Consider the following 57,671-nt stretch of genomic DNA (forward strand, 5'->3'; position numbering starts at 1 on the left):
CTCGAGGTCGACACCCGTCGCTGGGCGGGCGTGCCGTTCTACCTGCGCACGGGCAAGCGTCTCGGCCGCCGCGTCACCGAGATCGCGGTGGTCTTCAAGCGCGCACCACACCTGCCGTTCGACAAGACCATGACCGAAGATCTCGGCCAGAACGCACTCGTGATCCGCGTGCAGCCTGACGAGGGCGTCACCATGCGGTTCGGCTCGAAGGTTCCCGGATCGAGCATGGAAGTCCGTGACGTCAACATGGACTTCTCGTACGGTCAGGCTTTCACCGAGTCGTCACCGGAGGCGTACGAGCGACTCATCCTCGACGTGTTGCTCGGCGAGCCGTCTCTCTTCCCCGTCAATGCCGAAGTCGAATTGTCTTGGGAAATCCTCGATCCCGTCCTCGAACACTGGGCAGCCGGCGGCAAGCCGGAACCCTACGAGGCTGGAACGTGGGGACCACCGTCTGCGGACGAAATGATGCAACGCACCGGACGCGAATGGAGGCGACCCTAGTGATTCTCGATTTGCCCTCCACCACCACGGTCCAGGTCAGCAAGAAACTGGTCGAGGTACGTAAGACCGGCGGCGCTGTCACCTTGGGACGTGTGCTCACGCTTGTCGTCTGCACCAGGGACACCGGGAACGCCGAGGCCGCAATCGAGGCCGCCAACGAAGCAAGCCGCGAGCACCCCTGCCGCGTCATCGTGCTTCTGCGTGGCGACGAGCAGAGCGAGCCTCGGCTCGATGCTCAGATCCGCGTCGGTGGGGATGCCGGCGCCTCTGAGGTCGTGGTGCTGCGCCTCTACGGTCCCCTGGCGGACCACGAGAGCAGCGTCGTCATCCCGTTCCTGCTCCCCGACACACCGGTAGTCGCGTGGTGGCCCCTCGAGGCACCCGAGATTCCGGCGAAGGACCCCGTCGGAAAGCTTGCGATCCGTCGTATCACCGACGCCACCGGTGCCCCGGATCCGACTGCCACCATCAAGGGACGACTCGCGTCGTACACCGCCGGTGACACCGATCTCGCCTGGAGTCGCGTCACCTACTGGCGCGCACTGCTCGCGTCGGCTCTCGATCAGCCGCCGCACGAGAAGATCACCTCAGCGGTGGTCTCCGGTCTCAAAACCGAACCGGCACTGGATATTCTCGCCGGTTGGTTGGCTGCCAAGATCGACGGTCCGGTCATCCGACGTACGGGTGAGCTCACCGTCGAGCTGAAGCTGGAGACTCGCAGCATCTCCATCAGCCGCCCACAGGAGGGTACGACCGCAACCCTGATCCGCACCGGTCAGCCCGACTCGCTGGTCTCGCTCGGTCGTCGAGAGACGCGCGATTGCCTCGCCGAGGAATTGCGTCGGCTCGATCCGGACGAGATCTACGAAGAAGCGCTGGCTGGATTGGAGAAGGTGACCTATGAGTGATGTTGTCGTAGAGAAGTTTTCCGACGCCGGCCAACTGGTCGATGCCGCTGCCGCACGCCTGGTCACGACGATCGTTGATGCCCAGAGGGCTCGCGGGTTCGCATCCATCGTTCTGACGGGTGGCGGAACCGGGATCGCACTTCTCGAGAAGTTGCGTGACGCTCCCGGCGACATCGACTGGTCGCAGATCGATCTGTACTGGGGCGACGAGCGGTTCCTGCCGTCCGGCGATCCCGAGCGGAACGAAGTCCAGGCTCGTGAGGCGCTTCTCGATCACGTGCCGGTCGATCCCGACAGGGTGCATGCGATGGCCGCCTCCGACGGTATCTACGACGGTGATCCGCACGGGGCGGCGACGGCGTACGAACAACTGCTGGGCGCTCAGGCACACGGCAATCAGGTTCCGACGTTCGACGTGCACCTGCTCGGTATGGGTGGAGAAGGACACGTCAACTCGTTGTTCCCGCATACCGACGCCGTCCGCGAAGAAGCTCGTTTCGTTGTCGCGGTGACGGACTCCCCCAAGCCGCCACCGGTACGGATCACCCTGACGCTGCCTGCTGTTCGGCGTGCCAAAGAGGTCTGGCTGCTCGTCTCGGGTGCTGCAAAGGCCGAGGCCGTTGCCGAAGCCGTCGGAGGTGCTTCGTCCGAGGACTGGCCGTCCGCCGGCGCCACCGGTTTGGTGGCGACGCGTTGGTTCCTCGATACCGACGCTGCCTCGCAGCTCTGATCTGATTTCACGGATCTGATTTCACACCGGGCCGGGAATCGTCTTCAGGCGATTCCCGGCCCGGTGGTACATCGAGGACATTTTCACAGTGGCGAGTCATGACTACCCGCTGAGTCCGGATCCGATGCGAATTTCCTTTTGACGGAACGGAACTCAATCCCGAGATCCCTTGTCTCCAACGGGCACTCTGCCCTGCACAACGATTCATCTCTCCCCCTGTCTCGTTCTTTCGAGCGATTACTACCTTGGACGCCGCGAAGTAGGGTTCGGTTCCGCAGATCGCTTTCACTCTTGAACGAATCAATCCAGGCGAGAACAATCGAACAATGTCGTGGACACCGAATCCGGATGCACTTCGCGGGCGAGTGGCTGTTGTTGCCGGGGCGACGAGGGGCGCCGGACGCGGAATCGCCGCAGCCCTGGGTGAGGCCGGTGCAACCGTCATCTGCACTGGCCGGAGCACATCTGCCGGAATACTTCAGTCGGACTATCCGCGCGGCGAAACCATCGAGGAGACGGCAGAGCTTGTCACCGAACTGGGCGGCGTCGGCGTGCCGATTGCCGTCGATCATCTCAAGAGCAAACAAGTGGCTGATCTCGCCGAACGCTTGCGCGCCGACTATCAACATATCGACATCTTGGTCAATGACATCTGGGGCGCGGAACTACTCAAGGGTGGGCCGGCGGAGTGGAACACGCCGGTATGGGAACACGATCTGGACAAGGGCTTTCACATTCTGCGCCTGGCGATCGACACCCACATCACCACGTCGCACCACCTCCTGCCGCTGATGATCGATCGGCCAGGCGGACTGGTCGCCGAAATAACCGACGGCACTACCGAATACAACGCATCGAACTATCGCATCTCGGTGTTCTACGACCTGGCGAAGGTGTCCGTGAACAGGCTTGCATTTTCGCAAGGCCACGAACTTGCCCCGTTCGGCTGTACTGCCGTCGCCATCACTCCGGGGTTCCTGCGATCGGAGATGATGCTCGACAATTTTGGTGTCGGCGAATCGAATTGGCGTGACGCTTTGTCGCCGGAGCGGGATGGGCCGACTGCACCTCCGGATTTTGCCCGCTCCGAGTCACCAAGATTCACAGGACGTGCGATCGCCGCCCTCGCCGCCGATTCGAATCGGAAGCGATGGAATCAGCGATCGGTCAGTTCAGGCGAACTCGGAACGGAATACGGGTTCACCGACACCGACGGCAACCGCCCCGATTTTTGGCATTACCAACGCTGAGCGTGACTAGTCAACGGTCTTCCGACGAGCCGTCTACCTCGCGGTAAGACCACCCCCGCAGAAAGCGCCTTGCGTTGGTCAGGTAGGCGCGCAGATGCGTGAGCATGCCGGCGAACTCCCAAGGTTCCAGATTTTTCATACCTAATGGTCTCATTTGTCCCCCAAGTCGCCGCCAGTGGGAGTCGGAGCGCGATTAGGATCTGTTCATGGCCGAATTCGCGACGATCGACGAATACATCGCGTCGTTTCCCACCAGCGTGCAGCGAGCCCTCGGGAGCATCCGCGAGACGATCCACAGCACTGTTCCCGGCCTCGATGAGACCATCAGCTATCGGATGCCGACCATGACGGTGAATGGGAAGAACCTGGTTCACTTCGCAGGCTGGAAACACCACATCTCGATGTACCCACTCCCCGCAGGTGACGCAGAGTTCGAGAAGTCCGTCGACCCGTACCGGGCTGCGAAATCAACCGTGAGGTTCCCGCTGAACAAACCGATCCGCCTCGATCTCGTGGCTCGAATCGTCGAATTGCTCGCGCAGCGCCACTAACCTCAGTTCCCGTCGGAGCCTTGTGAGAGCGTATGGCCGTGCAGAGACAACCCATCCGACGCATCAAGGCCGGGACATCGTCGGGCGCTGACGTAGGCAGCTGGCCGATGACGGTGCCCGCGGTTGCGCAGATCGTTCGGGACGGTCTTGAACTTCCACCGGGTGTCACCATTCTGGTCGGCGAAAACGGAGCGGGGAAGTCGACCGTCATCGAAATTCTTGCCGCCGTTCTCGGTCTCAATGCCGAAGGCGGGTCTACCAATACGCGACATCAGACCAGATCGAGTGAACCGAGCGGCCTCGACCTTGTGGTCGAGCGGAGCCCCGGCGCGTCGAAGTGGGCGTACTACCTCCGAGACGAAACCTTGCACGGGTTGTACACGTATTTGGAGGAGAACCCCAACCCCAGGCGACCTGAACCGCTTTACCATCACCTTTCCCACGGTGAGGCGCTGCTCGAGATCTTGTCGTCGAGGACCTCCGACGGCGGCTTCTATCTCATCGACGAACCCGATGCCGCACTCTCTTTCCAAGGGACCTTGACGCTGGTCGCGCTGCTCGGTGAGCTGGTGGAATCCGGCGCGCAGGCGGTGATCGCGACGCACTCGCCGATCATCGCGGCACTGCCGAACGCCAATCTGCTCGAGATCGGCGAATGGGGAATCCGAGCCGCGAGCTGGGAGGACCTCGATCTGGTCTCGAACTGGCAGCGGTTCCTTCACGACCCGCAGACGTACCTGCGCCACCTGATCTAACCTGGAACTCCACCCCAGGAGGCCTCCATGGCATACGACAAGGCGCTGGCTGAGCGTATCCGCGATGCGCTCTCGGGCGAGAGCGACGTCGAAGAAGTAAAGATGTTCGGTGGGCTGAGCTTCATGGTGAACGGGAAGCTGGCCGCCAGTGCGAACTCACACGGCAACATCATGGTTCGGTGTGACCCCGATCGAGTTGACGAACTCCTGACGCACAAGGGTGCAAGTTGGCCCGAGATGCGGGGTAAGCCGATGAGCAAGGGATGGATCGTCGTCGACCGAACCGGGACGAGTTCGAACGTCGAGTTCAATGCGTGGATCAAGGAAGCTCTGGACTTCGTGCACTGACTGGTACTGCCGGTTCGATCAATTTCGCTCGATTCGGCAAAAAGTGAAGTGGGCGGCCCTAGACTCCGAAAAAGCATTGGATTGGGCGCCACGACGGCGCGGAGGAAAGGTGGTCCGTCGCGTGACGTTCACACCCAATCAGCCGGATCACCAACGCGCCTTCGGGTTTCAGCCGCCGTCGACTCGCACGATTCCCTCCCTCATGCCCGACCGTTTCGGACCTAGCCTCATCGGATCGCTGTGGGCGTGCGCCGGGATCGTCGCCGGAAGCCTCGGCCCGTGGACGTCGTCCTCCGCCCTCGACCACAGTGGTATCGACGAATGCGGAGTGATCACACTCGTCCTCGCTCTGGGCTCGGTAACCGCGCTGATCACCCTCATGGTTCGAGACGTCACGCCCGAGATGAAGAATCACTGCACGGGACCGCTGGTGGGAATCGCCGTCTTGATCGTTGCCGTCGGAAACGCCGCGTCCATTGTGCGACGTAGTACCGAGGTCGCAGGGCACACCGCCGGACCGTCCATCGGGTGGGGACTGTGGGTGGTCATCGCGTCTGCAGTGATCCTGTGCATCATGTCGTCGTCCGTCGCGCACATGATCAGGTTTCAGGCAGCAATGATCACAAGGTCTTGATCAGCCCGCCGTCGATCACGAAATCCGCGCCCGTCACGTTCCCCGCGCGATCGCTGGCGAGGAACAACACCAGGTCCGCTACCTCTTCGGGAAAGGTGAAGCGGCCCGTCTCGGCGCCGGCGGCCGCACTTTCGACGATATCGTCGGCGGCTGAACCATTCGCCTTCGCCAGCGTCGAGGCCACTCCGTGCTTGCCGAGCCACAACTCCGTCTGCACCGGACCAGGGCTGACGGTATTGACGCGGATCCCCTTCCCGCCCAGTTCTTTCGACAACGACTTCGAGAAGTTGGTCAACGCCGCTTTGGCGGCGCTGTAGTCGATCACCGTGGGGTCAGGCAAGAATGCGTTGACCGAACTGATCGTCACGATGCTCCCGCCACCTCGGCGGATCAACTCCGGCAGCGCAGCGCGAACAGTGCGTACAGCCGACAAGAACGTCAGATTGAATGACGACGCCCACTCTTCGTCCGTGATAGCCGCGAAGCCGCTCGTTCTCGGAGTGACGGCGCCGACGTTGTTGACCAAGATGTCGACGCCGCCCCTCGCTGCTGCAACCTCGAGCAGTCGGGTAGATCCTTCGACACTCGCGAGGTCGACGCCGACAAAGGTGACGGCGCCGCCGGACTGCAGCGATTCGAGTTCCGGCGAGAGCGTCCGCGAGCCCGCGACGACGTGGACTCCCTCGGCCACCAAGGCCCGAGTGATCGCCAACCCGATACCTTTTCCCGCGCCGGTAACCACGGCAGTTCGTCCGTCCAATTGCAGATCCACTGCGGTCCCCGTTCGGTCCGGTGCGCAGCGTTGGGTGTGCGTGCGACAGCTCTAGAGTCGCCGCACGCACACCCTGGTAAACCTGCAGAACCAGCCGCTGTTACCTAGCCACTGTTACGAAGCGCAGTGGCCAGGCCGTTCATCGTCAGCTGGATACCCCGACGCACCTGATCGCTCTCGTCGCCGGAACGGTACCGACGGATCAGCTCGACCTGTAGATGGTTGAGAGGTTCGAGGTACGGGAACCGGTTGTGAACCGAACGCTCGAGTCCCGAGTTGTCGGCAAAGAGGTTCTCGTTGCCTGTGATTGCCTTGTACATGCGAATTGTGCGTTCGTGCTCGTCGGTGATCATTCCGAAGACTCGATCGCGCAGTTCGGCGTCGGGCACGAGGTCCGCGTAGCGGGCCGCCAAACCGAGATCAGACTTCGACATCACCATGGCCATGTTCGAGAGCACGGTTCGGAAGAACGGCCACTTCTCGTACAGGCCCGTCAACGTGGCAAGCCGAGTGTCGTCTCCGTCTATCCATCTTTCGAACGCGGCGCCGGTTCCGTACCAACCCGGAAGCATCACGCGAGACTGACTCCACGAGAGCACCCAGGGAATGGCACGCAGATCGGAAATCGCCTTGGTCTGCTTGCGAGAGGCCGGACGAGAGCCGATATTGAGTGCTCCGATCTCGGCGACCGGTGTCGACGCTTCGAAGTACTGCACGAATCCTGGTGTGTCGTGCACCAATTCGCTGTACGCGGTGCGGGCGAGTGCCGCCAACTCGTCCAACACCGCGTAGGCCGCATCTGCGTCGCTGCCAAGACCTTCGACGTCGAGCAACGTCGACTCGATAGTCGCGGCGATGAGTGTTTCGAGGTTGCGGTGCGCCAGACGCGGTTCGGCGTACTTGGCCGCAATCACCTCACCCTGCTCGGTGATTCGCAGAGAACCAGCGACTGCGCCGGGGGGCTGCGCGAGAATCGCTTCGTAGCTCGGTCCGCCGCCACGTCCGACGGTTCCGCCGCGGCCGTGGAAGAGCCTCAACCTGATTCCGCTCTTACGCGCGGCATCGACGAGGTCGAGTTCGGCACGGTACAGCGCCCAGTTGGCGGCCAGGTACCCGCCGTCTTTGTTCGAGTCGGAGTACCCGAGCATCACTTCCTGACTGTCACCGCGAGAACGGACGATCGCACGATAGATCGGGATGTCGAGCGTCGCCAGCAATGTGTCGGCGCCGCCCTGCAGATCCTCGATCGTCTCGAACAACGGGACGATTCCGATCGGGCAGGAGGGCTCGCTACCGACGCCCGGATCGAGCACCCCAACCTCTTTGAGCAGCACCGCAGCTTCGAGCATGTCGCTGACCGAGGTACACATGCTGATGATGTAGTTGGGTACTGCGCCCGCTCCGAGAACCCGCACTGCCTTGGCGCCGGCCGCCATGATGGCCAGTTCCTTGGTGGTCAATTCGCTGAACTCGGCGTCCGGCGAAGTCAGTGGTCGCCGCGTCGTCAACTCGGCCGACAGCAGTTCGACTCGATCGGCTTCCGGCAAGGACGTGTAGTCCGGGTGAACTCCGGCCCACGCCAGAAGTTCTGCGACGACGCTTTCGTGTACCTCGGAGTTCTGCCGCATGTCCAGACCGGACAGGTGAAAGCCGAACACCTCCACCGCTTCTCGGAGCCGATCGAGTCGATCGTCGGCGATGGTCTCGTCGCCGAAACGACGCAACGAGGTGTCGATGATTCCGAGATCCCGCTGCAGCTGTGCCGGGTCGGTGTACGCCTCGAGTCCGTCGTCGGAGCCGTGGGCGGGCAACTCCCCCAGCACCGTCAGTGCGGTTGCGCTCAATCGCCCGCGGATGCCGCGAATCGCGCGACGGTACGGCTCGTCGGCCCGGAATGCAGAATCGTCGCCGGAGGTAGACGCCAGCAGATCGAGTTCGGGCGTGACGGACACCAGCCGCGCCGACATCGACAGTTCACGCTCGAGATGTTCGAGTTCCTCGAGATGATGCTCGAGAGCAGTCGCCGCAGCGCGCGACGTGGCGCGCTGGACGATTTCGCCGGTCACGTACGGATTGCCGTCCCGGTCACCGCCAATCCACGAACCCGGCCTCAGGATCGGTTCCGGCAGGAGCCCGGCGTCCGGCCAACGCGTGCGTAGAGCTTTGCGGACCTCGGCATTGATCTTCGGAATCACCTCGAACAACGCCGCGTCGTAGTAGCGCAGGCCTACCTCGATTTCATCCTGGATACGGAGGCGGCTGAGCCGGATCAGAGCCGTCTGCCACAGGGTCAAGATTTGACGGCGCAATTGCAGATCGACATCAGCGGTTTCTGCGACGCTCAGCGCCGTGCGCTCGCGGTATCGCATCAACTCGGTGATCCGACTCTGCGTCTCGAACACCGTGCGGCGTCGAGTCTCCGTCGGGTGAGCGGTGATGACGGGTGAGACCAGGGCGCCCCGCAGCGCTTCTTCGACGGTAGCCGAATCGATATCGGCTGCATCGAGTTTGGTGTACGTGGCGGCGAGAGTGCTGTCGCGGGGCGGTTCACCCGCGTTGACGTGGATGGCCCGTCGACGCTCGCGGTGGATGTCCTCGGCCAGGTTGGCGAGCAGCGCGAAGTGACTGAACGCACGAATGACGGGAATGGCGTCGTCCGTACTGATTTCGGCGAACAGCGACACCAGTTCGGCGCGGTCGATCTCCGACCGACGGACTCGGAACGACTCGACACGAGCTCGCTCGACCAGATCGAAAACATTGTCGCCGGCTTGCTCTCGCACTATTTGTCCGAGTATTCCGCCGAGAAGCCGGATGTCTTCGCGCAGCGGCTCGGTGGCCTCTCGCGGTGTTTCTCGATGCGACGCGGTTTCAGTCATCACTCAATTATCGACCGAAACAAAGAACCCCGCTCGATAGGCGGGGTTCCGTGTCTGAAATTCGTGTGTGAAAAACTACCGGCTGCAAGTCATGAGCCGAGAATCAGGCGAACTTGATCTCCAGGCCGATGCCGACGATCGAGATGAGCCAGATCAACGCGGTGAAGACCGTCAACCGGTCGAGGTTCTTCTCGACAACAGTCGATCCGGACAGGCTGGACTGAACACCGCCACCGAACAGACTCGACAAACCGCCGCCCTTACCGCGGTGCAGGAGCACCAAGGCGATGAGGAGCAAGCTGGTGATGACCAGCAGGATATCCAGGAACAGTTTCATGTCTGTCTACGTCCACCAATCCAATAGGGACAACTACAACCGATAACACCATACAGGCGCGCACAGATAGCCTGACCACATACCCGTCTCGCACATGACTTTGCACCCGGCCAGGCACGACTCTTGGTCAGTGGCATCGATCACACTGTCGAGATACCGATTCAGTAGTTTTTCAGTTGACGCGACTCTACCTCCGAAAGGCCGGCTCCATGCTTTCCGACACTGCCCTGCCCGACACTGCCCTGCCCGACATACCCTTGCCTGACACACCACGTCTGGCTTCGATTCACAACTTCCGCGACGTGGCCGGCCCCGGGTACGTCACGACCAGCGGACAGGCGATGAGCCGCGGAGTTTTCTACCGCGCAAACGTGCTGACGCCCTCGCCTGAGGATCTTGCAATCGTGGAATCGCTGGGGCTGACCGCCGTCTACGACGTGCGCTCCGAAACCGAAGCGAACGAAACTCCCGACACCGTGCCTGCGCCAGCGATGTACGCCCACATTCCCATCCTGTCCGGCAACATCCACGCCGAAGCGATGGCTCTCCGAACAGCGGACGCTGCAACAGCTTTCATGCAGAACATCAATCGCAGCTTTGTCGCAGACCCCGTCACTCGCAGCGGATTCTCGCAGTTGTTCGCCGCCCTGGCCACTACCGCCGGGCCGCAACTCTTCCACTGCACGGCAGGCAAGGACCGAACAGGCTGGGCAGCAGCACTACTGCAGACACTCGCCGGTGTACCGCGCGAAACGATCATGGCGGACTACCTGCTCACGAATACGTACTCGGCCGAGTACATCGATGCGACGGTCGCAACGATCGCCGCCGCCACAGATGCAGACAAGGGCGAGGTGATCCGGTTGCTGCTGTCCGTCGACGCAAGTTACCTGGGCGCTGCCTTCGAGCAGGTGGAGCACCACTACGGGACCGTCGAGAACTATCTGACCACCGGGTTGGACCTTGCTCCCGAACTCGTCGGCGCTTTGGAAACCAAACTCGTGAGCTGAATCCGGCGAATCAAAAAACTGCGGGCGTGTGACCTACTCGGTCACACGCCCGCAGTTCAGTGTCTTGCAGTTCAGTGTCATGCAGTGACAGTGTCCTGCAGTTTCCAGCTCACTACCCGATCACATCACGGGAGTGGACCGCCTGCAGCGATCGCAGACAGTGTCGCGAACTCGTCAGCCTTGAGCGACGCGCCGCCGACCAGAGCGCCGTCGACGTCAGTCTGGCCGACGATCTCTCCGACGTTCTTGGAGCTGACGCTGCCGCCGTACAGAACGCGAACGCCGGCTGCGACCTCGGCGTCGGCAAGTTCGGCAACTGTTGCTCGTACCGCAGCGCACACTTCCTGTGCATCGGCGGCAGAAGCGACCCGGCCGGTGCCGATGGCCCAAACAGGTTCGTACGCGATGACGATCTTGGAGATCTCCTCCGCGCTCAGGCCCGCCAACGAACCCTTGAGCTGGTCGACGTTGTAGGCAACGTGATCGCCCGCTTCGCGGATCTCGAGACCTTCACCGATGCACACGATCGGCGTGAGGCCGTTCTTGAGAGCGGCCTTGGTCTTGGCGAGGACGGTCTCGTTGGTCTCACCGTGAAGGGTGCGACGCTCCGAGTGGCCGACCACGACGAAGGTGCATCCGAGCTTGGCCAGCATGGAGCCGCTGATCTCACCCGTGAACGCACCCGAGTCCTGAGCCGAGACATCCTGCGCGCCGTACGTGAGGAGGAGCTTGTCGCCCTCGATCAGCGTCTGGACGCTACGGATGTCGGTGAACGGCGGGATGACCGTGACGTCCACTTTGTCGAAGTACTTCGCAGGCAAGGAGAAAGCGATCTTCTGCACCAGGGCGATAGCCTCGAGGTGGTTCAGATTCATCTTCCAGTTGCCGGCGATCAACGGCTTACGTGCCATGTCGGATCAGCCTTCCAGTACTGCGATGCCAGGCAGCTCTTTGCCCTCGAGGTACTCGAGGGAAGCGCCACCACCGGTGGAAATGTGCGAGAAGCCCTCGTCCGGGATACCGAGCTGACGAACGGCTGCTGCAGAGTCGCCGCCACCGACGACGCTGAAGGCGCCCTTCTCGGTTGCCTCCACGATTGCCTCGGCGACACCGCGGGTGCCTGCCTCGAACTTCGGGAACTCGAACACGCCCATCGGGCCGTTCCAGAACACCGTCTTGGCGCCGGTCAGGATCGCGGCAAAGCGCTTGACCGACTCCGGTCCGATGTCCAGTCCCATCCAGCCGTCGGGAATCTTGTCGAACGGAACGATCTTCGACTCGGCATCGGCCGAGAAGGAGTCCGCGACGACAACATCCTGAGGGATGTGGATGACGTCGGCGTACCGGTCGAGGAGACCCTTGCAGGTCTCGATCATGGACTCTTCGCACAGCGAATTGCCCACGGAGACACCCTGAGCCGCGAGGAACGTGTAGAACATTCCGCCGCCGATCACCAGAGTGTCGACCTTCGGTGCCAGTGCCTCGATGACGGCCAGCTTGTCCGAGACCTTCGAGCCACCGAGCACCACCGCGTACGGACGCGCAGCGTCCTGCGTGAGCTTGGCGAGCACCTCGACCTCGGCGCCGACCAGGTAACCGGCGTAATGCGGGAGCAGCTTCGCGACGTCGAAGACCGACGCTTGCTTACGGTGAACAACACCGAATCCGTCGGAGACGAATGCGCCGTCGTCACCGACCAGCTCGACGAGAGCCTTGGCGAGCTTGACCCGCTCGGCTTCGTCCGTGCTGGTCTCGCGAGGGTCGAAACGGATGTTCTCGAGCATCAGGACGTCACCATCGGTGAGTCCTTCGGAACGAGCCAGCGCGTCCTGTCCCACGACGTCACCGGCGAGTTGCACGTTGCGACCGAGGATTTCGGCCAACTTCGCAGCAACCGGTGCGAGGGAGAACTTGGGATCGGGCTGACCGTCGGGGCGCCCGAGGTGCGCGGTCACGATGACCTTCGCTCCACCCTCGGCAAGTGCCCGCAGGGTGGGAGCGGACGCGACGATGCGGCCCGGGTCCGTGATTTCTCCGCCATCCAACGGGACGTTGAGGTCGGAACGCACCAGTACGGTGCGCCCCTCGACCCCAGCGTCCAGCAGATCCTTCAGCGTCTGAACTGCCACTGTTATCGAAACTCCGCTCAGAGAGACTTGGCGACGAGGCCGATGAGGTCGGCGAGGCGGTTGGAGTAGCCCCACTCGTTGTCGTACCAGGAAACGATCTTGACCTGGTCGTCGATGACCTTCGTCAGACCCGAGTCGAAGATCGACGAGTGCGGGTCGGTGACGATGTCCGAGGAGACGATCGGTGCGTCGGTGTACTTCAGGATGCCCTTGAGGGGTCCTTCGGCAGCGGCCTTCATCGCGGCGTTGATCTCGTCGGCGGTAGCCGACTTCTTCAGGTTCGCGGTGAGGTCGGTGACCGAGCCCGTGGGGATCGGCACGCGCAGTGCGTAGCCGTCGAGCTTGCCGAGCAGCTGCGGGAGAACCAGGCCGATTGCCTTGGCTGCACCGGTGCCGGTGGGAACGATGTTGAGGGCAGCTGCGCGGGCGCGACGGAGGTCTGCGTGCGGAGCGTCCTGCAGGTTCTGATCCTGGGTGTACGCGTGGATCGTGGTCATCAGACCCTTGACGATGCCGAACTCGTCGTCGAGAACCTTGGCGATGGGGCCGAGGCAGTTGGTGGTGCACGACGCGTTGGAGATGATGTTCTGGCTGCCGTCGTACTTGTCGTCGTTGACGCCCATGACGATGGTGATGTCTTCACCCTTGGCCGGAGCCGAGATGATGACCTTCTTGGCGCCGGCTTCGAGGTGTCCCTTGGCCTTTGCGGCGTCGGTGAAGATGCCGGTGGACTCGACGACGACGTCGACGCCCAGCTCGCCCCAGGGAAGCTCGTTCAACGGGCCGCGGTGTGCGAGGGCCTTGATGCGCTGATCGCCGACGACGATCGTGTCGTCACCGTCGAGCGACACGTCGTACGGCAAACGGCCGAGGATGGAGTCGTACTTCAGCAGGTGAGCGAGCGTCGCGTTGTCAGTCAGGTCGTTGACTGCCACGATCTCGATATCGGTGGTTCCGAGCGCCTTCTGCGCATCCACCGCCCTGAAGAAGTTACGTCCGATACGGCCGAAACCGTTTACGCCAACCCGGACAGTCACAATTCGCTCCTTTGACCATGATTCTGGTGTGCAACTTGACCCACGCATACTCCGAATCCGTGTGTGCACGACGCGGACGTGGGGTTCATCGGTCGATGTGACTCATACCCTAATGCGCGTGGCCCGAACGTGCGCAGCCCACCCTGACGGAGGGCAGGTCACCCCTCTTCGAGTAGCTCCACATTCACTGCGGATTCGGTGTCGGGTATGCCCGTTTCCTTCGCCTTGCGATCAGCCATGGACAGCAGGCGACGGATACGTCCGGCAACGGCGTCCTTGGTCATCGGCGGGTCGGCCAACTGGCCGAGTTCTTCGAGGGACGCCTGCCGATGCTCAACGCGCAGTGCGCCCGCCGCCGCGAGGTGATCGGGCACGTCCTCGCCGAGGATCTCCAACGCACGCTCGACGCGCGCAGCAGCCGCAACGGCAGCGCGAGCAGAGCGTCGCAGGTTTGCGTCGTCGAAATTGGCGAGACGATTGGCGGTGGCGCGGACCTCGCGTCGCATCCGTCGCTCCTCCCACACCAGGCGTGTGTCCTGGGCTCCCATTCGGGTCAGGAGATCGCCGATGGCCTCACCGTCGCGGATCACCACACGATCCGTTCCGCGAACCTCACGTGCCTTCGCCGAGATCCCCAGACGCCGCGCAGCTCCGACCAGAGCAAGTGCAGCTTCCGGGCCGGGGCAGCTCACTTCGAGCGCCGACGAACGGCCGGGTTCGGTCAGGGAACCGTGCGCGAGGAACGCACCGCGCCAAGCTGCTTCGGCGTCGCCGACACTTCCGCCGACGACCTGCGCAGGCAAGCCGCGAACCGGGCGCCCGCGAAGATCGAGCAGTCCCGTCTGGCGCGCGAGGGCCTCACCCTCCTTCGCCACACGCACGATGTAGCGAGCGGATTTTCGAAGCCCGCCCGCACTGAGTACGTGAACATCGGCACTGTAGGTGAACAGGTCGAAAATCTCCCGGCGCAGACGTCGCGCCGTAGAGCCCAGATCCACCTCTGCTTCGACGACCACCCGGCCGCCGACGATGTGGAGCCCACCGGCAAAGCGCAGCAACGCGGAGACCTCTGCCTTGCGGCAGCTGACCTGAGTCACCACTAACCGGCTCAGTTCGTCCTTGACCTCCGCTGTCATTGCCACGAAGCGTTCTCCCTCTGTTCTTCGGATTGCTGTTCTTGCAGGGAAGACTGTGTCGAATCCCCTACTGCCGCACTGCTCGACAGTTCAGCCAGTACATCGGCCAGTTTTGCCGGATCGTGTACATGCGCTGCGCCCGGTGAGGTGTCCGCGACATCCGCGTACCTGACTTCGGCTGAAAATTGATCCGCCGCACGCTGCAGATGTTCACGTTCACGCCCGGCCGGTACCGACGCCGAGTCGACCACCACGTAGTCGACCCGAAAATCGGGCACGTGTTGGGAGAGTACGTGCAGGTGACGCTCTGCGGAGAATCCGGCGGTCTCCCCCGGCTCGGGTGCGAGATTGAGCACCAGCACCTTTCGAGCATTCGTCGACGACAGTGATTCGACAAGTTCGGGTACCAGTACGTGCGGGATCACGCTCGAGAACCACGATCCCGGGCCGAGAACCACGAGATCGGCACGATCGATCGCAGTCACAGCCTCGGGACACGCGGGCGGATTGGACGGGAGCAGTCTCACACGCCGAACCTTGCCCGGCGTGGTCGCGACGGCGACCTGTCCACGAATGCAGCGGCTGACGCGTGGGTCCTCTTCGAGTCCTTGAACGTCGGCTTCGATCTCGAGCGCGATCGGCGACATCGGCAGCACGCGGCCACGGATTCGCAGCAGTCGCGCCATCTCGTCGAGCGCGACGACCGGATCGCCGAGCACCTCGGTGAGTCCGGCCAGGATGAGATTGCCCACCGAGTGCCCGGCAAGTGCGCCGACACCGCCGAAGCGATGCTGAATGGTCCGAGTCCAGTCGACTATCTCGGGTTCGTCCGACGCGAGAGCCGCGAGCGCCATCCGGAGGTCACCGGGCGGGATGACGCCGAGTTCGGCGCGCAGCCGGCCCGACGAACCACCGTCGTCGGCGACCGTGACCACTGCGGTGACGTCGACCGTCAGGCGTCTGACGGCCTGGAGCGTGGCGAACAATCCGTGCCCGCCGCCGAGCGCGACGATGGCCGGCCCATCTGGCTTCTCCCGCGAGCTATGTGTCGGTTCACTCATTCGCGCCCCAGATCCCGGTGCACGATGCTGACCGAGATGTCGTCCTCGGAACCCAAACGCCTCGCGAGAGCTTCGGACATGGCCACGCTTCGGTGCTTACCGCCGGTACACCCGACCGCAATTGTCATGTAGCGCTTTCCTTCTCGCCGATATCCGGCGATCGTCAAATCGACCAGATGTCGGTAGGTGTCTAGGTAGTCTTCCGCACCCTCGCGGGACAACACGTAGTCGCGGACGTCGGCATCCTGACCGGTGTGCGGGCGAAGTTCAGGGATCCAGTGGGGATTGGGCAGGAATCGAACGTCACAGACGAGATCGGCGTCCATCGGCAGGCCGTACTTGAATCCGAACGACTGGACCGTCACCTTCATCGTGCGGTTGGCATCGTTCCCGAACGCCGTTTCGATCTTCTGACGCAACTGATGTGCCTTCAGCGCCGACGTGTCGATGACCAGATCGGCGGCCGCCTTCACCACGGCCAACTGCCGACGCTCGGCTGCGATCCCTTCGGACAACGTGCCGTCGATGCCGTCGTTCTGCAACGGATGACTGCGGCGCACCTGTTCGAACCGTCGGATCAACACGTCGTCGGATGCTTCGAGGTACAGCACCCGAGTGTGGATCGGCTCCGCCTCGAGTTCGGTGAGCACCCACCCGAGATCGCCGGTGAAGAGTCGACTCCGCACGTCGATCACGACGGCGAGACGATCGACCGGCGGATCGGAGGTCAAGCTCAGACCGACCATCCGGGAAATGAGCTCAGGTGGCAAATTGTCCGCGACATACCAGCCGAGGTCTTCGAGCACCTTGGCAGCGGTACTCAAACCAGCTCCGGACAATCCCGTCACCAGCAGGAAATCCATCGTTCGACTGTCTTTGGCGCTGTCGGTAGTCACTGTGCACTCGGCCCCGTCGTCGGCATGGACAATTCTCGCGACTCGGAGCCCTCGTCACCGCTACCGGATTCGGCGCTTGGCGCGTCAGCAGAGGTAACAGACGATTCGGATTCCTTGTCCAGCTCATCATCCCCTACCGCGGCTGGCAGCGCTCGAGCTTCAGCACCCGCATCGGCTGCAGCCGAATCCGTGCCGAGTGCGGCCAGAACTGCTGTGGCTGTGGTCTCACCGATACCGGGGACCTGCATGATCTCCTCGACCGTTGCCGTTTTCAGCTTCGCCACGGAACCGAAGTGAGCCACCAGAGCAGTACGGCGAGTTTCACCGAGCCCCTTGACCGAGTCCAGAGCCGAAGCCGTCATCCGCCTCGAGCGCTTGCTGCGATGGAACGTGATCGCGAAGCGGTGGGCTTCGTCTCGGATGCGTTGCAGGAGGTACAACGACTCGCTCGTTCGGGGAAGGATGACCGGATCTTCTTCTCCCGGTACCCATACCTCTTCGAGTCGCTTGGCCAAGCCGACTACCGCAACGTCGGTGACCCCCAGCTCGTCGAGGACCGCCGCTGCGGCCGTGACCTGGGGGGCGCCGCCGTCCACGACGAACAGATTGGGTGGATAGGCGAACCGCCGAGGCCGGCCCGTCGCCGGGTCGATCGCCGCTTCGGGAGCCAGATCCCCACCGTCCGCGTCCATGGTCGACGCCGAAGCAGCGAGAATGCCCAGGTCGCGGTTGTGTCGGAGGAACCGCCTGCGAGTGATCTCTGCGATACTCGCCACGTCGTCGGAATGACCGTCGCCGGCAGCTTCCTTGATCGCGTAATGGCGGTAGTCCGACTTACGCGGGAGCCCGTCTTCGAACACGACCAGTGACGCCACGACGTCGGTTCCCTGGACGTGACTGATGTCGATGCATTCGATTCGTAGCGGAGCCGAGTCCAGGTCCAGTGCTTCCTGGATGCCCTGAAGCGCCGCAGAACGCGAGGTGAAATCGCCGGCGCGCTTGAGCTTGTGCTGCGCCAGAGCCTCTTTCGCGTTTCGCTGGACCGTTTCGGCGAGGTCCTTCTTGTCGCCGCGTTGCGGAACCCGCAGTTGCACTTGCGATCCCCGAAGCTTGCTCAGCCACGCCTGGATCTCGGTCGCGTTGGCAGGCAGTACCGGCACGAGAACTTCCTTGGGAACGGCGCTGATCCCGGCCTCGGAGCCCGCTCCCGGGTCGAGTGCCGCCTGCTCACCGTAGAACTGGGTGAGGAACTGTTCGACCAGGATCGGCAGGTCGGACTCGGCGTCGAGTGCGGCCCAGTCGATGGCATCGCCTGCCTTCTCCACGACCCATCCACGCTGACCCCGCACGCGTCCGCCGCGCACGTGGAACACCTGAACGGCGGCTTCGAGATCATCGGTCGCAAAGGCGACGAGATCGGCGTCGGTGCCGTCACCGAGTACGACGGCCTGCTTCTCGAGCGCCTTGCGCAAAGCGCCGATATCGTCACGCAGACGGGCAGCGGTCTCGAAGTCGAGGTCCTCTGAAGCCTGCTGCATGCGCTTTTCGAGATCTTTGACCAGCTTGTCCGTGCGGCCGGCGAGGAAGTCGCAGAAATCTTCGACGATCTGACGATGCTCCTCGGCGCTGACTCGCCCGACGCAGGGCGCCGAGCACTTGTCGATGTAGCCGAGCAGACACGGCCGGCCGATCTGGTTGTGTCGTTTGAAGACTCCGGACGAGCACGTTCGTGCGGGAAACACTCGCAGCAGCAGATCGAGTGTTTCGCGGATGGCCCAGGCATGGGAGTAGGGACCGAAGTAGCGGACGCCCTTGCGCCGCGGACCGCGGTAGACAAACAGCCGCGGGAACTCTTCGTTGAGCGTCACGGCGAGAACCGGATACGTCTTGTCGTCGCGGTACCGCACGTTGAACCGCGGATCGAATTCCTTGATCCAGTTGTACTCGAGCTGAAGCGCTTCGACTTCGGTACTGACGACGGTCCACTCGACGCTGCCGGCGGTGGTCACCATCTGCCGAGTACGGGGATGAAGTGTCGTGACGTCCGCGAAGTACGAGTTCAAACGTGAACGGAGGCTTTTCGCCTTTCCGACGTAAATGACCCGACCATGCGGATCGCGAAATTTGTAGACGCCCGGCGCAGCCGGAATGGTTCCGGTAGCGGGGCGGTAAGTCGAGGGATCCGGCACGGTTTCAGGTTAGTCGCCGCCACCGACCGACTCGGAAACGCGCAGGATGCGGGCACCGAACCGGTCGGAAGACGTCAGTTGCTCTTGTGCGCGACCGGTGCGTAGCGGTCGGCCAGTTCGCGGAACTTGCCGACCGTGTCGACGGCGTACTCGCGGTCGTTGGACTGGATCGCCATCACTGCCATGTACTCGTCGTCGGGCAATTCGATGCGTGCCCAGGCGGCGCCGTCGGGGAACGAGAGTCCCTCGAACAGATCCCAGTCGACGATCTTCTCGCCCAAGATGTTTCGTACGGCGATTCCCTGCTTGCCCACCTTGACCCGGGGCCGCGTCAACATCAGTACACCGAGAGCCAGAATGGTGCCGATGCCTGCCATCGCAAGTTGGTCCGCGGCGCGGAAGTACACGCCGGTGGACCCCTGGCGGAGCAGGAGTGCAAGTGTGACGTGAACGATCACCAGGAGGACAGCAACTCCGATCGCGTATCGCGTCGACTTACGCGGTGACGCAATCAGTTCCCAGTTCTCGTTGTCGCCGGGTGTACTCATCGAAACGAATCCTCGGTCCATGGTGCTCGGAGATGGCGCAGGGTCACTGCGGTGTCCAGTGCGGCGGCGCAGGCCTGTGCGCCCTTGTCCTCGACGCTACCCGGCAGCCCCGAACGGTCAAGAGCCTGCTGCTCGGTGTCGGTGGTCAGGACACCGTTCCCCACGGGAGTGCTTTCGTCGAGCGAGACGCGTGTAAGGCCCGCGGTGACCGCGTCGCACACGTACTCGAAGTGCGGCGTGCCGCCGCGGATGACAACACCGAGTGCGACGACGGCGTCGTGCGTGCGAGCCAATGCCTGCGCAACGACCGGCAGTTCGATCGCACCGGCGACACGGACCAGTGTCACGTCCTTGATCTGTGCCTCCTGCGCGACGCGCTGCGCGCCGGCGATCAGAGCCTCGGAGATCGTCGCGTGCCACTGCCCGGCAACGATCGCCAGCTTCAGATCCTTGGCCTCGGCGATCGCGAGCTGCGGCTGACCTTCGCCGCTCACAGTGCGGTTCCCGGCTGTGCGGTGTTCTGGTTCGCCTCGTACTCGTCCAGTCCGATCAGATCGTGACCCATCCGATCTCGCTTGGTGCGCAGGTAGGTGAGGTTCTCCGCATTCGCGCGCAGCGGCATCGGAACGCGATCGGTGATCTGCAGGCCGTAGCCGTCCAGACCCACACGCTTGGCCGGGTTGTTGGTCAGCAGACGCATCGACGAGATCCCCAGATCGACGAGGATCTGCGCACCGATGCCGTAGTCGCGGGCGTCCGCCGGTAGCCCGAGTTCGAGATTGGCGTCGACTGTGTCGGAACCGGCGTCCTGGAGCTGGTAGGCCTGCAGCTTGTGCATGAGGCCGATGCCACGACCCTCGTGTCCGCGCATGTACAGGACAACGCCGCGGCCTTCCTGGGCGACCATGTCCAGTGCGGCGTCGAGCTGTGGGCCGCAATCGCACCGCAGCGAACCGAAGACGTCGCCGGTGAGGCACTCGGAGTGAACGCGGACGAGTACGTCGCTACCGTCTCCGTCGGGGCCTGCGATGTCGCCGCGCACCAGCGCAACGTGCTCGACCTCGTCGTAGATGCTGGTGTAGCCGACAGCGGTGAACTCACCGTGGCGGGTGGGGATGCGGGCCTCGGCGATGCGCAGTACGTGCTTCTCGTGCTTGCGACGCCATGCGATGAGGTCCGCGATCGAGATCAGAGCAAGGTTGTGTTCGTCGGCGAAGACTCGCAACTCGTCGGTCTGAGCCATCGCGCCTTCGTCCTTCTGGCTGACGATTTCGCAGATGACGCCGGCGGGACGCAGGTCCGCCATGCGGGCGAGGTCGACTGCAGCTTCCGTGTGGCCCGGACGACGCAGCACTCCGCCTTCCTTCGCGCGGAGCGGAACGACGTGGCCGGGACGAGTGAAATCGTTGGCACCGGATTCGGGGTTGGCGAGCAGACGCATCGTCGCAGCGCGGTCCGACGCCGAGATGCCGGTACCGATTCCCTCACGGGCGTCGACGGTCACGGTGTAGGCGGTGCCGTGCTTGTCCTGGTTGGTGGCGTACATCGGGGGCAGGCCCAGCCGATCGCAATCGTCACCGTCGAGCGGCACGCACAGGTAGCCGGAGGTGTACCTGACCATGAACGCCACCAGTTCCGGGGTGGCTTTCTCGGCGGCGAAGATGAGGTCGCCCTCGTTCTCGCGATCCTCGTCGTCCACGACGACAACAGCTTTACCTGCAGCGATATCTGCTACTGCGCGCTCGATACTGTCGAACCTGGTCACGTGCTCGCACTCCAAAGTCTTGACTTTTAACATCATCGAATACAACAAGTGCATCCGACGGATGCACTGACAACCCTACGACCAATCGGACGGGTCCGATCAGCCTGGTCCTACCGACCGGCAGAGTGAAGCCGCTCGACGTACTTGGCGATCACGTCCACCTCGAGGTTGACCGGCGTACCGACCACAGCGGTTCCGAGCGTCGTCAACTCGAGCGTTGTCGGGATCAGCGAGATCTCGAAGTACTCGAACCCGCGGTCGCCACCCAGCGCGGAGACCGTCAGCGAGACTCCGTCGACAGTGATCGAACCCTTCTCCACCACGTATCGGGAAATGGAGTCCGGCAGTGCGATCCGCACTACCTCCCAGTTCTCGGAAGGCGAGCGGGAAATGACGTGGCCAGTTCCGTCGACGTGCCCTTGAACCAGGTGGCCGCCGAGTCGACTGTTCAGCGCCGCGGCGCGCTCGAGGTTGACGCGAGAGCCGACATCCAACTTCGCCAGGCTCGAGCGGTTCAGCGTTTCCTGCATGACGTCTGCGGTGAACGAACCGTCGGCAAGCACATCGACGACCGTCAGGCACACGCCGTTGACCGCGATCGAATCGCCGTGACCGGCGTCGGAGGTGACCAGTGGCCCGCGCACCGTGAAGCGTGCAGCATCGACCAGTTCTTCCTTGGCGACAATTTCGCCGAGTTCTTCCACAATTCCTGTGAACACGCGCCCTACTCCTCGTTCCCCGGAGCAGAACTCTCCGGAACCAGACTCAACAAAATATCGGGGCCGATCGTTACCGCGGACTCCAAACGGAATCGGTGAGCGTCGGTGATGGTGTGCACTCCGGCATCGACGAGCGCGGAAGCGCCCGCGCCGAGCAGTATCGGAGCGATGTACGCCTCGATGACGTCGACATATCCGGCGGCGAGGAATGCTCCGGCCAGACGGGGCCCACCCTCGAGCAGTACGTCTGTGTACTCCCCCAACGCCTCGACTACTTCGTCGATGTTGTCGGTGTTGAGCACCAAAGTCGGTGCGGTGTCATCGAGAACGCTTGCCGTCGAAGGTATTTCACGCTTTCCGACGACGACGCGTACGGGCTGATGCGCCGCGAGCTCACCGGTGGGCTGACGCGCCGTCAGCCACGGATCATCGGCGAACACGGTGCCGGTGCCGACCACGATCGCATCGATCTGCGCCCGCTGAGCATGCACGCGCGCCCTCGCCTGCGGACCGGTGATCCACTGACTCGTTCCGTCCTCCGCAGCGCTGCGTCCGTCCAGACTGGCCGCGTACTTCCACGTGATGTGCGGGCGACCGGTGCGCTGTTTGTGCAGCCAGGCTCGCAGTGGACCAGCTTCCACCTCGGGTGCCCGGAGTCCGGCCGTGACGCTGATTCCAGCGCGCATGAGCGTCGCTGCGCCGCCGGAAGCCTCGGGATTGGGATCACCGACTGCGTAGACGACCGCCGAGACTCCGGCATCGATCAATGCCTGCGAGCAGGGCCCGGTTCGCCCCTGGTGATTGCACGGTTCCAGTGTCACCACGGCCGTACCGCCACGCGCTGCATCGCCGGCCTCGTCGAGAGCCACGACCTCCGCGTGCGGTCCACCGGGCGGTTGCGTCATACCGACGCCCGCGATGGTGCCGTCGGCGGCGAGGATGACAGCGCCGACCGGCGGGTTGGGGCTGGTGAATCCGCGCGCAGAATCGGCTGCGGCCAGCGCAATCTGCATCGCGGCGTCAAGATCAGCCGTCGACGCCTGTCCACCCTTTGCCATCGAGCGGCTCAGACCGACAGCGTCAGGTGCGGCGACGCCGAGGCGGCCTGCGCGCGGAGCTTGCGCACCGCCTCACCGGGATCACTCGCCCCGTACACCGCCGAACCGGCGACGAAGCAGTCGATCCCTGCTTCAGCGGCCTGCTCGATCGTGGAAGCGTTGATGCCGCCGTCGATTTCGACGAGGAGCGTCAGCTCACCCGAGTCGACGAGCTTTCGAACTGCGCGTGCCTTGTCGAGCACCTGAGGCATGAAGGACTGACCACCGAATCCGGGTTCGACGCTCATGATCAAGAGGGTGTCGAAGTCCTTGAGGATTTCCAGGTAGTCGTCGATCGGGGTTCCAGGCTTGATGCTCAGCCCCGCCTTGGCACCAGCTGCACGAATATCGCGGGCAACCGAACGCGGGTCGTCGGTGGCCTCGGCGTGGAACGTGACGTTGTACGCACCGGCCTCGGCGTACGGCGGCGCCCAGCGCTCCGGATTCTCGATCATGAGATGGCAGTCGAGAGGAATGTCCGTCGCCTTCAGCAGACTCTCGACCACCGGCAGACCCAGCGTGAGATTGGGAACAAAATGCGCGTCCATCACGTCGACGTGAAGCCAGTCGGAGCCGGACACGGCAGTCGCTTCATCGGCGAGTCGAGCAAAATCTGCGGACAAAATGGACGGTGCAATCATCGGGGAAGCCACGCCGCCGAGTTTAGCTGTGACTCATCGCCGACCGTGCATGCACATCGGCTGTGACTCATCGCCGACCGTGCATGCACATCGGAGCCGGTGAAATCCGATCAGTTCTTGACGACGGTGCGGAGCTTTCGCACCTTGGCGGGCGCCTTGATCCGCCACGCATCTTCGAGCATCTCGCCCAACTGCACCTCGTCGATCAGTTCGAGATGCACGAGGATCGATCCGTGCCCGTGATAGTGATCGGTGGTGAAGAAAGCCGCCTCGCCACTGGCGAGTAGCGCCTCCTTCTCGTCCAGACCGCACATCACGACCAAAGCGCCCTCCGCTTCGGTGCGGAGCCGCGCAAAAGTTTTACCTGCCACCTTGAGTGCCGGGGTGTTGTACGAGGTCGACTCTTCCACGGAGGGAAGAGCCGAACCCAGTACTACAACCTGTTCCCACGTAACCATGTAGGCACCATACGACTACCGATGCCCAGAAGTCATCCGATCAGGCCAGCGGCTTGCGCAAAGCGGCCATGAACATAGCGTCCGTGCCGTGTCGATGCGGCCACAACTGAACCGACGATCCGTCTCCGACGTCCGGGACACCTGGCACCAATTCCTTGGTGTCGAGTTCCACGACGCCATGACGCCGCACCGCATCGGCGACCACTGCCAGCGTTTCCGACAAGTGCGGCGAGCACGTGGAGTACAGCACCACTCCGCCGGGGCGAACCAGTTCGATTGCGGCAGCAAGCAATTCACGCTGCAACTTCACGAGCGGAGCCACATCGGACGGCTGGCGACGCCAACGTGCCTCCGGGCGCCGACGCAGCGCACCCAACCCGGTGCAGGGAGCGTCGACGAGGATGCGGTCGTATCCGGGTTCGAGTCCGGATTCGCGGCCGTCCGCCACGTGTACGACCACGGGAAGCTCGCGAGTGGTCTTGCGAATCAACTCGGCACGGTGTTCGACCGGCTCGACGGCGTCGAGTCGACCACCTTCGATGCCGGCAAGAGCACCGAGAAGTGCCGCTTTTCCTCCTGGACCTGCACAGAGGTCGAGCCAGCGTCCGGAGTCTTCACCTTCGAGAGGAGCAATGCTGAGGGCGCGGGCAACCAGCTGACTGCCCTCGTCCTGCACTCCTGCCAGGCCTTGGCGGACCGCCTCGAGTTGTCCGGGGTCACCGCCGTCGAGATGCACGGCGTACGGCGAGTACGGCCCGATCTCGCCGCCGGTCACCAGTGCGAGCTCCTCGGCGGAGATCTCACCGGGGCGGGCGACGAGGTGCACGGCGGGGCGGGCGTCGTCGGCGATCAGGACGTCTTCGAGCTCTCCGGCTGCGGCGCCGAGCGAGTCGGCAAATACCTGCGCGATCCACAGGGGATGCGCGTGCTCGAAGGCGAGTCGGCCGACCGGGTCCTTCGGCGCCAGCAGCTCGACCCACTCGTCCTGGGTGCGTTCGGAAACACGGCGCAGGACCGCGTTGACGAATCCTGCTCGGCCCTGGCCGTTTTCGGCGCGGACGAGGTCGACCGAGGTGGCAACAGCAGCGTGCGGTGCGACACGAGTACGCAGTAGTTGGTACGAGCCGAGTCGGAGTACATCGAGCAGGGTTCCGTCGATCTCTTCGATCGGCCGACCCGCTGCATGGGCGATCACCGCATCCAGGAGGCCCTGAGCACGTGCCGCGCCGTACGCGAGTTCGGTTGCCAGCGCCGCATCGCGTGCGTCGAGTTTGCGGTCACGCAGGAGCCCGGGCAGAACCAGGTTCGCGTATGCGTCACGTTCACGGACCGCGCGCAGGACGTCGCGCGCAGCCAGGCGCGGTTGATCGAGCCCGGCGGTTGCCGGATCCGGCCGCTTGGCCTGCTTCGGCTTGGTGTTCTTGCCGCCGGTTGCATTCTTGGCTCCGGGACCCTGTGTCCGCCGTGCCGGTCGTCGTGATTCGGTCACTGTGCTCGTACCTCCGCGTCGAGTCGGGCACCGCGTGCCCAGTCCCCTGCCGACATCAATTTCTTGCCCGGGGGCTGAATCTGCCCGAGTCGTACCGCGGTGGTCGCGGTACCGATGTACAGACCATCCTTGCGTACCGAGATCTCACCGACTGCCAGGGTCTCGTCCGTAACGGTGACCGGGCCGACCTTGACTCGAAGATCACCGATCATCGTCCAGGCCCCAGGCGCGGGTGTGACTGCTCGGATGTGCCGGTCCACCGTGCGAGCGGGCAATTCCCACCGCACGCGGGCCGCGTCCACAGTCACCTTGGGGGCGTACGAGACGCCGTCGGCAGACTGCGGAACCGCGTTGATCTCTCCGGCCTCCAGGCCGTCGAGTACCGATTCGAGCAGGGCAGCGCCGTTTTCCGCCAGACGCCCGAGCAGGTCGCCTGCCGTATCGGTGTCGCGAATCCGCTCGGTCATCACTCCGTACACGGGGCCGGTATCCATGCCGGCTTCCAAACGGAACGCACTGGCGCCCGTCACTTCGTCACCGGCACTGATCGCGGCCTGCACCGGCGCGGCGCCGCGCCACGCCGGAAGCAGCGAGAAATGCAGATTGACCCAACCGTATTTCGGAATGTCGAGGACGTTCTGCGGCAACAGGTTTCCGTAGGCGACGACGGGTGCGCAGTCCGGTTCCAGGCGGGCGAGTTCGGCTGCGAAGTCGGGATCGGACGCCTTGACCGGTGTCAGGACCGGGATGCCGTGCTCGTCGGCAAGCAGACCGATCGGCGAGCGGGTGACTTTGCGACCGCGGCCCGCCACAGCGTCCGGACGCGTGACGACGGCTACCACTTCGTGGTTGGCAGACTCGATGAGACGACGCAGCGAAGGAACCGCGGGTTCGGGCGTTCCGGCGAACACGACGCGCATGTCAGCTCTCCCGTTTCGTTGGGCTCTTCGGACTCTGATCAGCCGATCGGCCTGTCGAACGCGGTGGACTGCAACTCACGAAAATGCTCCCGGATGTGTCGGTGGGTGGAACTGTCAGTCTAAGGACTGCGGGAGCTATGACCTACCTCGCGCCACACCGAACCACTTTCTCAGCAATTTCTTTGATCAGAACCCTGCAGATTCACCGGTCCTCGGTATTGACTGTCTCTGTCGTCGCCACTCGGCGGAGGCTGATACGGGATACACCGATCACACGGAGGAACTTAGATGGCAGGCATCGACAGTAAGTTCGACAAGGCCTACGCAGGAAAGTCCGTCGAAGAATTGGCGGACGCCCCGGTCGCGGCACTCAACGGCGTAAGCGATTCGGACGCAGAACATTTGAAGGCAGCGTTCAACATCAAGACCGTCCGCGACCTCGGAACGAACAAGTTCTTCCTGTGGGCGCAGGCCACTGCCAAGCTCGCCGAGTAAACATCCCGACCCACGTGGTCTCGGTGCTCACGAGTTAGCAGCTCACGAGTTAGCAGCTCACGAATTTGCAGCTCACGAATTTGCGTCGATGACCACTTGCGGAATATCCGTGCCGAGCGGCACCGCGCTGCACGAAGCGTGCCGCTCGGCATCGGGGTCGAGGACCGTCCGGATGACGTCGATCACGTAGGGGTCGTACGGCATGCGGAAGTGGCCGGTCAGGTTCGACGGGCACAGATCCTGGAGGACGATGTTTTCTGCACCGGCGTCGCGGAGCGCGATGTTCGAGGACGGCTGGATCATCTCGTCGACAGTGGACCCGATAGTCGTGTAGCGCACTCCGGGTACGGTGTCACCGCCGTCGTTGAGGGCGTTCAACGTATCCGACCCCTGCATCTGCTCGCGGACAGCTCGCGAAAAGACATCTTCGACAAAGTCTTCTCCGCCGGGGATCGCACGGACGATGGGAACCAACCCGAACATCACCCCGCCGTAGGTCGGCGAAGCCAAACCGACCCAATGATCGACGTAGGCGTCGCCGCCCATTTTGTTGACGTAGTACCGCGTCACCGTCGCGCCTTGGGAGTAGCCGATCACGTCGACCTTGTCCGCTCCGGTCGCGGTCAGCACCTGATCGACGAAAGAACCGAACGCGGTGGCACTACCGACTATGTCGCCGACGCCGTAAGTCTCGTGTGCGACGTCCCCGTCTTCTTCTTCGATCGCACCGCCGTAATTGAGGGCGAAGACGCAATAGCCGTCAGCTGCCAGTGCCGGCGACAGGGCCGCCCAATCCGCGTACGCCTCGGTGTCGGTTCCGTGGGCGAGTACAACCGGTCGGGGATGCGTGGCGGAAGGCTCACAGGCGAAATCGTTCGACCCGGCAGGTGCGGATCCTGGATGAGCATGCGCATATGCCGTGGCAACGGAACGAGTCGCCTGACCCGGACCGATGTCGAGAGGAACGTCCATCGCGTCGGCACTCGCAGACGGGAGCGTCGGTGCGGCAGCCGATATCGCCGGCGGTGCTCCGATCAGCAGCGCCACTGCTACCGAAAATGTCAGTCCCACAGACCGTTTGACGCCAGCCATTGTTCCTGCTCCTGCTCTGATCCTACGAGGGAGCTGACCGTAACACCAGAAACTTCGGGGCGCATACCCTACCGAACAGTAGGTATCCGACGTCTCAATTGCCGCCTTCATCGGCGTCATCACCGGCAAGCACTCGGTAGAGCGACTTGCGCGCCTCGACAAGCACGTCGGCTGCGGCCTTGACCTGCGCTGGTGTGCCTACAGCAGCCACTTGGCCGGCCGCGCCCATCAGCTGGCCGATCAGTTCACGAAGGTCCTGCTCCGGCTCCCCTACGCTGAGACGAACGTCATCCCACGGTGCCCCGAGATCGGCGCGATGCTCCTCGACGTATGCGACGCCTTCCTCGGTCAGCTTGGCGGTCTTGCGGCCGGCAACCTTTTCGATGATGACCAGTCCCTCGTCCTCGAGTTGGGACAGCGCGGGATAAATGGAACCCGGACTCGGCTTCCAGACGCCGCCGCTGCGCTCGACGATCTGCTGAATCAATTCGTAGCCGTGCATCGGCTCTTCCGCGATCAACAACAGAATCGCAGCGCGCACATCTCCACGACGACCTCGTCCGCCACGTCCTCTCCCGCGACCGAACTGAGCGCCCGGACCGAAGCCGGGGCCGGGTCCGCCGTCTGGACCGAAACGCCCCCGCCGATGGCCTCTGCGTGGCATGTCACCGAAGCCCGGCCGCTCGTGCGGTCGACCGCGTCGTCCACCGTCTCGATCGCCGGGACCATCGCCCGGCGCGCCGTCGTCCGTCGGCACCCACATCACAAATGGTGGCCGTTGCTCACGGCCGAAACCGCCGAAGAAACCGCGTCGGCCGAACATCCCCTCGTTCGGGAAACTTGCATCCATCGTCGAACCTCCATCACTATCGTTGATAGTTCGACGATATATCGCCATATCGGGTTGCGCAACATTTTCGCTGCACACAACCAGGCCTTGGAGAACTCGAAAATCAGCCGATGCGGCGTGGGTCGATCTGAATGCGGACCGGACCCGATGACTTCCGCGCACTGCGCGCGGCCCTCGCATGTGCCAGAGCGTCCGCAAGGCCGCGACCGTCCTTGCGTGGAACGCGGACCAGCATTCGCTCCGGCGCGACACCGCTCTCGTCCTCACCGGAATACGGAAGCCTCTCCCCCGCAGGCAATTCCACTGGTCCGAGTAGTACAGCACTTGCCGGCAGATCAGCTGAGTCCACCAACTCCGCAATCGCTGCGGATCCACCGTCGATCGCAGCCATGTGAACGGCCGGAGGAAAGCCGACCTCGTCCCGTTCCTCGAATTGAGACTGTGCGTGCCCCACCGGATCCCATCGGACCAACGCCTGCACCGTCGGGATACCCGAGTCTGCGACAACCACAACTTCACCGCCTTCGGACAGCGGAATCACCATGGCAGCAGCCGACATCCAGCGTCTGAGTGTTTCCTCGGCGGCGCGCAGATCGGGCCGGCCGAGCAGTGCCCAACCGTCGAGCAAGAGCGCGGCGCCGTAGCCGCCGGTCATCACCGGCTCCGCACCCACTGTCGAGACCACCAACGCGGGCCCGTGTGGCAGTTCCTTGACCACATCACCGCCCCCGGACAGAACAACTTTTACACCGGGAAACGCCCGCCCGAGTTCTTCGGCGGTCCGGCCGGCACCGACCACCACCGCGCGCAACGCTTTCGCCCCGCACGCGTGACATCGGTAGGCGGCATCGGCAACCCCGCACCAGCGGCACGCCGGTGTCCCGGCGCCGTCGGGACCTGCCGCAGCGGGAAGAGCCAGTGGGCCGTTGCACCGACGGCACCGTGCCGGGGCACGGCACTTTCCACAGGCCAGGGTCGGTACGTACCCCCGCCGAGGCACCTGCACCAGGACTCCGTTGCCCTCACCCAGAGCGCGCCGGGCGGCCGCGAATGCAATAGCGGGCAAACGAGCCGCTCTGGCTCCCGGATCGCGAGCCAAGGCTTGATCGCTGTCGGCAAGCGCGGTGATCTTGGGTGCGTGAGCACGAACGACGTCCCGCGTAGCGACCAGATCGTGCGCCCATCCCGAGTCGACGAGTACCTGCGATTCTGCCGTACGGGAGAACCCACCGATCACGACGGCGCACCCGGCGACGTAGCCACGCAGGACGGCAACTTCGCGGGCATGTGGATACGGCGACCGCGGCTCGGACAAGTTGTCGTCGCCGTCGTCCCAGACGACGACAAGACCGGTCTCGGGCGTCGGCGCAAAAACAGCACTCCGCGTGCCGACGACGATCCGGGCGGTCCCGCGCAGTGCAGCGAGCCACCTTCGGTATCGCATGGCCGGCCCCAGGCCTGCGGACAGACCCACCACTGCATCCGCTCCGGAGAGTTCGGTACATGCGGCGACGACGCGGTCCAGGTCGCGTTGATCGGGCACAACCAGAATCGCGGATTTACCACTTGCCGCTACAGCCCCGGCCAATTCGGCCAGGCGCAGTGGCCAGTTTTCACCAGGCAACGCCTGCCAGACCGCACGCGGGCTTTTCGACTCGCGAATCGCGGACAGAAAGGCGTCACCGAATCTGTAGAGATGCCAACCATTTTCGATCGGTTCAGGAGCGGACGGCGGCTCGGCGGGCTCCCACGGTTCCGCCTCGACCTTCGCGTGGCGCGGCGGTACCGCCAAACGGAGAACGTCAGCACGGGTTCCGGCATAACGCTCCGCCACACGATCGACGACTTGCGCGATTTCGGCCGTCAGGACCCGCTCGGACGAGATGACGCGTTCGAGCCAGCCGAACTTCCCCTGATGGTCACTGGTCGCCTCGCGCGAGACGATGAAACCGTCCACCAGACGACCAGCGAAGCGGATGCGCACCCGGACTCCGGGCTGCGCATCCGCTTCGAGTTCACGAGGAACGAGGTAGTCGAATTCACGGTCGAGGTGAGCGAGCGGGAGCATCGGCAGCACCCGGGCGACCGGATCGACTTCTGCCGCTACTCTTTCCGCGCCCACCCGCGCCCCGTCTGTACGTCAGTGATCAGAGACCAGCTGCGCTACGCAGCTTGTCGGCACGATCGGTGCTCTCCCACGGGAGGTCGATGTCGGTGCGACCAAAGTGACCGTATGCCGCCGTCTGCGCGTAGATCGGACGCAGCAGGTCGAGGTCGCGGATGATCGCTCCCGGACGCAGGTCGAAGATCTCGGTGATCGCCTTCTGGATCCGTGCCGGATCGGTCTTCTCGGTGCCGAAGGTTTCGACGAAGAGTCCGACCGGAGCTGCCTTGCCGATGGCGTAGGCGACCTGAACCTCGATGCGGTCGGCCAGACCTGCGGCAACAGCGTTCTTGGCCACCCAACGCATGGCGTAGGCAGCGCTTCGGTCGACCTTTGACGGGTCCTTGCCGGAGAACGCGCCGCCGCCGTGGCGAGCCATTCCGCCGTAGGTGTCGACGATGATCTTGCGGCCGGTCAAACCGGCGTCACCCATCGGGCCACCGAGGACGAACTTGCCCGTCGGGTTCACCAGCAGACGAACATCGGAGGTGTCGAGATCGGTGAGGTTCACGTCGGTCAGCACCGAGTGAAGCACCTTCTCGCGAAGATCAGGCGTCAACAGGTTGTCGAGGTCGATGTCAGCGGCATGCTGGGTGGAGATGACCACGGTGTCGAGACGGACAGCCTTGTCACCGTCGTACTCGATGGTGACCTGGGTCTTGCCGTCCGGGCGCAGGTACGGCAGCACGCCGGACTTACGGACCTCGGTCAACCGGCGAGAGAGACGATGAGCCAACGCGATGGGCAGCGGCATCAGTTCCGGCGTGTCGGTGGTGGCGTAGCCGAACATCAGGCCCTGGTCGCCCGCACCCTGACGGTCGATCTCGTCGTCGCTGATTCCGTCGACGCGAGCCTCGTGCGAGTGATCGACACCCTGCGCGATCTCGGGCGACTGAGCGCCGATCGCGACGTTGACGCCACAGGAGTTACCGTCGAAGCCCTTTGCCGAGCTGTCGTAGCCGATCTCGAGGACCGTGTCGCGCACGATCTTCGGAATGTCTGCGTACGCAGTGGTCGTGACCTCGCCGGCTACGTGAACCTGGCCGGTGGTGACCAGAGTTTCGACGGCCACGCGGGCGCGCGGGTCCTGGGTGAGCAGCGCGTCGAGGATCGAGTCGCTGATCGCGTCACAGATCTTGTCCGGGTGCCCCTCGGTGACGGACTCGCTGGTGAATAGCCGACTGCCGGACTTGCTCACAGATCTCCCTCTCGACGACTGAGTTCTTGACTACAGCTTATTGAAGTATCCGAATCACCGTTCGGTGACCGTTTTGTCATGCTTTGTTAGCTGGGGGCTGAGCCGACGATAACGGTTGGACCGCCTGCGCAACACCCTTGTGCTCACCCGATTATCGTGGGGTAACTCTCACCACCGGGCGCGTGTCGCTACTCGGGGAAGAGCTTGACCAGGGCGTCGAGTACTCGACTGGCCATCAAAGCCTTGGATCCGTGCTCGAGCGCGGACTCCGAGCCGTCGGAACCGAGCAGCCAACCGTCGTTGTGATCGACCTCGAACGCCTTGCCCTCGCCGACCGCATTGACCACGAGGAGGTCGCAACCTTTGCGGGCAAGCTTGGAGCGGGCGTAACTGAGAACGTCACCATGGGCGTCACCGGTCTCTGCGGCGAATCCGACGATCACCGTTCGAGCGTCCAGATCGCCGTCACGACGCGCTTCGACGAGACCGGCGAGGATGTCGGCGTTTCTGGTGAGGCTGATCGAGTCGGGTTCGTTTGCGCCCTTCTTGATCTTGCTGCCTTCGACGGTGGTGGGGCGGAAGTCCGCGACAGCTGCAGCCATGACGACTCCGTCGTGTCCCGGTGCGTGCTTCTCCACTGCCAACCGGAGATCTTCGGCCGTCTTGATGTGCACGACGTCGACAGCGGCGGGGTCGGCAAGATCGGCCGTGTAACCGGCGATCAGCGTGACGTGAGCGCCGCGTTGTGCGGCCAGACGGGCGAGCGCGTAGCCCTGTTTGCCGGAGCTGCGATTACCGAGAAAGCGCACCGGATCGAGCGGCTCGCGAGTACCGCCGGCGGTGACCAGAATGCGGCGACCTTCCAGGTCGCGCGGCAACGCGTCCGAGCGCTCGAGGAGCAACGATGCCAACCCGACGATCTCGTCGGGTTCGGGAAGTCGACCGGCCCCGGTGTCTTTTCCGGTCAAACGCCCGGAGGCAGGTTCGATCACGTGGACGCCGCGCGAGCGCAGTGTCGCCACGTTGGACACCGTTGCGGGGTGCTCCCACATCTCGGTGTGCATTGCGGGGGCGAAGACGACCGGACAGCGTGCGGTCAACAAGGTGGCTGTCAACAGGTCGTCTGCGCGGCCCATGACAGCTCGCGCCATCAGATCAGCGGTTGCCGGCGCGATGACAACGAGATCGGCTTCCTGTCCGAGGCGGACATGCGGAACCTGCGGGACGTCGTTGAAGACGCCGGTGTGAACCGGGTTGCCGGAGAGTGCTTCGAACGTGGCGCGGCCGACGAACTCCAGAGCGGATTCGGTCGGAATCACGCGGACGTGATGACCGCTCTCGGTGAAGCTGCGGATGATCGAGCACGCTTTGTACGCGGCGATACCCCCACCGACACCGACGACAATGCGCTTACGTATCGATGTGGGCGCGTCGGACACTCCCCCGACACCCGAACGAGGTTCGGGTGCGGCAGACGTGGTGCTCACTCGCCTTCGGTGTGCTCGAGGAGATCAGCGTGGATTTCACGCAACGCGATGGACAGCGGCTTTTCCTGCAGACCGGGCTCGACCAGAGGTCCGACGTACTCGAGGATGCCGTCACCGAGCTGGTTGTAGTAGTCGTTGATCTGGCGCGCACGCTTGGCCGAGTAGATGACCAGGGCGTACTTGGAAGAGGTGCGTTCGAGCAACTCGTCGATCGGCGGGTTGGTGATGCCGAGCGGGGTGTCGTAGGCAGGCAGAGCGCCCTGACCTGCTGCGGACGCGGCTGAAGTGCTGCTCACTCTTGTGTCTCCTGAATTAGATCTTCATTGAAGAACTAGTTTTATCGATCCGGATATCTGAGAAACGGGGCGGAAATCGGTTCCCGAAGGGTGCGGAATCAGTTCCCAACCAACAAGGATACCAACTCATCGCAAGCACGGCTTACATCCTCGTTCACGATGACCGTGTCGAACTCGTCTTGTGCGGCCAATTCCACTCGGGCCGTCTCGAGTCGGCGTGCCACGACGTCTTCCGTTTCGGTTCCCCGTCCGGTCAGCCGTTGCACCAGAACGTCCCAGCTCGGTGGAGCCATGAACACCAACAGAGCTTCGGGCATCGCCTTGCGGACAGCTCGTGCTCCGGCGAGATCGACCTCGACGAGTACGGGCTTTCCAGCTTCGAGCGCTTCTTCGATCGGAGCTGCGGGGGTGCCGGAGCGCTGTAGACCGCCGTGGATTTCCGCCCATTCGAGAAGTTCACCGGAGTCGATCATCCGTTGAAATTCTTCACGGGAGGTGAATCGGTAGTCCTTGCCGTCCACTTCACCGGGACGGGGATCGCGAGTGGTCGCCGAAACGCTGAAAACGAGTTCAGGCAACCGAGTTCTCAGCTCGCGAACGACGCTGGACTTACCGACAGCCGAAGGGCCGGCCAGTACAACCAGCCGACCCCTCCGCACTGCGGTCTTGCTCTCTGACACTGTTGCGTCAGCAATCATCAGACACTGCCGCGTCAGCAATCATCACTTGTCGGCTCAGGCCTCGAAGTCAAACTTGGTGAGCAGAGCCTTGCGCTGCCGATCACCGAGGCCACGAAGGCGACGGGTCGGTGCAATCTCCAGCTCGGTCATGATCTCCTGAGCCTTGACCTTGCCCACCTTGGGCAGCGCCTCGAGCAGTGCCGAAACCTTCATCTTGCCCAAGATTTCGTTGTCTTCGGCGTCCTTGAGGACCTGCTTGAGGTCGGTGCCGCCACGCTTCAGGCGCTCCTTGAGCTCAGCCCTGGCCTTGCGGGCAGCAGCTGCCTTCTCCAAAGCAGCAGCGCGCTGCTCATCAGTCAACTGGGGAAGGGCCACGGTTCCTCCGTCTCGTCGTGTGCAAATTTTGTCTATTCCGCTGATAACCAGCAGCGATAGCGACCGTACTCACGCCTGGCGCGAATTGCTAACCCACCCCCCGCGGTCCGATGCAGATCGCGGTGGGTTATGCGCGTCGAATCGATGTCACACATCATCGCCGTTTTCGGCTGGATCGAGACGGATTCGACGCAACACGAACGTGCGTACAGTACCGAAATAGACTGTAACACAAAGCATTTCGATACATCAGATGCGACGTCCCCATGCGTGTGTGCGAAATCGTTACCTGCGGGAATGAACGTGGTCGCCGACACATCCAAAAATTTCGAGCATTTTCGACGCCCATGCGCGTGTCGCGGCCTGTTTTCAGGTCGGCAGCGACGATTTCGGATCGTCGGCATCGACCGTGTCCGGTTCGGTGCGGCTCACGCCGGGGGTGGCAAGAGCGAGTACTACCGCGAGGCTCGCCCAGAGCAATGAATTCTCCAGGACGAAGCCGACGACCGGGATATCCATGTCCGCGCCGACCCGAGGAAGCCGAAACAGCACGACCGCAGCGGTGAGGCCGATCGCGATCCAGGACCACGCGGGTACCGATCGGGTGTCCTCCCCCACGCCCGACTTGATCGGAACGAGGAGCACACCCACCGCCGGCACCAACCACACGAAGTGGTGGGTCCAGGCAATGGGAGTAACGATTGCCGCCAGCAGAGCAACCACCGTGAAACCGGCAAGATCACCTCGCAGGCGCTGAGCGCGCCGCGTCGCGACAATTCCGAGGACACCCAACACTGCACAGGCGACGAGCCATGCCGGACCCACCAGGCCCTCGGGGAGTAGCCGTAAGGCCATTCCACGCACGGACTGGTTACCGAACACGGACGGGTCACCGACCGCGACGCGCCCCGAGAGTGAGGCGATGTCACCGAAGTAGTCGATCGTCTGTCGCGGGAGAACGGCAAAGCCGAGTGCCGTGGCGCCGAGGAAGCCGGCGAGGCCGCCCGCAACTGCTTTCCAACGCCCGGTGATCACGTAGTAACCGATGTAGACGAGAGGCACCAGTTTGACGGCCCCGGCGATCCCCACCAGCACACCCTCGGGAATCCACCGTGGTCGAGCCAGCACGTCGATCAGGCACAGGAGTGTCAGGAACAACCCGACCTGCCCGTACCCGAGGTGATCGGAGATCGGCGATGCCGCCGTCCACAGGACCAGGAAACCTACGTAGACGACGACGGGCCGCCTACGTGTGAACGGGACTTCGCGATAGCTGAGCACGATGATCGCGGCCAGCATCAGGAGGCTGACGAAACTCCATCCCCACTGGACCGCACCCCAGGAACCCAAGGCGACCGGAACGGCGACGAGCGCAGCGAAGGGCGGATAAGTGAACGGCAGTCTCGCGTTGAACGACTCGTCGTACAGGTTCGAGCCGTCGAGGACGGCTTGACCCGCCGTCCGGTACACGGCGAGATCGTCGCCGTGTACGCCGGTGACGGATTGGAACCCGGTGGCGAGCAGCGCGCACGCCGCGACGAGAAGTCCGATCTGCCACCAACGATTCACCGACGGACGGTACCACCGGGTTCCACCGCTCGAACGAGCCTCGAGGTCACTCACGGATCAGTGCGCCAATGCGGCTTCGATCTCGTCTCGGTCACGCATTGCTGCCTCCCGAAGTGCCGATACCGAAGGACCATGCTTGAGCACCCCACGGGAAGTGTTCGGGAGCAGGAGCTCGGTCGATCCCGCGAAGATGTCTGCGAGATCCGCTGCCGTCGCACCCTGCGCGCCGAGCCCCGGAGCGAGAATCGGGCCGTTGAACTGCGACAGGTCCAGACCGTGGTCCCGAGTTGCACCGACCACCAGTCCGACGGTGTCGCGTCCGTCGGCGTTCGCGTCGACCGCAGCGTTGACGATCGACTGAGCCACGCTCACACCGTCAGCCGACGACTGCTGAAGTACGCCGCCTTCCGGATTGGAGGTTCGTGCCAGCACGAAGATCCCGCGTGCGTTCTGCCTTGCCAGTTCGAGTGTCGGAGCCAACGCCCCGAATCCCAGGTACGGCGAAACGGTGACCGAGTCGGAGGCCAACGGCGAATCACCCAACCAGGCTTGCGCGTACGCGTCCATCGTCGAACCGATGTCACCGCGCTTGGCGTCCGCGACGACAAGCGTTCCAGCATCGCGAAGAACCGAGATGGTCCGCTCCAACACGGCGAAGCCGGCGCTTCCGTACGCCTCGAAGAACGCAACCTGAGGTTTGACGAGTCCAACCTCACCGGTGAAGGCCTCGACGCAGATCTCGGCGAAAGTCTCCAGACCTTCGGCGGTACGTGGCAGTCCCCACGCGTCGAGAAGCGCGGGATGCGGGTCGATACCGACGCACAGCCGCCCCCGGTCCGCGATCGCGGACCGGAGACGATGCCCCCAACTGTGACTCACGACTGCTGTGCCGGCTGACGAAGACCTGCGTGCAGTTCCTGCAGGGAGTGAACTCCGATGTCGCCGCGGATGGCCGCTTCGATGCCCTGCACGGCTGCCGAGGCGCCCTGGACCGTCGTGATGCACGGGATGTTCGACGCGACTGCTGCGCTTCGGATCTCGTAGCCGTCGACACGCGGACCGTTGTTGCCGTACGGGGTGTTGATGACCATGGCGACCTCACCGCTGCGGATCTGGTCGACGATGGTCTCGGCACCGGCCGGAACATCCTCACCCGACTGCTTGTACACCTGCTTGCACTCGATACCGTTGCGCCGCAACACATCTGCGGTTCCTTCAGTGGCAAGGATGGTGAATCCGAGATCTGCCAGGCGCTTGACCGGGAAGATCAGCGAACGCTTGTCCTTGTTGGCGACCGAGACGAACACCGCGCCTGTGGTGGGCAACGACCCGTAGGCGGCCGTCTGCGACTTGGCAAAAGCCGTACCGAAGTCGAAGTCGATACCCATGACTTCACCGGTGGACTTCATTTCCGGGCTGAGCAAGGTATCCACGCCGGTACCGTCGGCGCGGCGGAAGCGGTTGAACGGCAACACAGCTTCCTTGACCGCGATCGGTGCACCGGCCGGGGTGTTTCCACCGTCGCCGGTCGCCGGCAGGATGCCGCTTGCGCGCAGGTCGGCGATGGATTCGCCGAGCATGACGCGGGCGCATGCCTTGGCCAGCTGGACGGCCGTCGCCTTGGAGACGAACGGAACCGTACGGCTGGCGCGGGGATTTGCTTCCAGCACGTAGAGGATGTCGTCCTTGAGGGCGTACTGGACGTTGAGCAGGCCCTTGACGCCGATGCCCTTTGCGAGAGCCTCGGTGGAGCGGCGGACGTTCTCGAGGTCCGCACGGCCCAGAGTGATGGGCGGGAGCGCACACGCCGAGTCACCGGAGTGAATGCCGGCTTCCTCGATGTGCTCCATGACGCCGCCGAGATACACCTCGGTGCCGTCGCACAGAGCGTCGACGTCGATCTCGACCGCGTCTTCGAGGAAGCGGTCGACCAGGACCGGACGATCGTCGGAGATCTCCGTGGCACGCGAGATGTAGTCGGCGAGTGAAGCCTCGTCGTAGACGATCTCCATGCCGCGCCCACCGAGCACGTACGACGGACGCACCAGCACCGGGTAGCCGATGCCTGCTGCGATCTCGCGGGCGCCGTCGAACGTGGTGGCGGTACCGAACTTCGGTGCAGGCAGACCGGCTTCGGTGAGCACGCGACCGAATTCGCCGCGGTCCTCCGCCAGGTCGATGGCTGCGGGGCTGGTTCCCACGATGGGAACGCCGGCAGCTTCGAGGCGCTTCGCCAATCCGAGCGGGGTCTGGCCGCCGAGCTGGACGATGACGCCGGCAACGGTGCCCGACTGCGCCTCCGCGCGGTAGACCTCGAAGACGTCCTCGAATGTCAGCGGCTCGAAGTACAGGCGATCAGCGGTGTCGTAGTCCGTGGAGACGGTCTCGGGGTTGCAGTTGACCATGACGGTCTCGTACCCGGCCTCGGACAGCGTCTGGGCAGCGTGGACACACGAGTAGTCGAACTCGATGCCCTGGCCGATGCGGTTGGGGCCGGATCCGAGGATCAGAACCTTGGGTCGCTCGGTCTGCGGAGCAACTTCGGACTCGGCCTCGGGATCAAGCTCGTAGGTCGAGTAGTGGTACGGCGTCTTGGCCTCGAACTCTGCGGCGCAGGTGTCGACGGTCTTGTAGACGGGGCGCACGCCCAGCTGATCACGCAGAGCGCGAACGGCGTCCTCACCTGCGTGCGTGTCACCACCGAGTTCGGGGCGCAGAGCCGCGATCTGGCGGTCCGAGATGCCGTGGTACTTGGCCTGACGCAGGGCAGCCTCGTCGAAAGACTCTGCAGCGCGAAGCTTTTCACCGAGCTCGTGAATCTGCTGGAACTGATCGAGGAACCACGGATCGATCTTGGTGGCGTCGAAGAGCTGCTCGACAGTTGCGCCGAGGGCGAATGCCTTCTCGATGCCGTACATGCGGCCGTCCTGCGGAACGCTCAGATCGGCGAGCAGGGCGTCCAGGCTCTCCGTCTCGATGTCGGCGCCGGTCCAGTAACCCGCACGCTTGGTCTCGAGTGAACGCATGACCTTGCCGAAAGCCTCGGTGAAGTTGCGGCCGATGCTCATGGCCTCGCCTACCGACTTCATCGTGGTGGTCAAGGTTCCGTCGGCACCGGGGAACTTCTCGAAAGCGAACCGCGGAGCCTTGACGACGACGTAGTCGAGTGTCGGCTCGAAGCAAGCCGGGGTTTCCTTGGTGATGTCGTTGACGATCTCGTCGAGCGTGTAGCCGATGGCAAGCTTGGCGGCCATCTTGGCGATCGGGTAACCGGTCGCCTTCGACGCCAGCGCCGACGAGCGGGAAACGCGCGGGTTCATCTCGATGACAACCAGGCGGCCGTCCTTCGGGTCCATCGCGAACTGGATGTTGCAGCCACCGGTGTCGACGCCCACCTCACGCAGAATATCGATGGAGAGGTCGCGCATCGCCTGGTACTCGCGGTCGGTCAGCGTCATCGCCGGAGCAACGGTGACCGAGTCTCCGGTGTGGACACCGACCGGGTCGACGTTCTCGATGGAGCAGACGATCACGACGTTGTCGCGACTGTCGCGCATCAACTCGAGTTCGTATTCCTTCCAGCCGAGGATGGATTCCTCGATCAGGACGTTCGCCGTCGGCGACGCGGCCAGACCGCCACCGGCGATGCGGTTGAGATCGTCGACGTCGTACGCCATGCCGGAACCGAGGCCGCCCATGGTGAAGGACGGACGCACGACGACCGGGTAACCGAGTTCGGCGACCGTGGCGTGTACTTCGTCCATCGTGTAGCAAACTGCGGACTTCGCGGATTCGCCACCGACCTTGGCGACGATGTCCTTGAACTTCTGGCGATCCTCGCCGCGCTGGATGGCGTCGAAGTCGGCGCCGATCAGCTCGACGTCGTACTTCTCGAGGATGCCCTGCTCGTGCAGCGCCACAGCGGCGTTGAGAGCGGTCTGACCGCCGAGCGTCGCGAGGACGGCGTCGATCTTGTTGCCCTGCAACGCTTCCTTGGCGATGACCTTCTCGAGGAACTCGGCCGTGATCGGCTCGACGTACGTGGCGTCGGCGAACTCGGGGTCCGTCATGATGGTGGCCGGGTTGGAGTTGACCAGGCTGACGCGCAGGCCCTCCTCCTGGAGGACGCGGCAAGCCTGGGTGCCCGAGTAGTCGAACTCGCAGGCCTGACCGATGACGATCGGACCGGAGCCGATTACCAGGATGTGCTTGAGATCTGTACGGCGTGGCATTAGTTCTTGACTCCGGTTTCTTTCCGTGCGGAGAGCAGGCTGGTGAAGCGGTCGAAGAGGTACGCAGCGTCGTGCGGGCCGGCTGCCGCCTCCGGGTGGTACTGCACCGAGAAGGCCGAATCGTCGAGCAGGCGAACACCTTCGACGGCTCCGTCATTGGCGCAGGTGTGGCTTACCACGGCGCGACCGAACGGGGTGTCGAATTCCTGGCCGGCTTCACCTTCGAGTGCGAAGCCGTGGTTCTGAGCGGTGATCGCGATGCGACCCGTCTGATGCTCGATCACCGGGATGTTGATGCCGCGGTGGCCGAACTTCATCTTGTACGTGCTCAGGCCGAGGGCGCGGCCCAGGATCTGGTTGCCGAAGCAGATACCGAACAGCGGCAAGCCCTGTCCGATGACCTCTTTTGTCAGGTGCACTGCGCCGTCGGCGGTGGCCGGGTCACCGGGACCGTTGGAGAGGAACACTCCGTCGGCCTTCAGGTCGAGGATCTGTTCGAGGCTCGCGTTGGACGGCAACACGTGGACGCGGATACCGCGCTCGGCGAACATGCGCGGGGTGTTGGTCTTGATACCGAGGTCGATCGCGGCAACCGTGTACAGCGCCTCCCCGCCCTTCGGCTCGACGACGTAGCCGCTGGTGGTGCTGACTTCACCGGCAAGATCGGCGCCGAGCATGGTCGGCTGATCCTGAACCCGTCGGACCAGTTCGTCATCGGCGGCGATGGCTTCACCGGAGAAGACGCCTGCCTTCATCGAACCGCGAGTACGCAGGTGGCGAACCAGGGCACGAGTGTCGATCCCGGCGATTCCGACGATGCCCTGCTCTTCGAGCTTGGCCTGCAGCGAACCGGTTGCACGCCAGCTCGAGGTGACGCGCGAGGGGTCACGAACGACGTACCCGGCAACCCAGATCTTGGCACCGGAACTCTCGCCGGTCGGTCCGACCGACTCGTCGTCTTCGTCGTTCCAGCCGGTGTTGCCGATCTGCGGCGCGGTGGAGACCACGATCTGGCGGTGGTAGCTGGGATCGGTGAGCGTTTCCTGGTAGCCGGTCATGCCGGTGCTGAACACCGCTTCGCCCAGGGTCTGTCCAACCGCACCGAAGGTGGTTCCGCGGAACACCCGTCCGTCTTCGAGGACCAGTACTGCGGGGCTGTTGCCAAAGCCGCTCATGCGTTCTTTCCGTTCTGCTCGATGTCGCCAGAGCTTGCGTCTTCGTTGTCATTCGTCTTGTTCGAAGCAGTCTTGTTCGAAGCAGTTACCGGCTTGACCCAGTCCGGATAAACCGTCTTGTCGTCACCGCGCACGCCCGTGTCGATCTCGGTTCCGCTCGGCAATTCCCAGCGAATCACCAGGACGCCGTCCTTGCTCATGACCTTGCCGGCAAGACCGTTCTCCGTGCGGATCGCACGGATCGACTTCTCCGGAATCCAGATGGCCGACGCACCGTCACGCTCGACCAGAATTCCGCCGCTGTAGCGGCTGATCTCGCAGGTGGCGCGGAAACCGAGGTCGCCGACGGCGATGCGGTCCTGCCAACTGGGCGCGATGGTGCTACCGACGTACAGGCCGGTGGTCGGCAGGACGAGCAGTTCACCCAGGGTTGCCGGTACCGTCGGCAGTTCGCCGATCTTGTCTTTCTGGCGTCGAGCGCGTCCACGCCAGCCGACGTACATCAGGCCGATCATCGCGACCCAGAAGATCGCCAGACCGATGATCCACAGTGCTCTGTCCATGACGCGCTACTCCTCGCTACTCCGCAGCCGCACATTCCCGTCGTGTGCGGTGATGCGGCCACGTAACAGTGTGGTCGTGACCCGTGCGGGCAATGTCATCGACTCGTACGGAGTGTTATGCGCGACACTCGCCAGGTCTGGGCCGTGGACCGTCCACTCGGCCGACGGATCGACCAATGTCAGGTTGGCGGGCTCCCCCACCTCGATGGGACGGCCTTGATCGTCGAGTCCGACGATCGCCGCCGGGCGCTCGCTCATGACCCGCGCAACACCGCGCCAGTCCAACAGGCCAGGCTGGACCATCGTCTGCACGATGATCGAGAGCGCGGTCTCGAGGCCGAGCATTCCGGGGCGGGCGGCCGCGAATTCGCAGCACTTGTCCTGCTCGGCGTGCGGAGCGTGATCGGTGGCCACGCAGTCGATGATGCCCTCGGCCAGACCCTTGCGCAGGGCAGCAACATCGCTGGCCTCACGAAGTGGCGGGTTGACCTTGTTGATGGCGTCGTACGTCTCGAGACGTGAATCATCGAGGAGCAGGTGATGCGGGGTGACCTCGGCGGTGATCGAAATCCCTTGGCTGCGAGCCCACTTCACGAGTTCGACGGTTCCGGCGGTGGATGCGTGGCAGATGTGAACGCGGGCGCCGGCGTCACGCGCGAGCAGTGCGTCACGGGCCACGATCGATTCTTCGGCTGCTCGCGGCCATCCGGCCAGGCCGAGACGCGCGGCCGTGGGGCCCTCGTGGGCGACCGCACCGACCGTCAAACGCGGTTCTTCCGCGTGCTGCGCGATCAGGACGCCCAGTGAGCTGGAGTATTCGAGCGCGCGACGCATGATCAGTGGGTCGTAGACGCAGTGACCGTCGTCGGAGAACATCTTGACCTTGCCGACGCCTGCGGCCATGGTCGCCATCTCGGCGAGCTGCTTGCCTTCCAGGCCTGCGGTGACTGCGCCGACGGGGTGGACGTCGACGAGGCCGACTTCCTGTCCGCGTCGCCAGACGTGATCGGTGATGACCACCGAATCGGCGACGGGGCTCGTGTTCGCCATCGCGAAGACCGCGGTGTATCCACCCAGAGCGGCCGCGGAGCTTCCGGTTTCGATGGTCTCGGTGTCTTCGCGACCAGGCTCACGTAGATGGGTGTGCAGGTCCACGAAGCCGGGAAGCAGGATCTGCCCGCCGGCATCGATCACCTCGGATGCCGTGGCCGGATCGAGATCCACGCCGATCTCGAGGATCGTGCCGTCGCCGACGAGTACGTCGGTGGGCTCACCTTCTCCGTAGATCAGGACTCCGCGGAGCAGGACACTCACGGGTGATTCTCCGTTCTCGTTTCTGGTCACAGCGCACCGTCCTCCGACCCGACCAGCAGTCGGAACAAGACAGCCATGCGCATGTGTACGCCGTTGGTAACCTGTTGCAGTACAGCAGTTTTCGAGGAATCGGCGACGGCGGATGCGATCTCCATGCCGCGCAGCATCGGACCGGGGTGCAAGACCACCGCGTGGTCGGCCAGCATCGCCAGTCGCTTCTCGGACAGGCCGTAGTTGATCGAGTACTCGCGCTGCGAAGGGAAGAAGCCGCCGTTCATGCGTTCGGCCTGAACCCGCAGCATCAGCACCGCGTCGAGTCCGGGCAGTTCGGCGTCGAGCGAATGCGAGACCGTGACCGGCCACGTGTGCGCGCCGACCGGCAGCAGTGTCGGAGGCGCCACCAAGACGACCTCCGCGCCGAGCATCGAGAGCAGCAGCGCGTTGGACCGGGCCACACGGCTGTGCAGAATGTCGCCGACGATCGCGATCCGCTTGCCCTCGATGTCGCCGAGGCGCTGGCGAAGGGTCAAAGCGTCGAGAAGCGCCTGAGTTGGATGCTCATGCGTGCCGTCACCTGCGTTGATGACTGCCGGGCCACCGTCGTCGGCCGCTCCGGTCCACTTGGCGATCTGATGGGCGGCACCCGAAGCCGGATGCCGCACGATGAGGGCGTCAGCACCGGCCGCGCGCAGGGTCATCGCGGTATCGCGCAGGGATTCGCCCTTGGACACCGAGGAACTCGATGCGCTGACGTTGATGACGTCCGCGCTCATCCACTTACCGGCCACCTCGAAGGACACCCGGGTGCGCGTCGAGTTCTCGAAGAACACCGTCATGACCGTGCGTCCGCGCAGCGTCGGGAGTTTGCGTACTTCGCGGCCCAGCAGCGCCTGCTCGAAGCGTTCTGCCTCGTCGAGAAGTTCTACCGCGGACTCACGATCGAGGTCCGCGATGGAAAGAAGGTGCTTCACGCGCTCTTACCTCCGGAGATGACTACCGCTTCCCTGCCGTCGTGTTCCTGGAGGAGAACCTTGACGTCTTCTGACCTCGCGGTCGGGACGTTCTTGCCGACGTAGTCGGCGCGCAGCGGCAGTTCGCGATGACCGCGATCGACCAGCACTGCGAGTTGGACGGCCCGGGGGCGACCGAGATCGCGCAACGCATCGAGGGCGGAGCGCACGGTGCGACCGGAGAAGAGGACATCGTCCACCAGGACGACCAGAGCATTGTCGACGCCACCTTCGGGGACGGACGTGCGCTCGAGCGGGCGATGCGGCTTGGTGCGGAGATCATCACGGTAGAGCGTGATGTCGAGAGATCCGATGGGAAGACGCACACCGGAGAATTCTTCGATCTTGGCGCGCAGTCGCGTGGCGAGGGTGGTTCCGCGCGTCGGGATGCCGATCAGGACCACACGAGGGGCTGTTCCCTCGGGTCCGTCGAGTGCGGTTTTCTCGATGATCTCGTGAGCGATCCGCGCGATGGTCCGGCCCACATCCTGGGCGGACAACAATTCACGGGTCTCGCTACTTGCCTCGGCACCAGCGGATGCCTTGGCGCTGCCTGGACCTGCAAGATCGGATGGGCGAGACCCTTCGGGCACGCTCATACAGCGACCTCCTTCTCCGCCTCACTGGACGGATCGTTAAAGGATGTCTGACGGTCCCCACCCTATCAGCCGACAGACCTGATCCCGCCGTGCGAGCAGCGACTGAGACCGGTTGTGTGCAGACACACAACGCGCACGGTGACACTCGCACGGCGGTGGTGGAACAGAACTTGCTACTCGGTACCCGAATCCGATTCCTGCGCGCGCTGCGAGGTCGCAGCTGCAGCCGATCGAACCTGCGGCGCAACGAGAACGACCTGACCGAGGATTCCGTTGACGAATCCCGGAGAGTCGTCCGTCGAGAGCTGCTTCGCGAGTTCGACGGCCTCGTCCACGGCGACAACCGGCGGAACGTCCGTCGCATGGAAGAGCTCCCACACGGCGATACGCAGAATCGCACGGTCGACGGCGGGCAGACGCTCGAGCGTCCAATCCTGCAGATGCGAGGAGATGACCTGATCGATCCGGTCCAGATTCTCCGCAACGCCGGACACCAACGTGACGGTGTAGGCCGCGACGGGTGCTACCGCGTCGTCCTTGACGGACAGATCGGAACGCTCCGATGCGAGCGCGACCGGATCGAGGTCACGTGCCTCGGCTTCGAAGAGGAAGTCGACGGCACGCTTGCGCGCCTTGTGGCGTGCACCGAGTTTCTTATGTGTGCCGGACACTCAGGAATTCACACGCCCGAGGTAGTTGCCGTCACGGGAATCGACCTTGAGCTTGTCACCGGTGTTGATGAAGAGCGGCACGTTGATCTCGGCACCGGTCTCGAGGGTGGCAGGCTTGGTGCCGCCGGTGGAGCGGTCGCCCTGCAGGCCCGGATCGGTGTGCTTGACGACGAGCTCGACCGTGACCGGAAGCTCGACGAAGAGGGGAACGTCTTCGTGGGTCGCGACCTGGACGGCCATGTTCTCGAGCAGGAAACGCGACTGGTCGCCGACGGTGGATTCACTGATCGACACCTGGTCGTAGGTGTCGCCGTCCATGAAGATGTAGTCGCTGCCGTCGTGGTACAGGTAGGTCATGTCACGACGGTCGACCGTGGCGGTCTCGACCTTCACACCGGCGTTGAACGTCTTGTCCACTACCTTGCCCGAGAGCACGTTCTTGAGCTTGGTGCGCACGAAGGCAGGGCCCTTGCCGGGCTTGACATGCTGGAACTCGATGATCGTCCACAGCTGGCCTTCGATCTGCAGAACCAGACCATTCTTGAAATCACTGGTGGAAGCCACTTGCTTCGCGTCTCCTAGGGGTCGGGAAACCGTCTCAGACGACGGTAAGGTCTTTTGCGGTCAGTGTGAGCAGCTCTGGCCCCTGCTCACGAACAACGAGCGTGTCCTCGATCCGTACACCTCCGCGCCCGGAGAAGTACACGCCCGGCTCGACGGTCACCGCCGCGCCGGAAAGAAGTGTACCGGTGCCGAGCTTGCCGATTCCCGGTGCTTCGTGGATTTCGAGGCCGACACCGTGGCCGAGGCCGTGCAGGAACAACTCGCCGTAGCCTGCATCGTCGATCACCGAACGGGCGGCGGCGTCCACGGCCGCACATTCGACACCCGGAGCGAGGGCATCGCAACCGGCAGCTTGTGACCGCGCGACGAGTTCGTAAATCTCCCGTTGCCAATCGGAAACGGACTCGAGCACGTACGTCCGGGTCATGTCCGAGTGGTACCCACCGACCTGTGCGCCGAAGTCGAGTTTGACGAAGTCACCCGACGCCAGGATCGCGTCGGTCGGTCGGTGATGCGGAATCGCCGAGTTGACGCCTGCCGCCACGATCGTCTCGAAGGAAATACCGTCTGCGCCGTTGTCGAGCATCAGGTTTTCCAGTTCACGACCGACCTCTCGTTCGGTTCGGCCAGGTCGGAGACCGCCGCGAGCGATCAACTGCGCCAACGCGACATCGGCTGAAGTGCATGCGGCGCGCAACAACTCCACCTCGTGCTCGTCCTTGACCATGCGCAACTGTTCGACGAGTCCACTCACCGGTTCGAACCGGATCTTCGGTGCTGCCTCGGTCCATGCGCGATGTTCGGCGAACGTCGCGACGTGTGACTCGAACGCGAGAACGGGCATCGTCGACTTCTCGATCAAGTGCGCAGCACTCGAACGGGCGATTTCAGCGCGCAGGTCCGGAACCTGCTCCGCCACCTGTGTCACGTAACGACCGTCGGTGCAGATCACCGTCGCGAGTTCGTCGGACTCCGAATCGGACGCACTGACGACGAGCGCAGCATTGGAACCGGTGAAACCGGTGAGGTACCTGATATTGAGGAGATCTGTGACGAGAATCGCGTCGAGTTCGCGCTCCGCGAGGAGGCGTCTGAGGGATTCACGGCGTGTTCTGAAGTCGACCGGCATCCCTCGAACCTACCGCCCTCGCAGACCTGCCGATCAACTCGAAACTCACGGTTACAGCAATAAGTGTGGGTTAGGCCACAAGGTGTAATGGGTTCTAGTTAGGCTGTACCCATGAATGCGTGGTTGGTACGTGGCCTCGGCATGGCCCTGATACATGTTGTGTTTCGTGCATTGCTCGGTGCAGCAATCGCACAGTGGCCGCTTCAGGGGTCCACCCTGCGCTGGCTGTCCCTGTTGATCGTCATCGTCTTCGCCGCGATCTGGGGTGGTATCGACGGCATTCGCGACCGCCGAAACTTCCCGGAACCCGAGGACGGCGCCGATCTGACCATGCTGTGGCTCAAAGCTGCTTTGGTCGGCGGATTCGTCGCCGGCGCTGCCAGCTGGGCACTCAGCCTGGTCCCCTCCCTCGAACTCACTCAGCAGGGCTTGTTCTTCGAGGTGACCTCCGGTGCGGCGTTCACGATCCTTCTCATCTTCGTCCCCGCCATGATCGCCATCACCGTCGGACGTTTCTTCGTCAGTCGTGAACAGCGCAAGAACGGAACCGCTCCGCAGACCCCGTCCCACGAGCGTCACCACGAACCGGTGCCCGTCAGCGAGGGCTACGACTCCCCCACCGAGCAGCACGCATACAGCGGAGCCGCCATGTCCGTCGAGGAATCCGACGCCGATACCGCGGTCTTCCCAGCGATCGATCTGGGCAAGCGCGAGCAGTAACGCCCGCCGTCCACACACACAAATGCGGCCCCGAGGAAATTTTCCTCGGGGCCGCATTTGTGTGGTCGGCTTTTCGACTTCCCTCGTTCAGCCTCGCTCGGCGAGGAACCTGATCGCCAGCGGATACGCGGCGACGCCGAGTCCGACGATCACGCCGGTCGCAATCGGACTCAGGTAGGAATGGTGCCGAAACTCTTCTCGCGCATGAACGTTCGAGATGTGCACCTCGACGAGACCTGCGGTCAGTTCGGCGCATGCATCTCGCAGGACCACCGACGTGTGCGTCAAGCCGCCGGCATTGAGGATCACCGGTTCCCCCGCGTCCGCCGCGTCGTGGATCCAACCGAGCAGATCGCCTTCGTGATCGCTCTGACGGACGATCACCTCGACGCCGAGCTCCTTACCTGCCGCGACGCACAATTCGATCAGATCGTCGTGTGTGGTCGCGCCGTAGACCTCGGGCTGACGCTTACCCAGACGCCCCAGATTGGGTCCGTTGACGACGTTGATCCTCACAGCAGGACCGTTCCGCCGGCCGGCCGAGGATCACGGGCGATCGCGGAGTACGCCGCGACCAGCAGGCTCGGATCCGGCCCTTCGAGGCGGCCCGGCTTGGCGAGGCCGTCGAGGACCACGAAACGGAGCAGCCCGGCACGGTTCTTCTTGTCGGTCTGCATTCCCTTCATCAGATCGCCGAACGCATCACCGTCGTACGACGTCGGCAGCCCGACGAGATCGAGGATCGACTTGTGACGATCGGCGGTGGCGTCGTCGAGTCGGCCCGCGAGCCGTCCGAGTTCGGCAGCGAAGACCAGCCCGACGGAGACGGCAGCACCGTGGCGCCACTTGTAGCGCTCACGACGTTCGATCGCGTGGCCGAGTGTGTGGCCGTAGTTGAGGATTTCGCGCAGATCCGACTCGCGCAGATCCGCGGCCACGACCTTGGCCTTGACCTCGACGGAGCGCCGAATCAGCTCGGGCAGAACAGTTCCCGACGGATCGAGAGCAGCCTTGGGATCGGCTTCGATGAGGTCCAGGATCACCGGGTCGGCGATGAATCCGGTCTTGATGACCTCGGCCATGCCTGCAACGATCTCGTTGTGCGGCACAGTCTCGAGCGTCGCGAGATCGATGAACACCGCTCCCGGCTCGTGGAACGAACCGACGAGGTTCTTGCCCGCTTCGGTGTTGATACCGGTCTTGCCGCCCACTGCTGCGTCGACCATCGCGAGCAAAGTGGTGGGAACGTGAACAACCTTGACACCACGCATCCACGTAGCCGCGACGAAGCCGGTGAGGTCGGTCGCCGCTCCCCCGCCCAAGCTCATGATCGCGTCGCTGCGAGTCAGGCCGATCCGGCCGAGCACGTCCCAGCAGAAGCCCGCGACGGCAAGATCCTTACCGTCCTCGGCGTCGGGGATTTCGATGCGGTGAGCGTCGATTCCCTTCTCCGCCAACGCAGCCCGTACAGCCTCCGCGGTCTCTGCCAGCGGCGGCTGATGGAAGATCGCGACAGTGCGCGCGCCGTCGAACTCGGCAACAAGGTCACCGAGCAGGCCGCGGCCGATCACGACCGGGTAGGGACTTGCGGTCTTCACCTCTACACGTACGGGTTCGGTCACTGCTCCACTACTCCGCTCCGGTTGTTCATTTGTCTTGAAGTTTCGACACCAATTGCCCGACGACACGCGCCGGGCTTCGGCCGTCGGTCCGAATCCGAATCGTGGCCGAACGCCGGTACAGCGGACGACGACGCCTCATCAGCTCCTGGTACTTGACCTTGGGATCTCCGCCGGCCAGCAGCGGACGATGATTGTTCGCCCCCGTGCGGCGAAGCCCTTCGGCGACACTGATCTCCAGGTAGATGACCGTGTGGCCCTGGAGCAGTTCGCGCGTGCGATCGGACAGGATCGCACCACCGCCGAGCGAGACGATTCCGTCGGTGGCCTGCAACGCGTCGCGAACCACCGATTCCTCGATCTCACGAAACCGAGGCTCTCCGTCATGGGTGAAGATCTCCGGGATCGTTCTACCCGTGGTCCGTTCGATCTCGGCGTCGGTATCGACCAATTCGAGTTCGAGTGCCTGCGCGAGACGTCGACCGATGGTCGATTTGCCGGCACCGGGCGGACCGATGAGTACAGCCTTCGGCTTCATCGATACGTGAGTCCTATCGAGGCGGTCGGGCTGCGATGCCCTCGGCGTAACGACGGTAGTTGGCAGTGGTTTCAGCAATGGAATCACCACCGAACTTTTCGAGTGCGGCCTGAGCCACGACAAGCGCAACCATCGATTCGGCGACGACGCCGGCGGCCGGAACCGCGCACACATCGCTGCGCTGGTGGATGGCAACCGCTTCCTCGCCGCTCTCCATGTCGACCGTCGCCAGAGCGCGCGGAACCGTCGAGATCGGCTTCATCGCGGCGCGAACTCGAAGGGCCTCACCATTGGTCATGCCACCTTCGATACCGCCTGCGCGGTTGGTGGAGCGCACGATGCCGTCCGGGCCCGGGCGGATTTCGTCGTGAGCTTCGCTGCCACGACGACGCGCGGTCTCGAAGCCGTCACCGACCTCGACACCCTTGATGGCCTGAATTCCCATGAGAGCTGCGGCAAGTCGTGAATCGAGACGCTCGGCGCCACTGACGAAGGTGCCGAGTCCGACTGGCAGCCCGTGGATGACGACCTCGACGACGCCACCGAGGGTGTCGCCGTCCTTCTTGGCCGATTCGATTTCGGCGATCATCGACTCTTCTGCAGCCTTGTCGAAGGCACGGACCGGGCTCGCGTCGATCGCGTCCAGGTCTTTGCCCTCCGGCACGGGCCCGACGTAAGGCTCGGAAGCACCGATGGAAATAACGTGTGAAACGACCTCGGCACCGAATACCTGACGCAGGAACGACCGTGCGACTGTTCCGGCGGCTACACGGGCTGCGGTCTCGCGAGCGCTGGCGCGCTCGAGGACGGGACGCGCGTCGTTGAAGCCGTACTTGAGCATGCCGCTGTAATCGGCGTGACCGGGACGCGGGCGCGTCAGCGGGGCATTGCGAGCCTGATCGGCGAGCAGGTCCGGGTCGACCGGATCGGCGGACATGATGGTTTCCCACTTGGGCCACTCGGTGTTGCCGATTTCGATGGCCACGGGGCCACCGAGCGTAAATCCGTGGCGGACACCACCGATGATGGTGACCTTGTCGGCCTCGAACTTCATCCGCGCGCCACGGCCGTAACCGAGTCGACGACGGGCAAGTTCGGACGAGATGGCCTCAGAGGTCACTTCGACCCCCGCGACCATGCCCTCGAGCATCGCGACGAGGGCGGGACCATGGGATTCTCCGGCAGTTATCCAACGCAGCACGCCGACCATCTTTCCACGTCGCGGACCTCAGTTGTCACAGTGGCCCTCCCGGTGAACACAGATGGCCCACACGCACGATGCGTGTGGGCCATCTCAGAGGTTCCTGCGGGTCTAGAACAGGCGGAATCCTCCACCGTTGGCATTGATGTCAGCCAAACCGATGTTGATGTCCGCCGAGTTGTCGGGAGCATGGAACGGCGGCGGGAGCGGCTCGAAGCAGTACGGTTCGAAGCCGTTGCTGATCAAGCCCACCAGGCGATCGCCGACGACGAGTGGTCCACCGGAGTCTCCGGGAATCGAGCACGTGTGCTCGACAATTTCACCGTAGACGGAGTCGTAGCCCCAGGTGATACCGCACGTGTTGCCGGTCGAACGGCCTTCCTTGCACACGATCGTGCCCGGTGCCGGCGGAGCGCCGATTCCGTTGATCGTCGTGCCGCCGACGGTACGTAGCGGGGCTACCTTCGCGTCGTCGAGATCGATCACCGCGATATCCGAGACCGGACTCGAGTAGGAGAACCGACCGATGGGGCCGGCTTCGGGCAGGTATTCGGCGAACACCCGGTCCCCGACAACTCCGCAGTGTCCGGCGGTGAGTGCCACGAGCGAGCCGGCGTTGTCGTATCCGACCGCGGTCAACGTGCACGCCGCAACTTGCTCCGGATCGGAATGATCCACGTCCGGCAGCAGGATTCCTGAGCCCCCGCCCAGTGCCACCGACGAAGGTGCAGGCGCGGCGCCGGCGACGCCCGCCCCTGCAGCCACAGCCGCCAAACAGGCTGCCGCAGCGACGAAAAGCCTTGTGCGCATAGGTTCCCCCGATAATCGAGTGCGAAACGAGATTCGTTTTGTCCCATTTCCGAAGCCTCAGTCAACGTCAGGGAGTGGACATTCGGCAAGTCCGACTCGCCGCATGCTGGGACTGCGCGCCTGCGATACCCGCCTTTATGAAACCGACGGTTACGTCTTTCCTGCAGATCACGGTCCGTCGTTGAATAGTCAATAACGCAAGGTTTTCCGTGGATGTTGCACTCGTCACGTCAACCAGGCAAACGCCATCGAACCGCAGGCTGCCAGGCACATCGAGGGACCGTGCGCGATGGGCGAATTGTGGGCTACCGGACCCGACTGTCGCCGGCCCAGTTTTCGCAGTTCGATCACGACACCCAGGGTTGCGGTGAGCACCGATGCAGACACCAACGACCACAGCCAGGCGTCAGCGCCCACCAATCCGGTCAGAGCGCCCAGCGGAAGAGAGAGCTTCACATCGCCGAGACCCATCGAACCAGGCGACATCACGTGCGCCAGGAGGTGGATTCCGGCGAGCAGTGCCGATCCCACCGCAGCAACCCACACCGTTCCCGACGCCGCCGCATAGACCATCACGACTGCGTAGCCGGGCAGCGTGAAACTGTTGGGCAGCCGGCGCACGGCCAGGTCGACAGTCGAGATTGCGACGCACCACCACACCACGGCAAGACCTGAGATCAGTTGCACCACCGAGGTATTCAGTGCGCCGACGGCAACCCAACCTGTGGCGACACCGCACTGGGGCACACAACAGAGAGCCACGACTGGTCGATAACCGTGTCGTCGCAACCAACTGTCGACGATCGCCCGAGCACCGACACCACCGACTACCCCAGCGCCTGCCAAGACCACCAACGTCCACATGGTTTCGAGCTTGGTGTCTAGCGTTCACCAGCGGCACTCTACGAATCGTCTTGTGGACTACCTCGACACTGTGAACAGAGCTAAGCGATAGCGGCTGCCATCGCCTTTCGCGGAGCGGGCTTGCCCGTGAACTGCTCTACCTGCCCGAAGGCCTGATTGAGCAACATCGCGAGGCCACCGATCACCGTGCCACCAGCCGCCTCGACAACCGAAGCGAGTGGCGTCGGCCAGGGGTTGTAGATCGCGTCGAGGACAAATCGTGCCCTCCCCAGTTGCTGGGCGAAAGGCGCGGCCGCTTCTGCGGGAACGGTGCTGACCAAGACCGAGGATTCGGCACAGATCCCACCGAGTCGTGCGTCGTCGAAAGAGACCAGATCAATGCCCAACCCGACAGCACTGCCGCATTCGATGGCACCGGATGCTCGCCCCGGATCACGCGCGACCACGGTGACTGTCCGAACTCCCATGTCGGCCAACGCGACCAATGCCGGCCGCGCGGTGCCGCCCGCGCCGACGACGACCGCCGAAGTGCCGCTGAGATCGCCGACGCCGCCGGCGATCAACGCACCGCTGACTCCGTCGACGTCCGTGCAGTCGGCACGCCAACCGCCCTCGATGCGGACCAGGGTGTTCGCCGAGCCGATGGTCACCGCTCGCGGTGTGCGTTCGGTGGCATAGTCGAGTGCTGCGATCTTGCCCGGCATCGTCACGGAGAGGCCGACCCATTCGGGGCCGAGTGAGTCAACGAGGGCAGGCAACTGCTCGCCGGTGCATTCGATCCGCTCGTAGGTCCAATCGCTCAGACCCAAAGCCTCGTACGCAGCAAGGTGCAGCAACGGCGACTTCGAGTGAGCGATCGGGCTTCCGAGAACTGCCGCCTTACGCGGCGTCGCGAGCGAAGTCGCGGTACTACCGTCCACTGTCGAGAATCCCACTTTGCTGTGCCAGTTCGATGTTGGCCAGATGCTCCTCGTAACTCTTGGTGAAGAGCGTCTGGCCTTCCTTGTTGATCGTGACGAAGTACAACCAGTCACCGGCCGCCGGAGATTCCACGGCCTTCAGCGCGTCGATGCTCGGTGAAGCAATAGGCGTCGCAGGCAGACCGGGCATTGCGTACGTGTTCCAGGGCGTGACGCGCTCACGGTCCGCATCGGTCGTGGCGACCTCGGTGGTGTCGAGTGAGTAGTTGACCGTGGAGTCGAACTGCAAAGGCTGATCGACTGCGAGTCGGTTGACGATCACCCGCGCGACCTTGGCCATGTCGCCAGGCAATGCCTCACGTTCGACCAGCGACGCTGCCACCAACAACTGGTACGGCGACATTCCGACTCCGCTGCCTGCTGTCAGGATCCCGGTGGCCTCGTACTTGGCGGCGCTGCCCTCGACCAACGAACGCAGGATCTCGGTCGGCGTCGCAGTGGGGTCGAAATCCCAACTGCTGGCGGCGATCAGGCCTTCGAGCTGACGGTCCTTGTCCGGCACGCTCTTGACCGACGACATCGCCCAGTCCGGCACGCCGAGCGAAGCCAGATCGGAAGACGCTCCCGCAGTGTTCAATTCGTCCGTCGAGACGCACTTCTGAGCGGAAACCGGGCCGACACAACTCGCCTCGGAAATGAGGTTGTAGATGCCCTTCTTGAGCGAGCCCGTCTGCGCGTCCGAACTGTCGTGCAGCTGACGCCCTTCGGCGATGACAACACTGCCGACTCGGGAGTCCGGGGCAACCAAACTGTCGAGTGCGCTCGCGGCACTACTCTGCACCGGCACCTGGTAGAAGCCGGGTTGTACCTTCTGGATCTCCGACGGATTGGCGATCGCAGCGTTGTAGAAAGCAGCGGAACTCGCGACGACGTTCTTCGCCTCCAGCGTCGCACCGATCTCCGATGCGGTTTCTCCACTGTTGATCTGGATGACCACGGGTGCGCCGCCCGGGCCGGCGAAGTCCTCCGCGGCCTTGTTGCGATCCATGTACCAGAGGGCACCGTAGGCACCGACACCGAGAACCGCGATCACCAACACCAGGAGAGCGAGAACACCAACCTTCTTACCTCGCTTGGCGCGCTTGTTGCGCGCTTCGCGTTGCTTGCGTGCCTCCGCTCGCGACATATGCGGCGGATCGATGTTCTGCGGCAACGCACGCATGACCATGGTCTCGTCGTTGTCGAAGTCGAACGAACTGGTGGGCCGGCTTCCGCCGCCCTCATCCCACCGCGCGTTCACAGATCGCCCTCCAGTGCAGCGTCCTTCGACGACTCCCCTGGTTTCACAGCTCTACTCCGCTCGTCCAGCCAGCCTTGCAGGATTTCCACCGCCGCAGCCTGATCGATCATCGGCCGCTGGCCGCGAGCCTTGACTCCACTTTCGCGGAGGTTGCGCGCAGCCGTGACGGTCGTCAGTCGTTCGTCGGACAGTCTCACCGGGATCGGTTCGACGGCCCGCTGCAGTCGTTTGGCGAATGCAGTCGCGATACCGGCGGCTTTACCTTGCTCACCGCGCAGCGTCTGTGGCAGTCCGACGATAACCTCAACGGCCTCGTATTCGGACACGATGGCGATAATGCGCCGGATATCCGGCGCGTCGGGCCCACGCTCCTTCGAGCGTGGAACCGTTTCCACCGGTGTCGCGAGGATGCCGTCGGGGTCGCTTGACGCGACGCCGATGCGAACACTGCCGACGTCGATGGCGATGCGCCGCCCGCGACCAGGGTCGTCGATGCCGGGGCGATCGGGACCCTGCTGCGTAGCCACCACCGTCAGCTGCCGCCCGCCAGCTCTCCGACTCTGTCCCGGATCGCATCGAGCGCCGCCGGGATTCCGGCGGAGTCCGAACCCGAACCCTGGGCCATGTCGGGCTTTCCGCCGCCGCGGCCACCGATCTTGGGACCGAAGGACGCGACAAGCTCGCCGGCCTTCACACCGAGACCCTGGGCCGCCTTGCTGGATGCGACCACGAACGGGACCTTGCCGTCGACGTCACCGAGGAGAGCTACGACGGCGGGTTCGGAGCCGAGTCGGCCCTTGATGTCCGTGACGAGGCTGCGCAGATCGTTGCCGCCGACTCCCGCGGGAGCAGGCTCGGCAATGACCAGGACGCTACCGATGCGCTTGGCCTTGGCGACGTACTCGCCTGCCGACGCCAGCACAGCCTTGGCCTTGGTCTGCTCGAGTTCCTTCTCGGCCACCTTGAGTCGCTCGACGAGCGCCTCGACGCGGGCGGGTACCTCTTCCGAAGGAACCTTCAGTGAGGAGGAGAGTCCGGCGAGGAGAGCGCGTTCCTTGGCGAGGTAGCGGTAGGAGTCCAAACCGACGTACGCCTCGACGCGTCGGATTCCGGAGCCGACCGACTGCTCACCGAGCAGCGTGACCTGACCGATCTGGGCGGAGCTTCCGACGTGAGTACCGCCGCACAGTTCCATCGAGAACGGACCGCCGATTTCGACGACACGAACCTCGTCCCCGTAGTTCTCACCGAAGAGTGCCATCGCACCCATAGCCTTGGCCTTGTCGAGATCCGTGACAAATGTGTTGACCGCGTAGTTGGACGCCACGGCTTCGTTGGTGAGTGCCTCGATGTCCTGCTTCTGGGAGTCGGACAGCGCGCCCTGCCAGGAGAAATCGAAGCGGAGGTAACCCGGCTTGTTGAGCGAACCCGCCTGAACGGCGTTGGGGCCGAGCACCTGACGCAGCGCCGCGT

At 63.8% G+C, this 57,671-nt stretch carries 60 protein-coding genes (2 of these 60 cut by a window edge); 11 read left to right on the forward strand and 49 right to left on the reverse strand.

What is annotated here, in order from left to right; translation table 11 throughout:
* The 4 genes from zwf to QMA15_RS09385 all read left to right on the forward strand — a co-directional run.
* Window positions 1-504, forward strand: the 3' end of a protein-coding gene (zwf, locus tag QMA15_RS09370; protein WP_020907722.1) for a glucose-6-phosphate dehydrogenase. 1,041 nt of this gene lie to the left of the window's left edge; 504 of the gene's 1,545 nt are visible here — the last part of the coding sequence; its start codon lies off the left edge, out of view; it ends in the stop codon at window positions 502-504.
* Window positions 504-1,412, forward strand: a complete 909-nt coding sequence (gene opcA, locus QMA15_RS09375; RefSeq protein WP_019748400.1) for a glucose-6-phosphate dehydrogenase assembly protein OpcA — start codon at window positions 504-506, stop codon at window positions 1,410-1,412. Before zwf ends, opcA begins: the two co-directional genes overlap by 1 nt.
* Window positions 1,405-2,142 (forward strand): 6-phosphogluconolactonase, encoded by a 738-nt coding sequence (gene pgl, locus QMA15_RS09380; protein ID WP_020907720.1) that lies wholly within the window; start codon window positions 1,405-1,407, stop codon window positions 2,140-2,142. Before opcA ends, pgl begins: the two co-directional genes overlap by 8 nt.
* A gap of 326 nt (window positions 2,143-2,468) precedes the next feature.
* On the forward strand, window positions 2,469-3,392 hold the full coding sequence (locus tag QMA15_RS09385) for an SDR family oxidoreductase (protein WP_042951873.1): 924 nt from the start codon (window positions 2,469-2,471) through the stop codon (window positions 3,390-3,392).
* Between the two features lie 10 nt (window positions 3,393-3,402).
* Here the strand turns inward: QMA15_RS09385 and QMA15_RS09390 are convergent, their stop codons facing one another.
* Window positions 3,403-3,531, reverse strand: coding sequence for a hypothetical protein (locus QMA15_RS09390; protein WP_003944934.1), 129 nt, complete (start codon window positions 3,529-3,531; stop codon window positions 3,403-3,405).
* A gap of 67 nt (window positions 3,532-3,598) precedes the next feature.
* Between QMA15_RS09390 and QMA15_RS09395 the strand changes: the two genes are divergently transcribed.
* The 4 genes from QMA15_RS09395 (at window position 3,599) to QMA15_RS09410 (ending at window position 5,680) form a co-directional block, all read left to right on the forward strand.
* Window positions 3,599-3,943, forward strand: coding sequence for a DUF1801 domain-containing protein (locus tag QMA15_RS09395; RefSeq protein WP_042951871.1), 345 nt, complete (start codon window positions 3,599-3,601; stop codon window positions 3,941-3,943).
* A 32-nt stretch (window positions 3,944-3,975) separates the two neighbouring features.
* Entirely contained in the window at window positions 3,976-4,698 is a 723-nt protein-coding gene (locus tag QMA15_RS09400; protein WP_279163865.1) for an AAA family ATPase, read from the forward strand.
* Window positions 4,699-4,725: 27 nt separating this feature from the next.
* Entirely contained in the window at window positions 4,726-5,046 is a 321-nt protein-coding gene (locus QMA15_RS09405; RefSeq protein ID WP_019748395.1) for a TfoX/Sxy family protein, read from the forward strand.
* Window positions 5,047-5,167: 121 nt separating this feature from the next.
* Window positions 5,168-5,680, forward strand: coding sequence for a hypothetical protein (locus QMA15_RS09410; protein WP_279163864.1), 513 nt, complete (start codon window positions 5,168-5,170; stop codon window positions 5,678-5,680).
* Here QMA15_RS09410 and QMA15_RS09415 read toward each other — a convergent pair.
* The 3 genes from QMA15_RS09415 to secG all read right to left on the reverse strand — a co-directional run bounded on the left by QMA15_RS09415 (window position 5,667) and on the right by secG (window position 9,668).
* Entirely contained in the window at window positions 5,667-6,452 is a 786-nt protein-coding gene (locus QMA15_RS09415; RefSeq protein ID WP_021344228.1) for an oxidoreductase, read from the reverse strand. The two genes, QMA15_RS09410 and QMA15_RS09415, sit on opposite strands and share 14 nt — an antisense overlap.
* 104 nt (window positions 6,453-6,556) lie before the next feature.
* Window positions 6,557-9,331, reverse strand: coding sequence for a phosphoenolpyruvate carboxylase (gene ppc / locus QMA15_RS09420; protein WP_020969589.1), 2,775 nt, complete (start codon window positions 9,329-9,331; stop codon window positions 6,557-6,559).
* A gap of 103 nt (window positions 9,332-9,434) precedes the next feature.
* Window positions 9,435-9,668, reverse strand: a complete 234-nt coding sequence (secG, locus tag QMA15_RS09425; protein WP_003944946.1) for a preprotein translocase subunit SecG — start codon at window positions 9,666-9,668, stop codon at window positions 9,435-9,437.
* Window positions 9,669-9,877: 209 nt separating this feature from the next.
* On the opposite strand from secG, the gene QMA15_RS09430 reads away from it, so the two are divergent.
* Window positions 9,878-10,678, forward strand: a complete 801-nt coding sequence (locus tag QMA15_RS09430; protein WP_256064579.1) for a tyrosine-protein phosphatase — start codon at window positions 9,878-9,880, stop codon at window positions 10,676-10,678.
* 125 nt (window positions 10,679-10,803) lie between these two features.
* On the opposite strand, the gene tpiA is transcribed toward QMA15_RS09430, so the two are convergent.
* The 16 genes from tpiA to fmt form a co-directional block, all read right to left on the reverse strand.
* Window positions 10,804-11,589, reverse strand: coding sequence for a triose-phosphate isomerase (tpiA, locus tag QMA15_RS09435; protein WP_019748390.1), 786 nt, complete (start codon window positions 11,587-11,589; stop codon window positions 10,804-10,806).
* A 6-nt stretch (window positions 11,590-11,595) separates the two neighbouring features.
* Entirely contained in the window at window positions 11,596-12,807 is a 1,212-nt protein-coding gene (locus tag QMA15_RS09440) for a phosphoglycerate kinase (protein WP_279163863.1), read from the reverse strand.
* Between the two features lie 17 nt (window positions 12,808-12,824).
* Window positions 12,825-13,844: a type I glyceraldehyde-3-phosphate dehydrogenase gene (gene gap / locus QMA15_RS09445; protein ID WP_003944851.1), complete on the reverse strand. Its 1,020-nt coding sequence runs from the start codon at window positions 13,842-13,844 to the stop codon at window positions 12,825-12,827.
* A gap of 158 nt (window positions 13,845-14,002) precedes the next feature.
* Window positions 14,003-14,980, reverse strand: a complete 978-nt coding sequence (whiA, locus tag QMA15_RS09450; protein WP_021344225.1) for a DNA-binding protein WhiA — start codon at window positions 14,978-14,980, stop codon at window positions 14,003-14,005.
* Complete coding sequence (gene yvcK, locus QMA15_RS09455) at window positions 14,977-16,041, reverse strand: uridine diphosphate-N-acetylglucosamine-binding protein YvcK (RefSeq protein ID WP_019748388.1); 1,065 nt, start codon at window positions 16,039-16,041, stop codon at window positions 14,977-14,979. Before yvcK ends, whiA begins: the two co-directional genes overlap by 4 nt.
* Complete coding sequence (gene rapZ, locus QMA15_RS09460) at window positions 16,038-16,937, reverse strand: RNase adapter RapZ (protein WP_003944872.1); 900 nt, start codon at window positions 16,935-16,937, stop codon at window positions 16,038-16,040. Before rapZ ends, yvcK begins: the two co-directional genes overlap by 4 nt.
* A complete protein-coding gene (uvrC, locus tag QMA15_RS09465) occupies window positions 16,934-19,126 on the reverse strand; it encodes an excinuclease ABC subunit UvrC (RefSeq protein ID WP_019748387.1) in 2,193 nt (730 codons plus the stop codon). The genes rapZ and uvrC overlap by 4 nt, the downstream gene beginning before the upstream one ends.
* A 74-nt stretch (window positions 19,127-19,200) precedes the next feature.
* Entirely contained in the window at window positions 19,201-19,674 is a 474-nt protein-coding gene (locus tag QMA15_RS09470) for a PH domain-containing protein (RefSeq protein ID WP_007727982.1), read from the reverse strand.
* Window positions 19,671-20,168: a 6,7-dimethyl-8-ribityllumazine synthase gene (gene ribH / locus QMA15_RS09475; RefSeq protein WP_003944999.1), complete on the reverse strand. Its 498-nt coding sequence runs from the start codon at window positions 20,166-20,168 to the stop codon at window positions 19,671-19,673. The genes QMA15_RS09470 and ribH overlap by 4 nt, the downstream gene beginning before the upstream one ends.
* Window positions 20,165-21,439 carry a bifunctional 3,4-dihydroxy-2-butanone-4-phosphate synthase/GTP cyclohydrolase II gene (locus QMA15_RS09480; RefSeq protein WP_003944833.1) on the reverse strand — a complete coding sequence of 425 codons (1,275 nt, stop codon included), beginning with the start codon at window positions 21,437-21,439 and terminating at the stop codon, window positions 20,165-20,167. The genes ribH and QMA15_RS09480 overlap by 4 nt, the downstream gene beginning before the upstream one ends.
* 110 nt (window positions 21,440-21,549) lie before the next feature.
* Entirely contained in the window at window positions 21,550-22,158 is a 609-nt protein-coding gene (locus QMA15_RS09485) for a riboflavin synthase (protein WP_003944892.1), read from the reverse strand.
* Between the two features lie 5 nt (window positions 22,159-22,163).
* Complete coding sequence (gene ribD, locus QMA15_RS09490; RefSeq protein WP_019748385.1) at window positions 22,164-23,216, reverse strand: bifunctional diaminohydroxyphosphoribosylaminopyrimidine deaminase/5-amino-6-(5-phosphoribosylamino)uracil reductase RibD; 1,053 nt, start codon at window positions 23,214-23,216, stop codon at window positions 22,164-22,166.
* 8 nt (window positions 23,217-23,224) lie between these two features.
* Window positions 23,225-23,908 carry a ribulose-phosphate 3-epimerase gene (gene rpe / locus QMA15_RS09495; protein ID WP_019748384.1) on the reverse strand — a complete coding sequence of 228 codons (684 nt, stop codon included), beginning with the start codon at window positions 23,906-23,908 and terminating at the stop codon, window positions 23,225-23,227.
* A 98-nt stretch (window positions 23,909-24,006) separates the two neighbouring features.
* Window positions 24,007-24,354 (reverse strand): MmcQ/YjbR family DNA-binding protein, encoded by a 348-nt coding sequence (locus QMA15_RS09500; protein WP_019748383.1) that lies wholly within the window; start codon window positions 24,352-24,354, stop codon window positions 24,007-24,009.
* A 40-nt stretch (window positions 24,355-24,394) separates the two neighbouring features.
* On the reverse strand, window positions 24,395-25,843 hold the full coding sequence (locus QMA15_RS09505; RefSeq protein WP_279163862.1) for a transcription antitermination factor NusB: 1,449 nt from the start codon (window positions 25,841-25,843) through the stop codon (window positions 24,395-24,397).
* A complete protein-coding gene (gene fmt / locus QMA15_RS09510; protein ID WP_020907709.1) occupies window positions 25,840-26,763 on the reverse strand; it encodes a methionyl-tRNA formyltransferase in 924 nt (307 codons plus the stop codon). The genes QMA15_RS09505 and fmt overlap by 4 nt, the downstream gene beginning before the upstream one ends.
* Window positions 26,764-27,051: 288 nt before the next feature.
* On the opposite strand from fmt, the gene QMA15_RS09515 reads away from it, so the two are divergent.
* Window positions 27,052-27,258, forward strand: coding sequence for a hypothetical protein (locus QMA15_RS09515; RefSeq protein ID WP_003944900.1), 207 nt, complete (start codon window positions 27,052-27,054; stop codon window positions 27,256-27,258).
* 72 nt (window positions 27,259-27,330) lie between these two features.
* Here QMA15_RS09515 and QMA15_RS09520 read toward each other — a convergent pair whose 3' ends face one another.
* From QMA15_RS09520 to QMA15_RS09610, 19 genes are all read right to left on the reverse strand, one after another.
* Complete coding sequence (locus tag QMA15_RS09520) at window positions 27,331-28,350, reverse strand: alpha/beta fold hydrolase (RefSeq protein WP_133728044.1); 1,020 nt, start codon at window positions 28,348-28,350, stop codon at window positions 27,331-27,333.
* A 94-nt stretch (window positions 28,351-28,444) separates the two neighbouring features.
* The gene (locus QMA15_RS09525; protein ID WP_020969583.1) at window positions 28,445-29,200 is read right to left on the reverse strand and encodes a PadR family transcriptional regulator; all 756 of its coding nucleotides are present in this window, start codon (window positions 29,198-29,200) and stop codon (window positions 28,445-28,447) included.
* Between the two features lie 103 nt (window positions 29,201-29,303).
* Window positions 29,304-31,322 (reverse strand): primosomal protein N', encoded by a 2,019-nt coding sequence (locus QMA15_RS09530; RefSeq protein ID WP_019748377.1) that lies wholly within the window; start codon window positions 31,320-31,322, stop codon window positions 29,304-29,306.
* A gap of 25 nt (window positions 31,323-31,347) precedes the next feature.
* Complete coding sequence (metK, locus tag QMA15_RS09535) at window positions 31,348-32,562, reverse strand: methionine adenosyltransferase (RefSeq protein ID WP_003944827.1); 1,215 nt, start codon at window positions 32,560-32,562, stop codon at window positions 31,348-31,350.
* Between the two features lie 188 nt (window positions 32,563-32,750).
* Window positions 32,751-34,001 (reverse strand): bifunctional phosphopantothenoylcysteine decarboxylase/phosphopantothenate--cysteine ligase CoaBC, encoded by a 1,251-nt coding sequence (coaBC, locus tag QMA15_RS09540; protein WP_020907705.1) that lies wholly within the window; start codon window positions 33,999-34,001, stop codon window positions 32,751-32,753.
* 44 nt (window positions 34,002-34,045) lie between these two features.
* Window positions 34,046-34,345: a DNA-directed RNA polymerase subunit omega gene (rpoZ, locus tag QMA15_RS09545; RefSeq protein ID WP_003944996.1), complete on the reverse strand. Its 300-nt coding sequence runs from the start codon at window positions 34,343-34,345 to the stop codon at window positions 34,046-34,048.
* A 98-nt stretch (window positions 34,346-34,443) separates the two neighbouring features.
* A complete protein-coding gene (gene gmk, locus QMA15_RS09550) occupies window positions 34,444-35,043 on the reverse strand; it encodes a guanylate kinase (RefSeq protein ID WP_020907704.1) in 600 nt (199 codons plus the stop codon).
* A gap of 36 nt (window positions 35,044-35,079) precedes the next feature.
* The gene (gene mihF / locus QMA15_RS09555) at window positions 35,080-35,400 is read right to left on the reverse strand and encodes an integration host factor, actinobacterial type (RefSeq protein WP_003944825.1); all 321 of its coding nucleotides are present in this window, start codon (window positions 35,398-35,400) and stop codon (window positions 35,080-35,082) included.
* A gap of 369 nt (window positions 35,401-35,769) precedes the next feature.
* Window positions 35,770-36,969 (reverse strand): glycosyltransferase 87 family protein, encoded by a 1,200-nt coding sequence (locus tag QMA15_RS09560; RefSeq protein WP_269577226.1) that lies wholly within the window; start codon window positions 36,967-36,969, stop codon window positions 35,770-35,772.
* Window positions 36,970-37,026: 57 nt separating this feature from the next.
* Window positions 37,027-37,848 carry an orotidine-5'-phosphate decarboxylase gene (pyrF, locus tag QMA15_RS09565; protein WP_021332968.1) on the reverse strand — a complete coding sequence of 274 codons (822 nt, stop codon included), beginning with the start codon at window positions 37,846-37,848 and terminating at the stop codon, window positions 37,027-37,029.
* Entirely contained in the window at window positions 37,845-41,201 is a 3,357-nt protein-coding gene (carB, locus tag QMA15_RS09570) for a carbamoyl-phosphate synthase large subunit (protein WP_019748372.1), read from the reverse strand. Before carB ends, pyrF begins: the two co-directional genes overlap by 4 nt.
* The gene (gene carA / locus QMA15_RS09575; RefSeq protein WP_279163860.1) at window positions 41,201-42,376 is read right to left on the reverse strand and encodes a glutamine-hydrolyzing carbamoyl-phosphate synthase small subunit; all 1,176 of its coding nucleotides are present in this window, start codon (window positions 42,374-42,376) and stop codon (window positions 41,201-41,203) included. The genes carB and carA overlap by 1 nt, the downstream gene beginning before the upstream one ends.
* Window positions 42,373-42,939, reverse strand: a complete 567-nt coding sequence (locus QMA15_RS09580) for a transporter (protein ID WP_003944773.1) — start codon at window positions 42,937-42,939, stop codon at window positions 42,373-42,375. The genes carA and QMA15_RS09580 overlap by 4 nt, the downstream gene beginning before the upstream one ends.
* A 6-nt stretch (window positions 42,940-42,945) precedes the next feature.
* Entirely contained in the window at window positions 42,946-44,283 is a 1,338-nt protein-coding gene (locus tag QMA15_RS09585; RefSeq protein ID WP_007728012.1) for a dihydroorotase, read from the reverse strand.
* Window positions 44,280-45,224, reverse strand: a complete 945-nt coding sequence (locus QMA15_RS09590) for an aspartate carbamoyltransferase catalytic subunit (RefSeq protein ID WP_003944883.1) — start codon at window positions 45,222-45,224, stop codon at window positions 44,280-44,282. Before QMA15_RS09590 ends, QMA15_RS09585 begins: the two co-directional genes overlap by 4 nt.
* Window positions 45,221-45,862 carry a bifunctional pyr operon transcriptional regulator/uracil phosphoribosyltransferase PyrR gene (pyrR, locus tag QMA15_RS09595; protein ID WP_020907698.1) on the reverse strand — a complete coding sequence of 214 codons (642 nt, stop codon included), beginning with the start codon at window positions 45,860-45,862 and terminating at the stop codon, window positions 45,221-45,223. Before pyrR ends, QMA15_RS09590 begins: the two co-directional genes overlap by 4 nt.
* Window positions 45,863-46,035: 173 nt before the next feature.
* Window positions 46,036-46,533: a transcription antitermination factor NusB gene (gene nusB / locus QMA15_RS09600; RefSeq protein ID WP_007728014.1), complete on the reverse strand. Its 498-nt coding sequence runs from the start codon at window positions 46,531-46,533 to the stop codon at window positions 46,036-46,038.
* Window positions 46,534-47,097, reverse strand: coding sequence for an elongation factor P (efp, locus tag QMA15_RS09605; RefSeq protein WP_003944958.1), 564 nt, complete (start codon window positions 47,095-47,097; stop codon window positions 46,534-46,536).
* A 34-nt stretch (window positions 47,098-47,131) separates the two neighbouring features.
* Window positions 47,132-48,226 carry a Xaa-Pro peptidase family protein gene (locus QMA15_RS09610; protein WP_279163859.1) on the reverse strand — a complete coding sequence of 365 codons (1,095 nt, stop codon included), beginning with the start codon at window positions 48,224-48,226 and terminating at the stop codon, window positions 47,132-47,134.
* Between the two features lie 111 nt (window positions 48,227-48,337).
* Between QMA15_RS09610 and QMA15_RS09615 the strand changes: the two genes are divergently transcribed.
* Window positions 48,338-48,946 (forward strand): B-4DMT family transporter, encoded by a 609-nt coding sequence (locus QMA15_RS09615; RefSeq protein WP_019748369.1) that lies wholly within the window; start codon window positions 48,338-48,340, stop codon window positions 48,944-48,946.
* A gap of 87 nt (window positions 48,947-49,033) precedes the next feature.
* On the opposite strand, the gene aroQ is transcribed toward QMA15_RS09615, so the two are convergent.
* From aroQ to alaS, 10 genes are all read right to left on the reverse strand, one after another.
* Window positions 49,034-49,462, reverse strand: coding sequence for a type II 3-dehydroquinate dehydratase (gene aroQ, locus QMA15_RS09620; protein ID WP_003944916.1), 429 nt, complete (start codon window positions 49,460-49,462; stop codon window positions 49,034-49,036).
* A complete protein-coding gene (aroB, locus tag QMA15_RS09625) occupies window positions 49,459-50,568 on the reverse strand; it encodes a 3-dehydroquinate synthase (RefSeq protein ID WP_020907694.1) in 1,110 nt (369 codons plus the stop codon). Before aroB ends, aroQ begins: the two co-directional genes overlap by 4 nt.
* 25 nt (window positions 50,569-50,593) lie before the next feature.
* Window positions 50,594-51,103: a shikimate kinase gene (locus QMA15_RS09630; RefSeq protein WP_020907693.1), complete on the reverse strand. Its 510-nt coding sequence runs from the start codon at window positions 51,101-51,103 to the stop codon at window positions 50,594-50,596.
* 13 nt (window positions 51,104-51,116) lie between these two features.
* Window positions 51,117-52,304, reverse strand: coding sequence for a chorismate synthase (aroC, locus tag QMA15_RS09635; RefSeq protein WP_003944974.1), 1,188 nt, complete (start codon window positions 52,302-52,304; stop codon window positions 51,117-51,119).
* Window positions 52,305-52,415: 111 nt separating this feature from the next.
* Window positions 52,416-53,114: a S1 family peptidase gene (locus QMA15_RS09640; protein WP_020907692.1), complete on the reverse strand. Its 699-nt coding sequence runs from the start codon at window positions 53,112-53,114 to the stop codon at window positions 52,416-52,418.
* Window positions 53,115-53,339: 225 nt separating this feature from the next.
* Window positions 53,340-53,978, reverse strand: a complete 639-nt coding sequence (locus QMA15_RS09645; protein WP_046378530.1) for an A24 family peptidase — start codon at window positions 53,976-53,978, stop codon at window positions 53,340-53,342.
* A gap of 80 nt (window positions 53,979-54,058) precedes the next feature.
* The gene (locus QMA15_RS09650; RefSeq protein WP_279163858.1) at window positions 54,059-54,898 is read right to left on the reverse strand and encodes a shikimate dehydrogenase; all 840 of its coding nucleotides are present in this window, start codon (window positions 54,896-54,898) and stop codon (window positions 54,059-54,061) included.
* Entirely contained in the window at window positions 54,888-56,198 is a 1,311-nt protein-coding gene (gene mltG, locus QMA15_RS09655) for an endolytic transglycosylase MltG (RefSeq protein WP_019748362.1), read from the reverse strand. Before mltG ends, QMA15_RS09650 begins: the two co-directional genes overlap by 11 nt.
* A complete protein-coding gene (ruvX, locus tag QMA15_RS09660) occupies window positions 56,195-56,728 on the reverse strand; it encodes a Holliday junction resolvase RuvX (protein WP_003944838.1) in 534 nt (177 codons plus the stop codon). Before ruvX ends, mltG begins: the two co-directional genes overlap by 4 nt.
* Before the next feature lie 2 nt (window positions 56,729-56,730).
* Window positions 56,731-57,671, reverse strand: partial view of an alanine--tRNA ligase gene (alaS, locus tag QMA15_RS09665; protein WP_019748361.1) — the final stretch only. The gene runs 1,732 nt beyond the window's last position; 941 of the gene's 2,673 nt are visible here — the last part of the coding sequence; its start codon lies beyond the right edge, outside the window — the gene reads right to left on this strand; the stop codon is at window positions 56,731-56,733.

It is taken from the genome of Rhodococcus sp. APC 3903 (genome assembly GCF_030407755.1).
Taxonomy (GTDB): domain Bacteria; phylum Actinomycetota; class Actinomycetes; order Mycobacteriales; family Mycobacteriaceae; genus Rhodococcus_F; species Rhodococcus_F erythropolis.

Coding starts and splice junctions, on each gene's coding strand:
- pgl (WP_020907720.1), top strand. CDS start 1,405: ATGAGTGATGTTGTCGTAGAGAAGTTTTCCGACGCCGGCCAACTGGTC.
- QMA15_RS09385 (WP_042951873.1), top strand. CDS start 2,469: ATGTCGTGGACACCGAATCCGGATGCACTTCGCGGGCGAGTGGCTGTT.
- QMA15_RS09390 (WP_003944934.1), bottom strand. CDS start 3,531: ATGAAAAATCTGGAACCTTGGGAGTTCGCCGGCATGCTCACGCATCTG.
- QMA15_RS09395 (WP_042951871.1), top strand. CDS start 3,599: ATGGCCGAATTCGCGACGATCGACGAATACATCGCGTCGTTTCCCACC.
- QMA15_RS09400 (WP_279163865.1), top strand. CDS start 3,976: ATGGCCGTGCAGAGACAACCCATCCGACGCATCAAGGCCGGGACATCG.
- QMA15_RS09405 (WP_019748395.1), top strand. CDS start 4,726: ATGGCATACGACAAGGCGCTGGCTGAGCGTATCCGCGATGCGCTCTCG.
- ppc (WP_020969589.1), bottom strand. CDS start 9,331: ATGACTGAAACCGCGTCGCATCGAGAAACACCGCGAGAGGCCACCGAG.
- secG (WP_003944946.1), bottom strand. CDS start 9,668: ATGAAACTGTTCCTGGATATCCTGCTGGTCATCACCAGCTTGCTCCTC.
- QMA15_RS09430 (WP_256064579.1), top strand. CDS start 9,878: ATGCTTTCCGACACTGCCCTGCCCGACACTGCCCTGCCCGACATACCC.
- tpiA (WP_019748390.1), bottom strand. CDS start 11,589: ATGGCACGTAAGCCGTTGATCGCCGGCAACTGGAAGATGAATCTGAAC.
- whiA (WP_021344225.1), bottom strand. CDS start 14,980: ATGACAGCGGAGGTCAAGGACGAACTGAGCCGGTTAGTGGTGACTCAG.
- yvcK (WP_019748388.1), bottom strand. CDS start 16,041: ATGAGTGAACCGACACATAGCTCGCGGGAGAAGCCAGATGGGCCGGCC.
- QMA15_RS09470 (WP_007727982.1), bottom strand. CDS start 19,674: ATGAGTACACCCGGCGACAACGAGAACTGGGAACTGATTGCGTCACCG.
- ribD (WP_019748385.1), bottom strand. CDS start 23,216: ATGGCAAAGGGTGGACAGGCGTCGACGGCTGATCTTGACGCCGCGATG.
- QMA15_RS09500 (WP_019748383.1), bottom strand. CDS start 24,354: ATGGTTACGTGGGAACAGGTTGTAGTACTGGGTTCGGCTCTTCCCTCC.
- fmt (WP_020907709.1), bottom strand. CDS start 26,763: ATGCGCGTCGTGTTCGCCGGAACGCCCGAACCCGCGGTTCCTTCGCTG.
- QMA15_RS09515 (WP_003944900.1), top strand. CDS start 27,052: ATGGCAGGCATCGACAGTAAGTTCGACAAGGCCTACGCAGGAAAGTCC.
- QMA15_RS09520 (WP_133728044.1), bottom strand. CDS start 28,350: ATGGCTGGCGTCAAACGGTCTGTGGGACTGACATTTTCGGTAGCAGTG.
- QMA15_RS09525 (WP_020969583.1), bottom strand. CDS start 29,200: ATGGATGCAAGTTTCCCGAACGAGGGGATGTTCGGCCGACGCGGTTTC.
- gmk (WP_020907704.1), bottom strand. CDS start 35,043: ATGATTGCTGACGCAACAGTGTCAGAGAGCAAGACCGCAGTGCGGAGG.
- carB (WP_019748372.1), bottom strand. CDS start 41,201: ATGCCACGCCGTACAGATCTCAAGCACATCCTGGTAATCGGCTCCGGT.
- carA (WP_279163860.1), bottom strand. CDS start 42,376: ATGAGCGGCTTTGGCAACAGCCCCGCAGTACTGGTCCTCGAAGACGGA.
- QMA15_RS09580 (WP_003944773.1), bottom strand. CDS start 42,939: ATGGACAGAGCACTGTGGATCATCGGTCTGGCGATCTTCTGGGTCGCG.
- pyrR (WP_020907698.1), bottom strand. CDS start 45,862: ATGAGCGTGCCCGAAGGGTCTCGCCCATCCGATCTTGCAGGTCCAGGC.
- QMA15_RS09610 (WP_279163859.1), bottom strand. CDS start 48,226: ATGCCGGTCGACTTCAGAACACGCCGTGAATCCCTCAGACGCCTCCTC.
- QMA15_RS09615 (WP_019748369.1), top strand. CDS start 48,338: ATGAATGCGTGGTTGGTACGTGGCCTCGGCATGGCCCTGATACATGTT.
- QMA15_RS09630 (WP_020907693.1), bottom strand. CDS start 51,103: ATGAAGCCGAAGGCTGTACTCATCGGTCCGCCCGGTGCCGGCAAATCG.
- QMA15_RS09640 (WP_020907692.1), bottom strand. CDS start 53,114: ATGCGCACAAGGCTTTTCGTCGCTGCGGCAGCCTGTTTGGCGGCTGTG.
- QMA15_RS09645 (WP_046378530.1), bottom strand. CDS start 53,978: ATGTGGACGTTGGTGGTCTTGGCAGGCGCTGGGGTAGTCGGTGGTGTC.